The organism is Thermosipho affectus (assembly GCF_001990485.1).
In the GTDB taxonomy this organism is placed as follows: domain Bacteria; phylum Thermotogota; class Thermotogae; order Thermotogales; family Fervidobacteriaceae; genus Thermosipho; species Thermosipho affectus.
Genome location: NZ_LBFC01000022.1, coordinates 229,262 through 285,252 on the forward strand (window position 1 = coordinate 229,262; position 55,991 = coordinate 285,252).

Below are 55,991 nucleotides of genomic sequence, written 5' to 3' on the forward strand. Positions count from 1 at the left end.
ACATTCAAGAGATTTGAATTTGTCTTTTGAATTGAAATTTCAATTTGAAAATGTGGATTTTAATTATTTTGGAATGGATAAAGTAGAATTACTCGGTAGTGCAATAAAGGGAGAAAAATTAAAACCGGTAAAGAATATAGCATCGGGTGGAGAGTTGTCAAGACTTATGCTTGCTTTGGAACTTTCCGTTGTTTCAGATGGGATTTTGATTTTTGACGAAATTGATGCGGGAATTAGTGGTATTACTGGGAATAAACTTGCAGAAAAGTTGAAAGAAGTTTCTAAAAATTATCAAGTAATTGTAGTGACGCACTTACCACAAGTTGCAATTAAGGCTGATAAACACTTTGTTGTGAATAAAACAGATAACGGAGGGAAAGTTTGTGAATTGGATGAAGAAAAAAGAGCGCAAGAGATAAAAAGAATGTTAGGTTCCGATGCTGTTTTAAAGTTTATTGAGGAGTGATGTTCGTGAAGAAAGTATTTATTTTATTTTTTCTACTTTTATTGTTTTTTGGGTGTAATAATACCGATGAAAATTGTATTCTTATTGGAAAAAATAAAATTTGTCTACAACCTAATGATGAAATTATCAGTATAAATACGGGATATTATAATGTTTTACTTAAGAATGGTGACTTGTTATATTTTGAAGGAATTTCTCAAACTGGTGGGATTGATTTGGAAAAAGCATTAATTTTGGCTAGAATAGATGCAGCTTTAAAAATGAAAGATTTTTTAGGAATAGATATTAAGTCGGAAAACGGAGAAATCACCTTAAATTACGGTGATATAAAGCATCTATCGTATGACTTGATCTATCTTTTGAATAGATCTTTGGAATATATTGTTTTTAGAAGAAATCGCGGAAATTTTTATGAAATACATACAATTTTATTTTTTATTCCATCTTTAAAGAGATTTGTCCCTATATATGAGGATGATTTTTCAAGAAAGATTTGGAAATTAAGTAATCATTTTTAGAAAGTCTTCTTCCGATAGAATTTTTACACCTAATTGTTGTGCTTTTTTTAACTTTGAGCCTGGATTTTCACCAACTATTAGGTAGTTTGTTTTGGTACTTACGGAATTTGATACTTTGCCACCGTTTAATTCTATTAGTTCTATAGCTTTATCTCTTGAGAGAGAGTTTAATTTACCTGTAATTACAAATGTTAGTCCTTTTAATATATCCGATTTTTTCATTTCCTTTTTTTCAAGATTTACTCCAGCCTTTTTCAATTTTTCAATAATTTCTTTTGTTTTTTCGTTTTTGAAATAATTTATTATACTTTTGGCAATTTCAGGACCTATATTTTCAATTTCAACTAGCTCTTCATAGGAAGCATTGGATAGGTTTTCTAAGCTTTTAAATCTTTTTGCTAGTATTTTTGCAGTTTTTTCACCAACTAATGGTATGCCAAGACCAATAATGACTCTGTTTAGTGGAGTATGTTTTGCTTTATTTATTTGTTCTAGAATTTTTGCGATGGATTTTTGACCTAATCCGCTTATTTGTGCTAGCTCAAAGGGAGTTAGGTAAAATATATCGGCTACATCATCTACCAATTTTGCGTCAACTATTTTATCGATAATTTTTTCACCGATACCAGAAATATCAAAAGCAGATTTAGATACAAATATTTCTAAATGTCTTTTAAGTTTCTGAGGACAATGCGGATTGAGACATCTAATGGCGGTTTCATCATCAGATAATTTTCCAATTTCGCCATTGCAAATGGGACATTTTTTTGGAATTTCAATATCTTTTTCGGAACCTGTTCTTTTTTCTTTGATTATGTTTACAACTTGTGGAATTATACCTCCCGCTTTTTCAACGAGGACGTGATCACCGATTTTAATGTCTTTTTCTTTTATGTAATCAAAGTTATGTAATGATGCACGTTTTACGATACTGCCATCTAAATCTATTGGTTCAAAGATTGCAACAGGAGTAATAACTCCGCTTCTTCCAACGTTTAATTCTACGTCTAATATTTTTGTTTCTTTTTGAATAGCAGGGAATTTAAAAGCAATAGCCCATCTTGGTGATTTTGTGGTTTCTCCCAAAATTTTTTGATACTCAAAGTTATTAACCTTTATTACCAATCCATCGATCCAATAATCTAATTTTTTCCTACCATCGGTCCATTTTTTCCAAAAATTTACAACACATTCTATATCTTGGCACAGTTTTGAGTGCGGATTAACTTTAAACCCTATTTCTTTCAAGAAGTTTAAAGCTTCCCATTGAGTAGTTAATCCGTATTTTTCAGGATTTACTATATGATAAATAAATGAATCAAGGTTTCTTCTTGCAACAATTGAAGAATTCAATTGGCGAATTGTCCCAGCTGCTGCATTACGTGGATTTGCAAAAGGTTGTAAGCCTTCTTTTTCGGCTAATTTGTTGTATTTTTCAAATTCTTTAATAGGCATATAAATCTCGCCTCGAACTTCTATATCAATATTTTTGAATAATCGCAAAGGTATTGATTTTATTTTTTTTACATTTTCTGAAATGTCATCGCCAATTATTCCATTGCCACGACTGATTGCAGTTTTAAAATATCCATTTTCATACCTTATTGCAACGGAGATACCATCTATTTTTAATTCACATACATATTGTACTATGTTTGTCTTTAACATTTTTTTTATTCTATTATCAAATTCTCTCATTTCTAGTTCGTTGTATGTATTGTCTAAACTTAGCATGGGAATTGAATGTTCCACTTTTTTAAATCCTTGAATTAATCCCCCTCCCACTTTTTGTGTTGGAGAATTTAATGAATAGTATTCAGGATATTTTTTTTCCAGATCTATTAATTTTTTTAAAAGTTTATCGTATTCTTCATCACTTATTACCGGATCAGCCAAAACATAATATCTGTAATTATGATATTCAATTTCTTTCCGTAATTTTTCAATTTCATCTTTGATTTTATCCATATTACTTTCCTCCAAATTATTTTTGTAAATTTGCAAAAAATTTGATTGTATGATAAAATATTTTTTGGTAATTAATATATTTTTTTGGGGGAGGTATAAATATGATAAACTTTCTTGCTATTTTAGGTGTTATATTTTTAATAATTTTAGGGATTTTATTTTTTCCGTTTTTATCCCCTATTTTATCTATAGTTCTTGGAGTTCTTTTAATTGTTTTGATTTTTATTGGATTAGTAACAATAGTACTTCCAGTAGTTCTTGTCTTAATAGCAATCGCTCTTATTGTAAAAGGTGTCAGATATTTAACAAACAAAAGGTGAGGCTTATGCCTCACTTATTTCAAAATCAATCTGCATTCTAGTTTTGTTAGCATTTACAACTTTTGCCCTTAATTTATCTCCTATTTTGTACACTTTTCCTGTATGTTGACCAATTAAGATACTTTTTTCGGGATCATATAAGAAATAATCATCCAGTGTAGAAACATGAATTAATCCTGATATGTTTTTATCTATTATTTCTACGAACATTCCAAATTTTGTGACGGAAGTTACAACTACATCGAAAACTTCACCAATGTGATTTGATATATAGTCAATTTTTTTCAAGGCAATATAATCCCACTCAGCTTCATCTGCTATTCTCTCTCTTTTACTTGAATGTATGGCAACTTTTGATAGCTTCTCATTTAATTTTTTGAGTTGCTTTTTTGATATTTTTTTGTTGTCAGTTAAGAATTTTTTAATAAGTCTGTGGACAATAAGATCTGGATATCTCCTTATCGGAGAGGTAAAATGTGTGTATGCATATGAGGCAAGTCCAAAATGTCCAATGTTTGTAGCTGAATAGATTGCACGTTTCATTGAACGGACAAGGAGTTTTTCTATACTCCCCCTTAATGGATGTCCTTCGGTTTTTTCGAGTAATGTTTGTAATACTTTGGGTTGTATCTTTTTTGGAACTTTAAATTCTATCCCTAAAGCTGCTAAATAATTTTTTAATTGGATAATTGTATCTGGATCAGGTTGTTCATGTACTCTATATACAAATGGCAAATCAAGATGATGAAAAATTTCTGCGATGGTTTCATTTGCTTTTATCATAAATTCTTCTATGATAACTTCTGCTTCTCCCCTTTTCCTTGGGATAATATCGACTGCGTGCCCTTTTTCATCTAGAATAATCTTAACTTCTCCACCTTCTATGTCTAAAATTGCCCCTCTTTCTTTTCGAGCTTTTCTTAAAATATCTTTTAATTCTTTCATTAGCAATAATTCTTTTCTTAAGTCTCCAATTTTTTTTATTGCTTCTTCTTTTCCTTCGAAAAGAGCGTTTACATCGTCGTATACAAGTCTTCTATTGCTTCTTATTACTCCTTTTGTAACTTCAAAATCAACTACTTTACCATCTTTGTTGATTTCCATTGTTAACGACATTACCAAACGATCTTCGCCTTGGACCAAACTACAAATTCCATGTGATAATTTAAAAGGTAACATTGGAATGACTCTATCTATTAAATAAATACTTGTTCCGCGTTTAAACGCTTCTTTGTCTAGAAAGCTATCTTCTTTTACATAGTGTGAAACATCTGCAATATGTACTCCAAGTAGGTAGTTTCCATTTTTTAATTTTTTTACACTTACAGCATCATCAAAATCCTTTGCATCTGGTCCATCAATTGTTACTACTAATTCATTTCTAAAATCTTTTCTATTTTTAATGTCTCTTGAAAAGACTTTATCAGGAATTTTTGATGCTTCTTGCATAACTTCGTTTGGAAAAGATATATTTATGTCATGTTTTACGATTACAGTTGGAAAATCAGTTGCAGGATCATCGGCATAACCTAATACTTCTACAATTTTTGCAACGGGATTTTTCGTAGGGGTAGGATATTTTAAAATCTTCCCTACTACTTTTTGACCAGGTTTTGCATTATTAAAAAATTCTATGGGGATATAAAAATCATATTGAATTTTTGGATCATCTGGGATTAAAAATGCAGCTCTTCCAATAGGTTGAAATGTTCCCACTACCTTTTTTAACCCGTGATCAATTATTTTTATTACTCTTCCTTCAGGTATGTCATACCATTTTCCCTCTATTTCTACTATTACCTTGTCTTTATGTATAGCTCTCCCTGCTTTTTCGGCGGGAATAGCAATTTCTTCTCCGGATTCTGTCCAAACAAATGCCATTGTACCATTTCTTGTGAATTCTATAGTACCAATGACCATATTTTTGCTTATTGGTTTGTATCTTCCTTTACTGTCTTTGAATAATTTTCCTTCGTATAAAAGATCATTTAGTATTTTTCTTAGTTCTTTTTTTTCTGTTTTATTTTTTAAGCCTAGTGCTTTATATAATTCTTTTTGAAGCATAGGTTTATAATTTTTTGAATTTATAAAATTTAATACTTTTCTTTTGGTAATCATTTCTTCACTCCTTTATCTTTCTAATGATTGAAACATAAAATGGTGTTAGAGTTTCATCTGGATAAAATAGCGCTCCATAGCCATCCCATATATATTTTATACCAAATTGTTCTAATTGGTTTCTTATATCCAAAAATTCACCGAGAGATTTTAGTTGATTTACAGTATTTTTGTTTTCCTCGATAGTTACTGTACATGTAGAATAAACCATTAATCCATGTTTTTTTAGATTTTTCCATAAATTTGATATGATCTTTTGTTGAATTTTGGAAAGTTTCTGGAAATTTTCCTTAGATTGTCTTCTTAAAACCTCTGGATTTCTTCTTGCTGTTCCTAGACTGCTGCAGGGTACATCAACAAAGATTTTATCAAAAAAGTCATTTAATTTTATTTTTTGAGCATCGTAATTTAAGATTTTTTTTGGTTTTAAATTTAATCTTTTGAATTGTTCTTCTAGGATTTTTATCCTTTCTTTTTCGATATCGTTTACATATAAGTTTACATCTTGCAGTTCTAAAATATGTGTGGCTTTTCCACCTGGAGCAGCACATGCATCTAAAACATATTCATCTTTTTTGAAGTCTACAAGTAAAGGTATTATCTGTGATGATTCACTTTGATATGTAATTAGACCTTTTTTGTATTCTTCAAATTCCCATGGATTTTTTTCAATTTTTTCAAAGACTATTCCTACAGGAGAATGGGAGGTAAATGATGAATTGCTTATTTTTATATTGTCTCTTTCTATCTTTTTAATATTTACCCTTGCAGTAGTTTTGAGGGGTTTTTGATTTAATTCTAACATTTTAATTATATAATCTATTGGCAAAAAGCTTTTCCAATATTCAACTAACCATTTTGGATGGGAGAATTTTAAGTGTATTTCTTTTGGTTCTATATATCCAATTTTTGATATTTTTCTTAAAACAGCATTGACAAGTCCTTTGAATGACTTTTTTTCAACCAAATCCACCATTTCATTTACAATTAAATAATTTGGTTTATTTGTGAATAATATTTGAAAAGTTCCCATTCTTAAGATAGTTCGAATTGACGGAGGTATCTCTTTGTTTTTCAAAAAAGAATTTATTATCCAATCTAGATAATCTTGATATCTTAAAACGCCAAATATCAAGTTTTTAAAAAAAGCTTTCTCCTCCACATAGGAGAAAGCACTATAAAATTCAGTGGAGAATATTCCCGACTTAAACTTTTTTCTTAATAGTCTGTATGCAATGATTAAATCACTTTTCAATCTCTGTTTCCTCCTAGAAATCCTGCAATTAGTAACATTCTTAGAAGTTGTAAAAATGCCATTAACGTACTTGCAACATAAGTCATAGCTGCTGCACCTAGTACACTTTTTACACCAGATAGTTCATTTTTTGGCATCATTAAGTTGCTTTCCAAAATCTTAACGGCCCTTCTGCTTGCGTCAAATTCTACAGGAAGAGTAATTAATGAGAATATAACCGCTAATGAGAATAAGAGAATTCCAATTCTTACCAATGCCATATTCATAAAGATAAATCCAAGTATAAATAAGATCCATGAAAGATTTGAAGAAAAGGATACAACTGGAGCAATACTATTTCTCAAAATTAATGGCACATATTTTCTTGCGTGTTGGATTGCATGACCAATTTCATGTGCAACTACTCCGAGTGCAGCTACAGAATTTGAATTGTATGTGGCATCGGATAGTCTAACAACTTTTTTTATTGGATCATAGTGATCTGTTAAATTTCCAGGAACTCTTTCTACTTTTACATTATAAATCCCTGAAGATTCCAACATAAATTTTGCAAGTTCAGCACCTGTCATATTTAGGCTAGATGGAATTCTAGAGTATTTTGAAAATCTTTCTTGAACGTACATTTGCGCAATAAGTGCCAAAAGGATACCAGGTATTAGAATTATAAAGGTTGGGTCAAAGAAAAACACCTTTTCACCTCCAATTTATTGTATAGCCCACTCCTCTAATAGTTTTTATTAAATCCGGTGATATTTTTTTTCTTAGATAGTTTATATATACTTCAACTATATTTTCAGAACCTTCATACGAAATTCCCCAAACTGCGTTTAAAATTTCTTCTTTTGAAACTGTCCTATTTGAATTTTTAACAAGATAAAAAAGTAAATCAAACTCTGTTTTAGAAAGATTTACAGGTTTTGATTTGTGTAATACTTCTCGTTTTTGTAAGTTTATTTTTAGTTCTCCTATTTTAATTTCTTTTTCAAAAGTTATTCCTTTTCTCCTTGCAAGTGCTTTGGTTCTTGCAAACAATTCTTCAAAATCGAAAGGTTTTACTACATAATCGTCTGCACCACTTTCAAATCCTTCTAATTTATCTTTTTTTTGAGAAAGAGCTGTTAGCATTATTATACCAGCTGTTGGATCCATTTTTCTTATTTTTTTGGCAACTTCTGTACCATCTATATCTGGCAGCATAACATCCAAAATTACGACATCAGGTTTGAATTTATCATACAAAAGTATGGCATCTTCACCAAATTCACAAGTTTTAACTGTACAATTTTCGTGTTTATATTCTAATTCTAATAATCTTCTTAATTTCTCATCATCTTCAACTATTAATATCTTCATTTTTTCTAAACACCTCGTATAATAATATTCCAGCACTTACAGATACATTTAAAGATTCTACTTTATTTTTCATGGGAATTGAAATCAAATCGTCGCATTTATTTTTTACATTTTCTCTAATGCCACTTCCTTCGTTTCCCAATACTAAAGCTACGGGTTTTTTTAGATCTACTTTATGATACGCTTTTCCTTCCATTGCAGCACCATATACCCATACACCTAACTTTTTTATTTTTTCTATAAATCTTGAAAGGTTTGTTACTTGAACTATATTTGTTTTAAATATTGTTCCTACAGAAACTTTCACAACAGCTGGTGTTACCTTTACTGAGTTGTTTTTTGGTATTACTATTGCATCAACACCAGTTGCAACAGAAGTCCTAATGATTGCACCAAAATTATGTGGATCTTGTATTTGATCTAGAATAACAATAAATGGGTTGGTTATTTCTTCGATTATTAATTCATCTTTATATTCAAACTTCCCAATGTCGATTACAACCCCTTGGTGTTTTTTTTCATTTGAAATCCTTTCTAGTATTTTATCATTAGCTATTGTATATGGCATGTTTCTTTGTTTGACACTTTCGATTAATTTTTCTAAATCTCTTGATTTTGAATTTGAAAAGTAAACCATTTTTACAGATACATCATTTTCCAATATTTCTTTTAGAACATTTCTACCATATACTTTCACTTTTTTGACTCCTTCCAATATTGTTCTAGTTCGTTAATTGATAGATCTTCCATTTTTCCTCCATCCTTTTCGATTAATTCTTCCATCTTTTTAAACCTATTTACAAATTTTTGTGTTGCGTTTCTTAATGAGACTTCTGGATCAACTTTTAAAAATCTTGAAAGATTTACTATTGAAAATAATAAATCACCAAATTCTTCTTCTATTTCATTTGCGTTTTTGGAGTTTTTAAGTTCTTCAAGTTCTTCGTATACTTTTTCGTATACATCTTCTATGTTATCCCAGTCAAAACCAATGTTTGCAGCGTTTTCTTGTATTCTTCTTGCAAGCGAAAGGGCAGGAAGTGATTTGTTTACTTTTCCAATTTTTGAGAAGTGTTTTTCTCCCTTTTCAAGTGCTTTTATTTTTTCCCAGCGTTCATATGAAAAATCTTTTTCGTTTCCAAAGACATGTGGATGTCTTCTAATTAATTTGTTAATCAAAGTGTTGATTATATCTTCGATTGTAAACTCTTTTTTTTCTTTTCCAATTTGTGCATGAAAGATTACTTGTAAGAGAATATCCCCTAATTCCTCAACCATATTTTTGTAATTTTGATTTTTAACTTCTTTAACAAATTCATAGGTTTCTTCGATTAAATACGGAATTATCGATTCATGAGTCTGTTTTCTATCCCACGAACAACCATTTTCTCCCCTAAGGGTTTCCATAATTTGGAGTAATTCTTCAAACTTTTCACCTATTTTTCCCATAATTACCTCCCAAAATGTATTCAACCCAATATCTTTTTATAAACAAAAGAGAAGGAATAGCTATTAGGATTCCTATGAATCCAAGTATATCCCCAAAAATGAGCAGAGAAATTATTAATATAAACCAATGTATGTTAAAATTCTCGCTTTGGATTTTTGGGGCAAATACCCAACTTTCCAATTGATTTGCCAATACCAAAATTAAGATACTAATTATTATACCTTTTATACCTAATGATGAATATCCAAGCATTAACATGGGAATTGATACAATTACAACTCCTAGAAACGGTATAAAATCCGTTATAAATGAAATTACTCCAAGAAAAAACGCTCCCTTAATTTTAAAGACCCATGCAAGAATTCCAACTATAAGTCCTACAAGCATTGCAATAATTACCTGTCCACTTACAAATTTTTCAAAGTCTTTGTAAAATTTCTTTATAAAATTGTATCCTTTTTCTGGATCTTTTATGAAAAAATTTTTTACGCGTTTTTTTAAATATTCTTTTAAATTTGCAACTGCAACTGTGGTGGTTGTTATTAAAATTACCATTGTTATTAAAGATGGAGTAAAACTGATGATTTTATTAAAAATATTTAACGCGAAATTTGAAATTTGTCGATTAGAGTTGTTTATAAAATCTAGGAGCCATTTCGGAAGTGTTGTATTGTTTGGAATAGAAAGTTTGGTTAATTCTGAAAATATTTTTTTCCCTTCTAAGAAGATTATTGGAAAAAAATTTATAGAAGAGTAAAAAATCAAAGATAAGAGTAATGAGTATGAGATAACCTTTGAAAGTTTTGGATTCAACTTTCTTGAAAGATATTTTGCAGGAACGTCAAGTACAATAGAAATATAAAAACCAATTACTACTGCTCCTAAAACAAATGGTGAAATTTTTAATATGATTAGGAATATAACAAAATAAAATAAGAGTATAAAACTATCTAACATCTTTTTCACCATCTTTTTTTTTGAATTTGTTAAGAAATTTATTGATAATTGATTCTTTTTGATTTATTTTAGAGACATGTGTAAATTTATTTTGCTTATCTTTTAAAAATTTGACAAATAGGTTTAAGATTGCTCGATTAGCATCTACTTCTGGATATAGTATTCTTCCAATACCTTCGATTGCATTTTCTAAAGTAATGTCAATGTTAGATAAAATTTCTTTTTTTAATACAAGAGTTCTGTTTTTGACATGATACTTTTTATTCTTTGTTTCCAACATATTTGTTGATATTTTTATTTCTAATTCTACTGCTAAGTCTTTGAGTAGGTTTTCGACTATTTTTAAGTTTTCTTTTTCTACATCGGTTAGCTGATCTTTATTTATGTAAGCAAATTCAAAATTTTTTGAGTATTTTTCAAGAAAAACATTAATAGTGTTTATATTTTTTCCTAAAAAATCTTTTTCACTTTCTACTATATCTTTTATATTTTGCGAAATATAAACTGGTTTATAGCCACTTTCAATTGCCGTATCTATTAAGTAATAATATTTTACATAGTCACTCTTTGTTATAAACAAGTATTTGTTGAGGGCATTAAGCAATTTTACCGCGTGTAATTGTACATCTTTCCAGTTTATCTCATCATGTGCTTGCCCTCCATCAAGTTTTTCCAAATCTTTTGCAAGATACATTGCAATTTCCGCTTTTTCACAATTTAATAAGATAGTCTTTATCTTATGAACATACGCTGTTCTTTTAAATGGCAATTCTAATTTTTCGATTTTTTTTATAATAGTTTTTGTTGGTTTTTTTATATTATAGCTAAATAGAAAATTCTTTTCTGTGGCAACTAAAAAGCCGTTTATATAAATTTTTGAATTGTTATTTTCGTTTAGAAAGACCTCACCTTCGTTGTTTGACTCTAGTACCGTTACGTTATTTAAAAACATAGATTTTAACTTGTCGAGCGATTCATCTGGAATATTATAAAATAAAATTGTTGCATTTTCAATTACAGGGGAATCAATCTTATTATCTGCTTTTAATATTTTAAAATCGACATCTTTAAGAAATTTAGTAACTATGCGATCTGCAGAGAATAGTATTTCATTTTTGTTAAATTTAATTTTGTATTTTGAGATTATAGCAAGGTTTGCAAGTGAGAATACAAGCGACTTTTCTGTTTTGGAAAAATCAAACATAAAATCCCCCCTAGATTCAAAATAAATTATACCATAACTGTGGTATAATAAAATTACGAAGAATTATGTGGAGGTGATATTATGAGAAAATTTTTAATTACGTTATTAATTTTTACGTTTACATTGTTTGTATTTTCAAATATTCCCCTTAGTATCGGTACAATTGAAAAAAATAATGAAAAGTATTTTGTGTATGAATTAACCCCTGAATTTTCTTTTGGAACTTTAACTTTGGGAATTGGATTTACAGCTTATGCCACTGATGTAGTTTATGGAGAGCTTTATTATGGAATTCCTTCTTCTACACCGAGTACTAACATAATTAATGCATTTGTTTTAAATACTCTGGGAATAAAAACGGATAATTTTGGGTTTAGGTACGGTTTAGTTAAACCTACTACTTTGGCTTTAGGATTTAATATGAGGAAGTACATTAACAGAAATACTAGGGCATTTGATTTAAAATTTAATTTATCTAATTTTGGGCTTTATACACATATACCATACGAGATTACTAAATTTGTACCTTTTGAAGTTTTACAATCTGATAGTGTATTTTTTGGTGACTTTGTGTATAAAGCAGGATTTGTGGAATTACAAGTATATGGTATAACTGACACTGAAGCAACGGATACTTTTGTAATTGACAATTCTACACCTGTTAAATATGCGGGTGGTGTTGCGATATACGTACCATTAGTTAATGTTGTAAAATTGGGAGTTGAATTTGCTTTACAATCGGATGAAAGCTTTTCTTCTATAGGAAATGGTGTCTTTGTAGGAGTTTATGGAGATTTTGGAGTTTTAGAACCAGTTGGTGGAGTATATTATTTTAGAAATGGCTATGTTCCATTTTTGTTTGATAGAAACTATAACTATTTAAAATCAAATCAAAGTTTAAATGGTTTAGAAAACGTTGATGATAAATCTGGATATTTGGTAGGGATGTCAGTGGATTTGATGCCGTATGGTAATGGTGAGTTTTACGTTTATGGTGCTTTAGATGGTGTTACACCAGTTGCTGAAGGAAATGTAAGAATTATATTACCGGAAATAGCTAGCTTTCCAGGATTGTTTATTGATGGATATTATTACGATTCCACACCATTTGAGAATGGTTTCTTAGATGAAAATACAGAAGTGTATTTAAAAATTTCATATCCTATACTCGGTGAAAGTTTCGTTGCAGGGATTGTTTATAGCTGGGAAGAAAACCAATGGGCAAAGAGTTTGTTTATAGGTGGATTGACGACGTTTTAAGAAAAAGACCTCTCTGATAAATCAGAGAGGTCTTTTTTTATTTTTTGTGAAATTTAATAGAAATGGCTGTATTATCAGTGTAAAGTAAAGACCGGTAGATATACCAAGTATTAACAATAACGCTATTGATTTGAAGAGTTTTAAAGAAGAGAAAAGTAGAACAGAAAATCCCAGTATCAATCCTATACCATTTGCAAGAATTGGAGGGCCGACGTTTATTATCGATTGTTTTGAAGATTTTGTTAAACTTCTGTCATTTGCAAGATGTATCGAATAGTCTATAACTAAGCCCATTAAAATACTAGAGGTTATGGATGTTGAGATATCCAGGTTAATTTTAAAGATTGCCATGAAGATAAAATTGAAAATTGTGGTGAAGCTTATTGGGATTATTACACTTAAGGTTATTTTGATTGATTTAAAAGTAATTAAAATCATGAGAAAGATTATGATACTTGCAAATAAGATAGTCTGTAATTGTGCATTTAATATACTGTTATTTATATCATGCCATATTAAAGAAGAACCGGCCACATAGAAGTTATCATAAGGTATGTATTTTTTTATTAATTTGACTACTTTGTCGACGTTGTTATAACCATCTTGATTTAAGTAGATTAATAATCTGATCTTATTTTTATTGGCAATGTAATATTTTAAAACGGGATTTGTCTTTGAAAAATTGTATAATAGTGGTATAGGAATATTGAATGGAAAATTGACATTGGAGATAAGTTCAGACTTTTCAAGTTCTCTTGTAAATTTCTTTAATTTTGTATTATCAGAGGCAAGGAATACTTTTTCATTTTCTATGACCAATGATATAGGTTCTCTAAAGTTAAAAACATTTTGCATAATTTTTGTTGCTTTTCCAAGTTGTGAGTTTTCTGAAAAATACGATAACATGTCAGATTTTATTGAGATATTTTTAAGAATTAATGGGGAAAATATTATTAAAACAACAAAAGTTATTAGAGAGAAAATAGCAACTTTGTCTCCCAAGTATTTTATACCAAATTTTTCAGGTTCTTTTTTTCCGAGTGATAGAATTAATGGTGAAAGTTCAAAAATTATTATTACATTTATTGCAAGCCCTATAGAGACCAAAACACCTAGTTCTTTAAAAGATTCAATCTTTACAAAAATGAAAGATAAGAATCCAGCAGCGGTTGTTAACATTGAAAACAGAATAGGAGCTAAAATATGAGATTTTGTCTTTTTGAAATCCTTGTTTTTGTAAAAAGAATTATAATAGTGTAAACCATACCCGGAACCTATTATTAAAAGAAATGAAAAAATCATTACGGTTAACGTATTTAGAGGTCTTCCCGTGAGGAAGAGCATAGCAATTGTTATTAACGTAGAAAGTATGGGAGATAAAAGTATAAATAGTGAAGATTTAAATGATTTTGTTTGGTAGTAAAAAAACAATAGTATTAAAGAGAACATTATAACAGGATAGAAATACATTTGTTTTAGTAATTCTTTAAAGAGATAGCTATCAATAACTGGTTCCCCAAATAAATAAAAGTTTTTAAAGTAATTTGTTACTATGTTTTCAATTTTTGAGATATCTTTTCTTGAATCTACATTTGGTCTGAAAATTACGTTAATTATGCAGTATTTTCCATCTTTGCTTATTAAATTTTGTGCCATTTTGTCTTTTAGAATATCTTTTTGTAGAGTGTTATTTTTTACATAGTTTTGTGATGAAAAATTTGCTTTTGGAATATTTGTAGGACTTAAGATTGTAGTTATGTTTTTCATTTTTAAGAGAGCTTTTTCTAACTTTATTAATTTTGTTGTTTGTTCACTGTTAAAAAATGTTTTTTCAGAATAAAGTATAACAAAGATTGTGTTGCCATCGTTAAAGTCTTTGCCAAGTCTTATGAAATTTTTAATGTTTACATTGTTTATTTCTTCTATATTTTGTCCATGTTTAAAACCAGGAAGAAATACTTCTGGGCCTGTATATACCTTTCCTTTAGAGATTATTATTAAGATAGATAGTAAAATAACGATAGAAAAAATTATAAGTTTTTTCATAATTTATCACCTTCAAATTTTTCCGCTTCAACAGCAGCATTAATTAAAATATCATGAAATTTTTTCCATTCATTTATGACTTTTTGTTTTTTTAGATGTTGGACACATTTTTCATTTTCCTTTGGTTCTAAAAGTAAACATCCACTGGGGCGTTTTTCTTTTGTAAGTTTACATCCTCTTTCCGTTAAAAAAGTGCATTCGCCTGATATGGAATGATCAAAAACTTGAAATTCTTTTCCTTTTATAGAAGGCCTTACAAAATATTCCTCTTTTTTCTCCCAATCTATACACCAATTTCCGGATTTGAAAGCATCAATTAGATTTTTGTAAATTTCTTCTTTTGTATTACCAAAATCATTTGGAAGGGCAAGTCCTGGATAATTCTTGCAACATTTACCTTTGCATTTACTACAAATTTCAAAATTAATATACATCTCTTTCACCTTCTATCATTATTTTATAATCGTCAAAGAGAGGTCTTGCACCTTTTATTTTTAGATTATTATTTTTAACGTAGAGGTATTCATTGGTGTTTCCTTTTTCTAAAAAGTTTTTTGGTGGAAGATTGTTTACACTGTAAGTTACTTTTCTATAACCTGGAATTATTTTTAATTCTCTATCATATATCAACGTGTAAATTCCATCGGGAATATTTATTTTAATTGTAGAAATACCATCACTTGCATATCCGGCGATTGATTTAACATTAATTGCTAATTTTTGATCTCTTGAAAAAGCTATTGAAAGCGGGGCAAGTTGGTTTTCTAATTCGTTATCTGTAAATGGTTTTGAAATACAAAATCCCAAAGTATTGTATTCCATATCGCAGCGTTCCCATGCTTTTTCTTCTTTTATTTCTTCACTAATCTTTTTACCAAATAGTTTATTAGATAATTCCAAAATTTTTTCATTTATTCCATTCCTAATTTCTTTTAATTTAAATAAAAGTTCCCTTCTATTATTTGAAAGATAATCAAAACTTCCAACTTTGATTAAGGATTCAATTACCGAGTAATTTAAATTTGGATTTTTTTGAATAAACTCTTCTAAGGAATTGTATGGAGAGTTTTTAAGTATTTTTCTTTCAAGATTTTCGTTTATACCTTTTATTAAAAATAAGGGGATATAAAAAGTATTTTCATCTTTTCTATTTTCGATATTAGGGGAAGAAATTTTGAATCCCCTTGATTGAATTTCAAAAATTATTTTTTCTATTTTTGAAGTATCGTATTTTAAAAGTATTGTATAAAATTCTTTTGGATAGTGTTTTTTGAAATATGAAAGATAATACGATATATGAGAATATGCAACGGCGTGAGATTTGTTAAATGCATATTCTGAAAATTCTAAAATAATTTCAACTAATTCGTTTACTTCATTTTCGGAGAATTTTTTTAGAAGGTTATTTCTAAATTTTTCCATTAAAGGTTTCATTATGTTTTTATCTTTTTTTGAAACTGCTTTTCTCAAAATATCTGCTTCTTCGTCGGAAAATTCCGCGTAGTTTTTTGCAATTTTCATTATTTGTTCTTGAAATATCAATATTCCATATGTCTCATCAAGTATATCTAATTTGCCTTTTTGATTTTTCCATTTGGCACTTGCCAATTTTTTATCTAGATTAGATTTTAAAGGTCCGGGCCTGTTAAGGGAAATAACTATTGAAAGTTCGTTTATGGATTTTGGTTTAATCAATCTAATAATTTTTTTTGCGATATTACTTTCAAGTTGAAAAATTCCGTTGGTATAGCCTTTAGATATGAATTTGAACGTTTCACTATCCAATTTTGGTTTTCCAAGTACATTTTCAAGTTCAGAAAGAATTGTCAAAGTTTTTAAGCCTAGAATATCAAATTTTATATATCCAATTTTTTGTAAAGAGTCCATATCCCATTCAATTATATTATCTTTTATTGGAAGTTTTAAGGGTGATGTAGATATAATTATGCCTGCAGCGTGAATACTTTTGTGAATGGGTAACCCCAAAAGGTCATTTAGTTCTAAATAAGACACATTGGTTTCGAATGCAATTTTTTTTAGTGTTTTTAATCCGATATTAGAGAACGTACTTATGTGGTACACATATTTGAATTCTTTTTTAAGTAGTTCTATAAGTTTTTTCCGTTTTTCATCTTCAACATCTAAATCTATATCCGGTGGTTCTTTTCTTCCTATGTTTAGAAATCTTTCAAATAACAGATTGTATTTTAGAGGGTCAATTTTTGTTATTCCGAGCATGTACGACAGCAAAGAGCCTACAGCACTTCCCCTTCCAGGACCAATTTTAATGTTATTTTTTTTTGCAATATTTGTTATTTTGTGGACTGTGTAGAAGTAATCTAAGAAATTTTTGGCTTTTATGATTTCTAACTCATATTTTAACCTTTCTTTATATGCGGGATTGTTGATTTTTTCCAGGTTTATAAAATTTGATGGTGCTTTTGGAAGTGTTTGAAAAGATGTAATTTTATAATCTGAAACATCTAAATTGCAATAAATTTTTTTTAATACACCTTTTTCAACGGGTGAGATACCCAAGAATTTAGAAAATGTTTCATAGACCTTTCTTTTTCCGGGCAAGTAATATGCAAAGTAAACTTGATCTTTATCTATGTAATTAAGATCTAATTTTTGAAAAGAATTGTTGGAATATGCATTAAATAACGAATACAACTCATCCGTGTTTTTCGCATAAAATACCTTGTCATTGTATGGATATGCAATTATAGGTTTAATGTGGTATTTTTTGCAAGTTTCTATAAATTTTACAGTTGCATGAAAGTTATTATCACACAACACCAAAACCTTTGCCTCTTGACTTGAAGCATATCTTACAGTGTCTTCAATTTTCAGAATAGATCCTTTAAAAGAATAAGGAGAAACTATTGCGGTGATCATTTTCCCCTTAATTGGCTGCTCAGATTTTCAAGATCAGGATTTTTGAAAATACCATAACCCATTATTAAAATATTCGCACCAGCGGATACTACAACGTCGGCATTTGAGGAGTTTACCCCACCATCTACTGCAATTGAATAGTTCATTCCGTATTTTTGTTTCCAGTTGTTTAGAGTTTTAATTTTTTCAATAGATTTTGCTATAAATTTTTGACCGGAAAACCCTGGGTTTACACTCATTACCAGTACGCCATCCACATAAGGAATAACTTCTTCTATTAATACAAGGGGAGTTCCTGGATTTAGTGTGACAAAGGCCTCGATGTTATTTTCTTTTATTTTTGTAATTGCCCTATGGATGTGTACAGTGCTTTCAATGTGGACTGTGATTCTTTGAATATCGAAATCTAATAGTTTATCAATGTGAAATTCTGGATTTGTAACCATTAAATGTACGTCTATGGGTAAATCCGTAATATTTTTAACTGCTTTGATCAATGGAAAACCAAAGGTTAAATTTGGAACAAAATGACCGTCCATAACGTCTATATGGAGTTCGTCAATGTAATTTTCCACTCTTTTTATTTCAGACTTCAAATTTAAAAAATCTGCCGCAAGGATTGAACCACTTAATTTAGTCATTTTTCATTCCCCCTAACAAATTTATGTTATAATAATTATAACATGAGGAGGTGGAAATAGTGAAGGAAAAAATTTTGCAAACAGTTGAATATATTAGAGCAAAAGTTGATTTTAAACCGGATATAGGATTAATTTTAGGATCCGGTCTTGGTTTTTTAGCGGATAAAATAGAAGATTCAAATGAAATAGCATATGAAGAAATTCCGAATTTTCCACATTCTACGGTTGCAGGTCATGAAGGAAAATTGGTTTTTGGTAAATTATCTGGGAAACGTGTAGTTGTACTAAAGGGAAGGTTCCATTTGTATGAAGGATGGTCTCCTGAAGTAATAAAATTTGTGATTTATGTTTTAAACAAATTAGGTGTAAAAAAATTAATAATTACAAACGCAGCAGGAGGAATAAATAAGTTATTAAAACCTGGAGATATTGTTTTGGTAAAAGATATTATTAATTTCCAATTTAAAAATCCGTTGCGTGGTCCAAATTACGAAGAGTTTGGCCCGAGATTTCCAGATATGTCGACTATTTTAGATAAAGAATGGACTGAAAGGTTAAAAGAAAGTTTTGATTTGCCACAAGGAGTTTATATGGCCGTTTTAGGCCCAAGCTATGAAACACCCGCCGAGATAAGGGCGTTTAGAAAATTAGGGGCTGATGTAGTGGGAATGTCAACGGTTCCTGAAATAATTGCTGCAAAGCACTGTGGAATAGATTGTCTTGTGTTGTCTTGTGTAACAAATATGGCAGCAGGTGTTTTGGATCAGCCATTATCACATAAAGAAGTTGTAGAAGTTGCAAATAGAGTAAAAGATAAATTCTCAAAAATAGTTTTAAAGTCTTTGGAGGTGGCTTGATTGGTTGCAAATGAGTTTTTGAATATTGTTGGAACCTTAAATGAAGCAAAAAAAATAGTTGTAATTGGTCATATAATGCCAGATGGTGATGATATAAGCTCAGTGTTATCTCTTTCATTAGGGCTAAAAAAATTAGGGAAAGAAATTCTATCTTCAATTGATTGGAAAATTCCAGGTTATTTTCACGAGATTGATGAAGTAAAACATATTAGAAATTATGATGAAATAGATGTATATGGGTTTAATCCAGATGTTATAGTAGTAGTTGATGCCTCTAGTCCAGATAGAGTTGGAAGATTTTCAGAAGTGTTAAAAGATTTTAAAGTCATAGTTATTGATCATCATGCTACTAACACTTATTTTGGAGATATAAATTGGGTGGATCCTACTTTTGGAGCTACAGCCCAAATGGTTTTAAGGATTAACAAAGAACTTCAAGTTGAATATGATGAAAGACTTGCATTAGTAAATTTAATGGGAATAGAAACTGATACGGGATTTTTTAAATATTCAAATGCAGATGAAAGAGTTTTTAATGATGCGGCATATTTGATCTCACTAGGCGCAAGACCAGATGTTATTGCAAGAATGATATTGGAAAACAAAAGGCTTGAACAGTTTAAATTATTATCTAGAATGATTGATAATTTAAAATTAGAATGTGATGGGAAAATTGCATATTCATTTTTATCAAAAGAAGATTATGAAGAGTTTAATTGTACAGATGAAGATAGTGGAGGATTTGTAAGCGAGATTAGAGCTATTAAAGGAGTAGAAATTGCCATATTTTTCTATGAATATGTAAAGGGAGAAGTTCATATAAGTTTTCGGTCGAAAGAGTGGTTTGATGTAAGCAAGATTGCGTTTTCTCTGGGGGGAGGAGGCCATCCAAGGGCGGCTGGTGTGACCATAAATGGGAATATAGAAGATATAATTAAGGAGGTAATTAAGTTAACTAAGGCTACTTTTTCAGCGCAAAGGTAGCCAAGTAAGTTTCAAGGGGGAAATATATGAAAATTTTAAAATTTTTTAGGAAGACTTATAATGGAGAGGAATATATCATTGAAGAAGAAGGAAATATAAAAAGAATGAAAGTTATAGACAAAGATTTAGTTGGAAATTTTATGGAATTTTCCAACTATTTGAGTTTGTTAAATTATGTAATGGGTTTTTTAAAGCCTGAAAGATACGAAATAGAAAATGAAAAGGTAGTTTTGTATTTTGCATATAACAACGAGCAACCCGTTGAAATTGAAAAACTCTCTTTAAGCTCTAAGAGAGCACTTTTTTTGATTTTGCTAAATTTGCTTCAAGAAATTTATCATATACCAAATTTATTTTTTCCAATTTTTTCTGTTGACGATATTTTGTTACAGGAAAATACTTTTGTTGTACAGCCACCAATTTGGTTATCCAGAAACATGGTTCCTGAGATAAAAGATAGAGTTTTTGTTGCGCCTGAATTTTTGAAAAAACAGCAAATTGTTGAAAAATCTACGGTTTACGTTATTGGAAAATTTTTAGAAAAACTAAACTTGGAAAATGACGAGATAAATAAAGTAATAAAAGAAATGGTAAGAGAGGATGTTACCAAAAGAAATTTTCATTTTGGAATGCCAAGTGTTTATAAAAGTTTTTTGGAAATGAATTTTGTTGTTCCTACTATCCAAAGACCTGAACTTGATATTATTTTAAAAGTTGTAGATTATCCTGAAAGATTTATTGGAGTTGTAGGAGAACAAAGAATGGGTAAAACCACCTTAATTAATATACTGCAAGACAGGTTTATGGTAGAAGGGAAAAATGTTATCCGTGCAAATAGTATTAAACAATTTGCATTGCAACTTTTACAATTGGCAGCAGATAAAGGTTCAGAAAATGTACTGAGTGAGATCAGTGATATTATAAAAAATGGCGGGAAAGTAGATACGCTTGTACCTTTAGTTGGAAGTGTAATGGAGGAATTTGATCAGATTATAATATTAGTTGATGATTATCAAGAAAAATTCGATAATTTTAAAGTTTTTTTGAAAGAATTATCTAAGTTGAGTTTTTCTGGAAATCATAAGATTATAGCTTTTTCAACGGAAGAATTTGAGGATTTTGAAAAAGTAATAACATTGAATCCTTTTAGTGTAGAAAATGTAAGAGAATTAGTGGAAAAGTCATTTGGTAAAATTGAGAAATTAGATATTTTGGTTGATTTTTTACATAAGGTAAGTAGTGGGTTTCCCGGGATCTTGGTGGAAATTTTGGGTTCCCTTGTTGAGAAAAAAATATTAAGAAAAAATATAGAAAAAAATTGTTGGATTTGCGATTTTGAAAGACTAGAAAATTTTAGTTTTGAAAATATTTTTGATGTTTTCTCTATGCTAAATGCAGAAGATGTATATTCTTTGAGGTGTTTATCTGTTTTGGGACAGAAGTTTACTGTAGAAGAAATAAAATTACTTGAAAAAATATTAAATAAAGATTTTTCAAAAATTATAGAGTTATCTGAAAAAAGGGGAATTTTATATAGAGAGTATTCTATTTGGAGATTTACACTGAAACAATATTGGCAGAAGTTGTATTCTCAAGCGGAAAGAAAAAAGGAAATTCATCAAAAACTTATCTGTGAGTATTTGAAGTTTGATTTTTTTGGAGTTTACCAAAAAGTGGCGTGGCATTTTAAAATGTTAGGAGAGGAAAAAAAAGCCGTAATTTTTTACTTAAAAGCAATAAGAAGGGGACTTGAAAAATACTATTCACCTAATATATTACTTAAAATGATTTCTGAAGCGGAAGATCTTGCCCCTGGAAAGGTTTTGTATTCGTTGATTAGATTTAAAATAGAAGTATATTACCGTACATTTAAAAAGATTAACTTTGAAGTTTCGGATAAGGAAATCTTTTTGTATTGGAGGATGGCTGCAAAATTTGTTAATCAAAAAAATAGAGAAGTTGTGGAATTTTTTGAGGAAAATAAAGAAAAATTACAAGGATTTGGAAAGATAGGGACTTATAGGAGGATATTGTTATATTACTTGGCACTTTATAATTTAGGATTATACGATAAAATAGATATTTCTGTTTTAAAAGAAATCTCATCAATTAAAGATGTAGATTCAAAATTTGTCATGGATTTAAAAATAAGGGCTCTTATTTTATTGGGGGATCTCTTATCTCGTAGAGATAAGCTTTCTTCGGATTACTTTTATAATACAGCAGAGATGATAGCAAAAGAAAAGGAATTATACCACTTTTTACCCACTATATATAACAATAAATCGTTTAACATTGGTAATTTTGTCATATTAAGACAATTGCTTGATAAGTCTATTTATTATGCAGAAAAGGTTGGATTAACTAATCTTTCTATAGTTTCCAAGATAAATAAGATTTATACAATGCTATATATAGGAAATATTAGAGAGTTTTTTATGGAACTTTCAAAATTAAGGAAGATAATTAAATTAAAAAATATGGATTATGAACTTGCTGAGACTTATAAATTGGAAGTGTTATATCATATCTACAATAGAGAATTTGAAGAAGGGTACAAAGATTTGATGATAATAAATAAGATTTCACAGAAGTTTGAAATTAGTGATTCTTATCTTAAATCTTTGTTTATGTTATATATTTTTACTGGAAAAGTTGAACTTGCAAGAGCACTATACGAAGAACATAAAAATGAAAAGTCATTTTTGGAATGGGGATTTAACTATTTTGTTAAATTAAGTCTTGCAGAAGATGAAGATAAATTTAAAAGAGTTTGGGATGAGTATAAAGATTCAGACGTGTTTTTGTGGAGGGAGGAAATTTTCTCATTATTTGGCGAGAAAATAGCCAAAGTTGATCCTGAAGGTTTCTTTGAGCAATTGAGATTTTTTGAAAAAGATTATGCAAGTCAAGATTTGAAGTTGTCATTGGCGCTTTTGTATGAAGGATTTGCCAAATATTACAAGGTTTTAGGAAAGAGTTATAGGTATAGCCTGTATATTTCAAAAGCATATTCATTGTATAGAGAAATTGGGTTGGAGAATTACGTGAGAATTTTGGAGAAAAACGAAAGTGCAGGTATAAATTCTTATTTTAAGAAGGGGCAAAATATTTCCGATATGCTTCAAAAACAAAATATTTCTAAGGGATTGAAAGATTACTTTTTAAAATCTAATTTTGCATTGGAAGTTTTAGAAGAACTAAAGGCTATAGAAGAAATAGAAGAACCGCAAAATATCATAAATTATTTTGCAAGTAAAATTATTCAAATATTGCCTGTTAATGAAGTTGCTATTTATGTTGAAGATAAGCAAATTGAAGAAAAGTTTGAATTTTCTAACGCAGATGATATATTGAAAGAAGATTCTATAGAAAAATCACCACTGAGAATTAGAATTTCAGATAAGATTGATAAATACTTAGAATATTATATATACATTTCAAATAAAAATTTGAGAATTAGTGATGAAGAACTATTATATATCTTAGATTTATTAAAGATTGTAGAATATGGTTTTGTTACAGCACTTAAGTCATCTATATTAAGAATTAGAAGTCTTTTAGATCCTTTGACAAAATTGTATACAAGATATTACTTTGCAGAAAAGATAGAACAATATTTTATAAGGGCCAAAAAATTTAGAGAAAAAATGTCGATAATAATGTGTGATTTGGATCACTTCAAACAGATAAATGATAAATATGGACATTTAGTAGGGGATAGAGTTCTAAAGGAAGTAGCTCGTATCTTAAAAGGTGGTGTACGTAATAAAAATGATATAGTTGGAAGATATGGTGGTGAAGAATTTATAATTTTGCTTTCAAATACTTTTTCTAAAGAGGCTAAACAGATTGCAGAGAGATTAAGAAGAGAAATTGAATTGATTGATAGATTTCCATTTAAAATAACTATGAGTTTTGGAATAGCATGTTATCCTGAAGTAAAGGTGGATACTTCAGATGAACTTGTTGGATATGCAGATGATGCATTATATAAAGCAAAAGACTTGGGAAGAAATAGGGTGGTAGTATTTGAAGTATTTAAAGAAAATAATTAATATATTATTGGAATTGGGAAATGATGTATATACCAATGAAAAATTAAAATGCCATGTAAGTTTTAGAATAGGTGGGCCAGTTAGGTTATTTGTAGTTCCCTATTCATTGGAATCATTTGTTAAAACAATAAAACTATTTGAAGGTAATGTTAGAATTCTTGGAAATGGTACTAATGTTTTACCAAAAGATGATTTTATGGATTATAACATTCTTTCTACAGAAAAGTTAACGGAGATTGTTTTTGAAAAAGATTTACTGGTATGTGAAAGTGGTTTAAATTTAAAGAGATTGTGTCTTTATGCATTACAGCATGGTTTTTCTGGATTTGAAAAAGCATATGGGATACCGGGAAGTGTTGGTGGAGCTGTATATATGAATGCAGGGGCTTTTGGTTGGGAAACAGCAAATTTGGTTGAATTTGTCGATGTATATGATGGAAATAAGATCAGAAGATTAAGTAAATCAGAATTGGATTTTTCATACAGAAATAGTATTTTCAAAAAAAATAAAGGATTATTTATTTTGAGAGTGGGATTTAAAATATTTGAAGGAGATAAGCAAAAAATATTTTTGGAAATGAATGATATTATAAAAAAAAGAGTTGAAAAGCAACCATTAGAGTTCCCAAGCGCTGGTAGTGTATTTAAAAGACCAAAAGAGAACTTTTATGTTGGTAGTGCTATAGAAAAGATTGGATTGAAAGGTTTTAATATAGGAGGAGCTATGATATCTGAGAAACATGCAGGGTTTATAATAAATTACAACAATGCAACATCAAAAGATGTAAAAGATATTATTAATCACGTAAAAAATAAAATTTATGAAGCATACAAAGTTAATTTGGAAACTGAAATAGAAATTTGGTAAAGGAGGAAAAGTTATGAAAAATCTTTGGAAATTGAGGGACATTAACGAGGTAGAAAGTTTTGGAAAAAGTTATAGAGAATTTATAGATACTGCTGTAACCGAAAGACTTGCGGTGGAATTTTTTGAAAAAATGCTTCTTAAAAATGGATTTATACCATTGGAAAAATATACTGGAAATGAAGAAAAAATATACTATATCAATGCAAACAAGTCTTTGGTCGCCGCAAGAATTGTCGGTGAACCAAGGGATGGATTTAACATTATAGCTGCTCATATTGATGCGCCGCGTTTTGATCTTAAACCTAATCCATTATTTGAGGACGAATCTATTGCAATGTTAAAGACACATTACTATGGAGGAGTAAAGCTTTACCAATGGTACAATATTCCTTTAGCACTTGTTGGAGTGGTTTATAAATTAGATGGTACAAAAATTGATATAAATATAGGTTTGAGTGAAGAAGATCCTGTGTTTTTATTTGCTGACTTATTACCACATTTAGATAAGGAAGATAAAAAAGTAAGTGAAAAATTTCAGGGAGAAAAAATGAATTTAATCGTTGGCTCTATTCCTTTAGATGGCTCTGAGAAAGATGCAATAAAGAAAAATATATTAAAGATTTTAAAGGAAAAGTACGATATTGAGGAAGAAGATTTTGTAAGCGCTGATATTGAAGTTGTTCCTGCAATTAAGTCAAGAGAAGTGGGATTTGATAGAAGTATGATTGCGGCATATGGGCAAGATGATAGAATTTGTTCGTATCAGGCTATTATGGCGTTGGTTGACGCAAAAAAATTGGAAAAATCTGCAGCGGTTATTTTATTTGATAGGGAAGAAATTGGAAGTGAGGGTAATGCAGGTGCCAAAGCAAGGTTTTACAAGAAATTTTTTAGAAGTATTTTAAAAGCCAAGGGAGAAAGCGATGTAGAATTTGCATTAGATGAATTATTTGAAAATTCTTTTGTTGTTTCTGCAGATGTTGCTGCATTAATAAATCCCAACTTTAAAGACGTACATGATAAATTCAACGCTCCAAGGATTGGGAATGGAGTTGTTGTAGTAAAATATACTGGAGTACGCGGTAAAGCTGGTGCAAGTGAAGCACATGCGGAAACATTGTTGCACGTAAGAAGAGTATTAAACAGTGCAAAAATAAGGTGGCAAGTTGGAACTTTGGGGAGAATTGGAGTAGGTGGTGGAGGAACAGTTGCAAAATTTTTGGCTCAAGAAGGTTTTAATGTTATTGATATGGGTCCAGGATTATTAAGCATGCATTCACCGTATGAAATTGTGTCAAAGATTGATTTATTTGAAACATATCTAGCGTACAAAGAATTAGTTTCAAAGAGGTGAAATTGTGTCGAAAAATGTTGAAAATCTTTTGAGGGAGATTTGTTTTAGAATTAAAATAAAAGGAAGAGAAGTATTAAAGGATTTTCCTATAACTCCTGCGCAATTTGATTTGATGCAAAAGCTTTATTTTACTGGTGAAAAAACAATGACAGATTTAAGTAAAATGTTAGGAATAGCTAAAAGTACAACTACAGGTTTAGTCTCAAGATTGGAAGCTGAAGGTTTTGCAGAAAGAAAGAGAAAAAATGATGATAAAAGGGTTATTGCTGTGGACTTAACAGAAAAAGGTAAAGCGGTAATTGATAAAGTTATTTTAAAAAGGATAGAATTTGTGGAAAAAGTAATAGAGGATTTTGATGATAAGTCCAAGAAACAGCTTATTGTTCTTTTGGTGAAATTGAATGAATCAATGAAAGATTACGGGTGATAGTTATGAGAAAAACTTTTGTTATTTTGATTTTACTTTTTACAAGTATGTTTTTTTCTGAGTTGGTAATTATAACTGAGCCAAGCGCAATGGTGTATTGGAATGATAAATTAATTGATGTTGTTCCGTTAAATGGTGTTTTAAAGATTTCCAATTTGACGTATCCAGGAAAATTAAAGATTGTTAAACCCGGTTATTCAATATATGAAACACTGGTTTCAACAGAAAGCACTTTAAACGTTTCATTATCATTGCCTTCTTACGTTGAAATAACCACAGATCCTGAAAATGTCAAGATTTATATCAACGGTAAATTTTACGGTTTATCACCTTCTGTTTTTGAAGTTCCGGCTGGTTTTTTAGAAATTCACTTGGAAAAGGAAGGGTTTATTTCGAAAACTTTAAATTTGCATGTGGGAGCTTCAAAAATTGAGAAAATAAATGTAAAACTTAAAAGGTTTGTCAAATTGAGGATTAATGCTTCTGAAAAGTTAAATGTAATTTTTAATGGAAAATATTTAACTATTCCTACAGAATTGGAAGTTTTACCTGGAAAATATGTTTTAGAGTTACTAGATCCCGAATTTGTTAAATTGAAACAAGAAATAGATGTTCCAAATGCAGAAGAATATGAGTTTAACGTAGATGAGACGAAATTTTCCAAGCTTTACGTTTATGGTTTTCCAGAAAATGCCGAAATTATTTTTAACAGCATTTCAAAGGTAAGCCCAGCAAATTTTAAAGCAATGCCAGGAGATTATGAAATTACAATTAGAAGCGAAGGTTATAAGGAGTTAAAAAAGAAAATAAATTTAAAGTCTGGAAATAATACTTATGTTTATAATTTAAAGAGAAATGTAATTTCAAAAATAAACGAAAATTTATTGGTATTTCTTGACGGTATAAAAGCATCTAATCTTTTTGTTGCAAAAAGGTTGTATTTTACAAAGATAGTAGGAAAAAACAGGGAGTGGTATGGTTTTACAGATGGATCTATTGAAAAGATGCCAGAAAGTTATAGTATAATTTTAGGTAGAGAGGGTGCAGTAGAATATAAGGGGATAAGGTATAACTCTCCAGCGATTATAAATGCAAGATTTGGTGAGATTTTAACCTTTATTTCAGATGATGATTCTACAAATTTTACAGTTGTAAATAACTTGATTATTGATGATGAAGAACATTGTGTAGTAAATGTCTATTCTAAGGATAAATTAGATGTTTATGTTGATGATAAGTTTATTGGTAGAACTCCCATTTATTTTTTGGTTTTGCCAAAGGGGATGCATAAGTTTAGATTTCAAAAAGAAGGTATTATTGTGTCTGAAAATAAAGTGATAATTCAAAATGGCATATTAAATGAGGTGTTTGGAGGGGATTAAATGAAAAAATTAGTATTAGGTTTAATATTATTTCTCAGTATAGCGTTTTCTGCTGAGATAACTATAACGGATTTGTCTCCAATTGTGCCAGAATATTCTGCAGTTGAATTTTTGGTTAGAAACCAAATAATGGAATTAGATATTAATGGTAATTTTAAACCTTCATTGCTTATTACAAGACTTGATATTGCAAAAATATTGTATACCGTTATACAAAAATACAGTTTGGATAAGTTATCTGAATTAGAAAATGTTCTTTTAAATATTAACGAAGATTTAAAAACATATAAAGCAGCTTTAAATGGAGTAGATAAAAGGATGTCGCTACTTGAAGATTCTTTTTCCAAAACAAAGATGAGGTTTGAAGAGATAGAACGTTTTGTAAAAAAAGCATCTGAAACTGTTTTATCTGAAGGAGCAATTGAAAAAATTTATGAAAAGTTAAATAATTTAGATAAAGAATATGCAAAAAAGGAAGATTTAAACACACTTTCTGCACAAATTTCTATGATATCTGAAATATTCAATACTCAGATAAAAAAGTTTGATGAAAAAATTGCGTCTATTGAAAAAATTGGAGAACTTGAAAAAAAAGTAAGTATTTTGAATACCGAACTAGATGAGTTAAAGACTAATTTTTTAGAAGAACAGGCGAGAAATTTGGCAAAGTTTTCAAAATTAAACGAGCAATTGGGGAATATACCTTCTGATGTAACTAATTTGAATCTAATGGTTTCGCAGCTTTCAAAAAAAATAACGGCTATTGAAGATTTGTATAATAAATTAGGAGATTTAAAACCTAGTGATTTTGAAAAACTATCTAAGATTTCGGAAATGGAAACAAAAATTAATGAATTATACACTATGTTATCTGATTTAAAGTCTTTTTCTGGTGATTTGGATACTTTAAGACAAAGGTTGGAAGGTATAGATATTTTAACGGTTAGAAATGTGGTAAATAAATTTGGGATTATTGAAAATAGGTACCAACAATTGGAAGTAAGGGTACAAAATTTGGAGGATTCTTTCGGGAAATTTGATGTATATGATCAGAAAATCAAAGAATTTGAGGCGAAATTATCTGAAATAGAAAATAAAAAGATTGCTTTAGACAATATTTCAAAGATTTCCAATGATGTGGAAGACTTAAAAAAATACAAAGGTGAATCTGAAAAAGTTTTAAACGTAATGACGGATAAGATCCTAGAAGCGGAAAATAAAATTAATACTCTTCAAATTGTTTCCATTGTTTCTGTGATTATTTCCGTTTTATCATTGGTAGTGGTATTTACAAAGTAAGAGGGGGGGATTTATGTTAATAAATGTGAAGATTTCTGAAGATAAAATGAGTGCTAGTGTTATACTTGAAGAAACTTCAGATAATGAAAAAGTTAGTCAAAAAGATATAATGGATGCATTAAAGGAAAATGGGGTAGTTTTTGGAATTGATAGTGATGTAATAAATAGAATATGTGAAAATCCAGAATTTAATGTACCTATAAAGGTTGCTTTTGGAAAACCAGCTGGTATTGGATTAGATGGAAGTATAGAATTTGTAGATTTCGAAAAAGGTATGGAAAATAAAAGTGATAAAGTAGATTTTAGGGAGTTTCCAACACACAGAAGGATTATTGTTAAGAAGGGGCAAAAAATAGCTTCAATTTTCCCACCTACTAAAGGGGAAGATGGAATAAATGTTTTAGGAGAACCTGTTTTGGGAAAAAATGGAAAAGAAATTGAGCTTAAGTTAGGGAAAAATGTTGAAAAAATTGATGATGAAATATATGCAAAAGTTGATGGAATTTTAAAAGTAGACAATGATACGAATTTTATAGATGTTGAAGAGACTTTGGAAATAGATGGTAATGTGGATTATTCCGTTGGAAATATTGATTTTCCCGGAACTGTTATAGTTAAAGGAGATGTTAAATCAGGATTTGTTGTAAGGGCAAAAGGAGATATTGAAGTTGGAGGATTAATCGAAGCAGCTACTGTAATTTCGTTAGAAGGGAATATTACTGCGACAGGTATTAAAGGACGTGAAAAAGGTATTGTAAAATGTAAAGGTACTTTGAAGATAAAATTTGCGGAAAATGCCACTATTGAAGCTGGAGGGGTTGTCTTTAATGAACAATTGAGTAATTGTAAAGTGAAAGCCAGAAAATCGATTACTTCAGAAAATGGAAAAGGTGTAATAGTAGGAGGAGATTATGTAGCTGAATTTGAAATTGTAGTTGAAGAAGCAGGTTCAGAAATTGCAACGCCTACACATCTTGAGGTGGGAATTTCACCTGAACTTATTGAAGAAAGAAATTTATTAAAAACTCAAATAATGCTTGATAAACAAAATGCAGAAAAATTATTGCAAATATTAAAGCAGTATAAAGTACTAAAGGAGAAAGGTGTAAAAATACCTGAAGATAAAAAGAAATTGTTTTTGAAGACATCTAATACTTTAATGGTAATCAAAGAGCAACTTGAAAAAAACACAAAAAGGTTTCATGAACTAGAAGAAAAAATAAACAAAACTAAGGTAAATGCTAGGATAGTTATAAAAAGGATTGTACATCCAGGTGTAGAAGTTTCTATACAAGGAATAAAGTATTATATTAATAAAGGAATGCCTAAGGTTATTTTGAAACTTTCAGAAGGAAAAGTGGTTGTAGGAGGTTATAGTGAATGATAAAAGTTAGACCGCAATTTAGAAACCAAATTTGGGGAAATAAAAAAATAAATGAGATCTTTGGAATAAAAGAAGGAAAAATTGGTGAAATTTGGTTAGTTTCCGGGCATCCACTTTTTACAACGTTAGTAGATGGAAAAGATATTAATGAGATTTCAGAGAGTTTGTGTGGAGAAAGATTTGAAAGATTCCCACTTTTGGTAAAACTTATTTCCACTTCTGATTGGCTTTCTCTTCAAGTTCATCCCGACGATGAATATGCAAAGATTGTGGAAAATGAACCTTGGGGAAAAAATGAAGCGTGGTATTTTTTAAGTGATGGAGAAATAGCAATTTGTGAAGAACCATCACTTATACCAAGAGCCGTAAAAGAAGGAAATTGGCAGGGCATTTTAAAAATTTTAAAAGTAAAAAAAGGGACTTTTGTTAATATCCCAGCAGGGGTAATCCATGCACTTGGTCCCAACTCAACGGTGATTGAAGTTCAACAATCATCAGACCTTACATATAGAATATACGATTGGGGTAGACCTAGAGAGACACACTTAAAAAAAGCTTTAGAAGTTGCAAAATCTGTTAAATTTAAAGATTTATTTTTTGATAGGATTGATACAAAATATTTTAAAATGGATGTAGTTAAGAATTGTAAAATAGATGGATTTAGTATAGTTGTGCCAGAAAAAATAGATAAAAACTTTGGAGCCTCAATAATTCCAAGAGGCTCCAAAGAAGATATATATGATTCTATAGTAATCAAACTTGGTGAATTCTTTTTGAATTCATAAATATTTTAGAGCCTTTTTCTACTCCTATGTAATCGGATATAACTTGGCATTTTGCAACGAGGGCAAAATAAAGGTTTTTTCTGGAAACTTCAGACAAACCTTCAAAATTTCCTTGTCCTTTTGCAATTACAATATCGTGCATGAAAAATGCTTCCCTAAACAATTGTGAGGATTTTTCTAGACAAGTTCCTGCTGTTTTTAATTCGGTATTTATTAATGTAGCAAACTTATCTAACCCAATGGCATAACCGTCCTCGACAGTTGCGTCGTTAATAATAGGATGTCCTTTTAGCGCAACTGATATGTTTAATTTAGGATGAAATTCTTTTAAAATTTCAATAAATAACATATCAAAAACTATTTCTCCTGTATTATCAGCGATATAAAGCAATGTATTAGAATTTGAGATATTGCTTTTAAAGAGTTCGAAATCATCAATCGAGAATGGTTGTTGCCAAATTTCGTTAATTCTATCAAATAGTTCCTCGGGAGAGTTACTTAAAGCACCAAAATCGATTAAATTTCCGGATACTGCAAGCTTGGCTGCTTCATACAATGGATCCGCACAATCAAGTACTTTAAACTTAAAATTTTCGTACAAGGATAGCGCAATTTTATTTGACTTTTCCTTTTCTGTTTTGTATAAATCTTCTTTATCTAATAACTCTTCAAGTTTTTTGTATAAAATTTCCGCAATTTCAATAGGCTTTAATCCAAACCTTGTTTTGGAGAGCTCTTTTAGAATTTCTTTTAGAAATTCAAATTTTTCTTGTTCTGAAGAAACAAATTTATCAAGTATCCTTTGTGCTTGCTCGACATGGCAAGTTAAACATTTACTAATTGATTTCATGTTAATCCTCTCTGTCTTTTAATTTGGGTTCAAGAATATTTAAAAGGTCTTCGATTGTGACAATTCTTTCAAGTTCATCGTCTTCTATCTTTACGCCATACTCATCTTCTAAAATCATTACAAGGTCGACTACATCAAGTGAATCTGCACCCAGATCGTCGATTATATTAGAAGATTCATCTATATCTTCAATGGGAACATCAAGCTTTTCAGCTAAAATTTTACTTACTTGTCTTAAAAGTTCTTCTCTCTTCATTTTATCCCTCCTTAACAGATTAATTACATTAAAGATTAAACACAATTTTTTTAACTTGTCAAGTATATTATATACCAAAATGGTATTTGTTAATACAAATTTTTATGGTATCATTTCAATAAGGAGGTGTGATTATTTCTGAAAGGATAATTGATCCAGAAAAGATGCCAAATGATGTACAAACAATACGACCACAAAAATTAAATGAGTATATTGGGCAAGAAAATATAAAAAAAAGACTAGGACTTGCGATAAAAGCATCAAAGATGAGAAGTGAGGCACTTGACCACGTTTTGTTAGTGGGACCTCCTGGGCTTGGAAAGACTACATTAGCACATATAATTTCAAATGAACTTGAAACTAATATACATGTTACAAGTGGACCAATACTTGAAAAACAAGGGGATGTGGCTGCAATACTTACTAATTTAGAATATAGTGATGTTTTGTTTATTGATGAAATACACAGAATGAATAAATCTGTCGAAGAAATTTTGTATACGGCAATGGAGGATTTTCAGATTGATATTTTAATAGGGAAGGGTCCTTCTGCTAGGTCAATACGGATAGATTTACAACCTTTTACTTTGGTTGGTGCAACAACGCGTAGTGGTTTGTTAAGTGCCCCTTTGCGTAATAGATTTGGTTTAATAATGGAATTGGATTTTTATTCAATAGAAGAATTAAGCAAGATAATTGAAAGAGCGGCTTCAGTGTTAAATGTTGAGATTAAAAAAGATGCTGCAATTTTGCTTGCAAGAAGATCAAGGGGGACTCCTAGAATAGCTCTAAGACTTTTAAGAAGGGTCAGAGATATGAGTACAATACGTGGAAAAGTTACAATAGATATGCATATGGTTGGAGAAATAATGGAACTTTTGGGAATAGATGAAGAAGGATTAGATGAGCTTGATAGAAGAATTTTAAAAACAATAATAGAGGTGTATAATGGAGGACCAGTTGGTGTGAAATCACTAGCTGCATCTGTTGGTATCTCAGAAGATAGTATTTCAGAAGTTTATGAACCTTACCTTTTGCAAAGTGGATTTATTGCACGTACTCACAGGGGAAGAATAGCTACACAAAAAGCGTATAAACATCTGGGAATAAATGTAAAAAGGGGGCTTTTTGATGAGTAATGAATTAAAGGAAAGATATGAGGTAGTAGTAAATAGCATAAATAGTAAAATGTTGGAAGTTGGAAGAAAGGATGAAATAAAACTTGTTGCGGTGAGCAAGACTTTTCCAGTAGATGTAATTAAAAATGCGTATGAAATTGGGGTTAGGATATTTGGTGAAAACTACGCGCAAGAATTACGCGATAAATCGAAAATTTTGAAAGATTATGATATAGAGTGGCATTTTATTGGAAGAATACAGTTAAATAAATTAAAATACATAGTCCCGATAGCAGAATTAATCCATTCTGTTACAAGATTAGAGGAAATAAAAGAAATCAATAAATTAAGCACGAAATTTAACAAGGTTCAAAAGGTTTTAGTACAGGTGAATTTATCAGGTGAAACAACCAAAGCAGGATTAAGAAGTGAAGAAGTAGAAGATTTTATAAAAAAGGCATATGAATTTGAAAATGTAAAGATTATTGGTTTAATGACTATGGCCCCTTTTACTAATGATGTTGAGGCTATAAGGCGTGTATTTAGGAGTGCAAAGTTTTTAAAAGAAAAACTCCTTAAAAAATTTCCAGAGATTAAGGAACTTTCAATGGGGATGTCAAATGATTATCTAATTGCCATTGAAGAAGGTGCGACTATATTAAGAATTGGTAGTAAGATTTTTGGAGAAAGAAATGGGAGGTTGAAATAATGTTTATTTTAGGTAATTTTTTGATAGGATTGGGGGTAGCTTTGCGAATTTTAATAGATATTGAGATGTTTTTTGTTATTATCTCTGCTATTTTAAGTTGGTTTCCATTACCTTCAAGGATATATTATTATTTTCAAGCAATTGCCGATATTGTGGAAAAACCTGTAAGAAGATTAATTCCAAGAATTGGACCTGTGGATATTTCGCCGTTAATAAGCATAGTAATATTGGTGTTTTTGGATAGATTTTTAATACAGAGTATTATAGATTTGGGGTATATGTTGAAATGAAAACTATAGGAATATTTTATAAACCTACGTTAAAGGATATTGCCGAAAAATTTAAGAAAGATCTTCTTTTTGAAGGATTTGATGTTGTTTATTGTAATGAAAAATTGCTAAATATTGAAGTGGATTTGACGTTGGTCTTAGGTGGAGATGGAACATTTTTGAAAGCGGCGCATAAAGTAAAAAATCCGTTAGTAGGATTTAAAGGTGGGCGATTGGGATTTTTATCCAGTTATACGTTGGAAGATTTTGAAAAATTTTTGTTTGATTTAAAGGAAAATAATTTTGTAAAGGATAGAAGATTTTTTTTGAAAGTTGAAAAGTTTTACAGTTTAAATGAACTTCTGTTGATAAAGGATCCTACTCAAAAGATGTTGGATATACAAGTTTTTTTTCAAGATGGTAGCTTTTACTTTCACGCGGATGGGCTTATAGTTAGTACTCCAACCGGTTCAACTGGGTATTCATTATCATTGGGAGGACCTATTTTGCTCCCAAATGTGAGTTCTTTTGTAATTACACCAGTTGCTCCACAATTTTTGGCATCACGAAGTATTATTATACCAGATAGTGAGGAAGTGTTAATTAAGTTAAATCAGAAGTCAAATCTTGTTTTAGATGGAATGGGATTTGGTAAAGTAAGTGAAGTTAAGATAAAAAAGTCGAAGAAAAAGATAATAATTTTAAGACCAAAGGATTATGATTTTTCAAAATCTATAAAGGAAAAGTTGGGATACGGTAAAAAATTTTTGTAGGGTGGTTGGTATGGATTGGATATTAAAAGAACATGTGGAAGATTTGAAGAAAATGGTTTTGAAAGAAGGATGGTTAATTGAGTCTTTGTTAAATCAAGTGTTGAATGCTTTGAAGGAAAGGGATAAAGATGCAGCATTTAGTGCTTTAAAAAATGAGAATGATATCAATGTAATGGATATGAAAATAAGGGAGAAGGCTTTAATAATATTATCTACCATGATGCCTATGTCTAGAGAGCTGAGAATGGTTACGGGAAGCTTTGTTATTTCAAGCTATTTTCAAGAGATTGCGGAAAAAACACTTGATATTGCAAAAAAAGTTTTAGAACTTATTAAAGAACCGCAGTTAAAACCGTTGATCACGATTCCAGAAATGACTAAAATTTCTTTAATTATGTTAAGAGAGAGTATGAGAATGTTTGCAGATCAAAATGTATCTGGAGCAGAATCGATTTGTGAAAAGGATGCGGAAATAGATAATTTCTTTGAAGATATTAGAAAAGAATTGATGGTTTATATGATGGAAGATTCAAAATATGTAAAAAGGGCATTGATATTATTAGAGATATCACAAAGAATAGAAGAAATAGCGGATCTTGCTACAAAAATTGTAGAAACAACATCGTATATAATTACCGGTAGGCAATATAAATGTTACGAGGATAAATTGCATACTATCGAGTCTTTGGAGGATAAAGCTTGAAGGTTTTAACAAAGTATGTTTCAAAACTTTCAATAGGTCCTTTTTTAATGGGAGTTGGGGCTTTTGTTTTGTTTGCAAGTGTTGAGCTTTTGTATCAACTCTCTGATATTATTGTTAGACATAGAGTTAGTATATTAAAGCTTTTTGAGCTTGTATATTATAACTTGCCGTATTTTGTCTCTATGGGAATTCCAGTAGGGGTTTTATTTTCCATTTTCTGGGTTTTATCTCAGTTATACAATTCTAAGGAGATTACAGCGCTACTTGTTCATGGTATTCCCTCTCGAAAATTAGTATATCCTTTTTTCATGTTATCAATTTTATTTGGTATTTTTGCATTTTATTTAAATGATCAAGTAGTTCCATCTTTTAATCATAAGGCTATGGAAACTATATCTAGGTATGTTTACAAAAAGCCAGAAATTTCCATTAGGGAAAATGTCTTGACTAAGATAGATGATTCTCAATATTTTTTTGTTAAGAGATATGATCAGTCTAACGGCATTTTATACAATGTTGTTCTTTTTCAAAATGTAAAAAATGAAGAGAGAATAATTACCGCGCAAAAAGTTATAAAAGAAGACTCAAAGTGGTTTTTAATCAATGGTAAAATGTATATTACCGATAATGATGGTTTTTTGAAATTAGATGTTAATTTTTCAAAGATAAAGTTGAATTTAAAAGAAGATTTGGAAAGTCTTATGAGGTTTGGAAAGTCGCCTAGAGATATGACAGGTGAAGAATTAAAAAATAAAATAAGAACTTTTAAAAAGTTGGGTATTGATCCTGCTCCGTGGATTGTGGAATTACATAGTAGGTATGCAAATTCAATTGGCCCTTTTATAATAGCCATCCTTGGTGTTCCGTTGTCTTTATTGTTTGGATTAAAAAGTAAGTCTTGGAGTGTTATTTTTACCTTTTCTATTGTTGTGTTGTACCAAGGTTCTGGTGCTTGGATTTCTGCAATGGGGAAGGAAAATCTAATGGAGCCCGTTTTAGCAGCTTGGTTCCCGAATTTAATTTTTGCAACTGTTGGTGTATTTTTGTTTTTTTTGCTTGACACACCTTTTGCTTACAAAATTAGAGAATTATTCTCAAAGTTCTTGGTGTTGTTTTTCGTAGCATTTATTTCTGGAAATATGTTTTCAGAAACTGTGAATATGGAAGCTTCTAGTTTGATTTATAATGAAGGATCAGTTTATGCAATGGGTAATGTGCATATAAGTTGGGATGAGAATCTTTTAATATCTGATGAAGCAACTATTTTTGTGGAAAATTCAAAGGCAAAGGTAATAGAAGCATATGGAAATGTGCAATATGTTAAGGAAGGAAAAAAGTATAACGCACGGTATGTAAAGTATTTTTTTTCTGAAAAAAATTCCTATGCTTTAAAGGTAAGAGGAATAGAAAAGTATAAATCAAAAGAAAAGAAAATAGATTTATATTTTGGTGCGGAAAATTTTACGGATAATTCAAGTATGGTTTTGTTAAATGAAGCGTATGTAACAACTTGTGAGTTTAAAGAACCACATTACAAGGTGGAATCGTTGGACGTTTATATTTACGAGGGAAAATATTTAGTTGCGGAAAATTCTGTTTTGTTAATATTAAATTTTCCCATTTTCCCATATCCGATTTATTTTTGGAATTTGGATAAAAATTATAAATCACCTTTTTCTTTTTCCTTTTCTTTAGATAATGGTTTTAATTTATCTACTAAGCAAGAATATAATATGTATGTTGATAATTATCTTTTGAGTACAAAATTAGAGACGGGTGAAAGCTCAAATTTGATTTTCGAGATACAAGATGAGAAAAGAAGCATTTTATATGTGGACTATAAGAAACAATATCTGACTTTAAATTTTAGAAATTTTAATTATATTACCAGATGGGATGAAAAATATACTAACCTAAAGTTCCAGTTTTATCCGTTTTATTACAATGGACTTTTAAATTATAATACATGGAGTAAAAAGTTTGGTTTGAATTTTAAAGGAAAAAGTTTTTGGTATGATATAGGTTTAATCTTAAACAGTAATAGTATAGTACTTAATAATTTTTTTTCAGTCAAAAATATAGATGAAAAGTTATATTTTTTTAATTTTCATATCAATAATGTGAATTTTAATACGCAAATGAAAAAGGAAATTGCAAATTCGACTTTTACAATTTCAGAAACGGGAATTTTCAATTTTTATTTTAAAGATAAATTGTACACTACAAGGTTTAGTGGAAGTTTAAGAGACGATAATTATATAAGCAGGGTTAGTCATTCTTTTAAATTACCATTTGAGTACAAGAGTGAGTTTTTGGATTCAAAGTTTAAATATTCTTTTGAGTTAAATTACTATAATGCACTTACTGATAAATATTATTTAAATTTAGAATTAAGTGATATATATGAATTAAGTTCAAAGCTAAAATTAAAAGTTTTAGAGATCCAACCAAAATATTCGTACAAAAAAAGTTTCAGGTCAGAAAGAGAAGGGTACAACAAATTTAATTTGGATATATCTGTTAAGGGAAATTATATGACTTTTTCATTAATTCAAGGATATGATTTTTTAGAAAAAAGGAGTTTGAATGATAAAATTTCATTAAAGTATTTTTTAGGAAAGTATTTTTCTATGAGTTTTAGTTCCGAATACGACTTTGGGACACAAAAGTTTTTACCTACTACTGTGAAAGTTAATTACTTTAATTCTAAATTTTCATTAAAGTATAGCCTTATTTTTAAATATTATCACAATGATAACGTTCCAATTAAGGAAATAACACATTTTATCACTTTTCAAAAGTTAAAGGGTCGTTTATTACAATCTGTAGAAGAAAATTATATAAAAAATGCATATTTTAAGGGGAGTTTTAAATTAAATGATATGTTAAATATCTTGGAATTTAATTACGTAAAAAATGATATTACAAAACCTTCTGTTTATTCTATAAAGTATAATTTAAAAAAGGGAAATGATTCATTTGGAATAACCTACAAGTTGGATAATTTGTACTTAAATTTAGCTTTAAAATCTTTTGATCCAGGTTTGAAATTTGAGGTAAATTATGATTTTAACGAAGAAAGGGTTAAAGATTTAAAATTAACCTTTTTAAAAAAGTTACACCATTGGATGTTTGAATTTTCATCATGTTTTAATTTTAATAATGATGGGAACTTTGATTTTGAAGATGTAGAAAAGTTTTCTGTATTGTTTTATATCGTAGAATTTGATGAAAAATTCTTGGGATGGGATTTTAAAGAAAATGCCCCGAGTATTGGAATATTTTGATTTTGGAGGTTTTAATTATGGGAGAAATGGTATATATTGAAAAAATGGCATATGGTGGAAGTGGAATTGGAAAATTGCCAGGTGGGAAGGTTGTGTTTGTTGAAAATGCGTATCCGGGTGAACTTGTTGAGGTTAAGGTGTTAAAGGATAAAAATGACTATGCGATTGCCAGGGTATTAAATGTTTTAGAACGTGTTCCTGAAAGAAGAGCTGTAAAATGTCCATATTTTAAAAGATGTGGTGGTTGTAACTTTTTGGATTTAAGATATGAAAAACAAATAGAATTAAAAAAACAGGTTTTTCTTGAACAGCTTTTTAGAATTTCAAAAGTAGAGTTGGATGATATTGGTGTTGAACAAAGCAATCAGGAGTACGGATACAGATTAAAGATGGAGTTTTCTATTACAAAGGATAGAAAACTTGGTTTGAAAATGAAAAATTCGAATAGAATAATAGAGATAAAAAGTTGTTTAATTGCTCCAAAGCCAGTCAATGATTTGTTAAAGCTTATTCCTGAAGTTTTGGAAATGTTTAAGGTTGATGTATATGATGGCAAAAGAGGTACATTGAAAAATGTGGTTATAAGATATTCTCCTAATGGTGAATTGATGGTAATTTTCGTGACTAAAACGGAATTTTTTAAAGATGGTAAAAAAATTGCGGCGATTTTAGCTAAAAAAGTACCTTTGTTGAAGTCAGTGGTGCATGTGATGAACAGCAACGATAAAGTTGTGTTGAGAGGACCTTACCGTATTTTAAAAGGTGAGGGAGTAATTACATACGATTTTAGTTGGGAAAAATTTCAGATCCCACCTACCGCTTTTTTTCAAAATAATTACTATATAACGGAAAAAATGATGGAGTATTTAACAAAACAATTAGATTTAAAAGATAATGAGGTAGTTTTAGATCTCTTTAGTGGTCTTGGAACTTTTTCAATAAGGTTAGCTCTTTTATCAAAATTTGTAATTTCTGTAGAATCAAATCATGTTTCGGTGAAGGCAGGAAGGGCAAATGCTAATATAAATAATGTCAGAAATATAAGATTTGTTGAGTCAGACGCCTATGAATTTTTGAAGGAATATAACAGAAATTTTGATGTTTTGGTTTTAGATCCACCAAGGAGTGGGTTGGAAAAGGACTTGAGCTTGGAAATTTTAAAACGTAATCCTGAAAAAATTGCTTACATTTCTTGTAACCCCACTACCTTTTCAAGGGATTTAAGTATTTTATTAGAAAAGTACAAGTTGAAAACTATAAGGTTATTTGATATGTTTCCACAAACATATCATACAGAATTAGTTGCTATATTAGTTAGAAAGTAAAAATATGTTAAAATAAAAAGGGGGAGTGTGAAAAATGAATATTAAAAGGGCTTTAATTAGTGTTTCAGACAAGAGAGGGATTGTTGAATTTTCAAAAAAATTAAGGGAGTTTGGTGTTGAAATAATAAGTACTGGTGGAACTGCAAAGCTTTTGGAAGAAAATGGCATATCTGTTAAAAAAGTTTCTGAAATAACCGGTTTTCCAGAGATTTTGGGGGGGAGGGTAAAAACTCTTCATCCAAAAATTTTTGGTGCTATTTTGGCGAGGTTTGATAACAAAGAACATTTGAATGATTTGGCAAAGAATGATATTATGCCTATTGATATGGTAGTAGTGAACTTATATCCTTTTGAGGAAGTTGCAAAGAGAACTAGAAATGAAGAAAAGCTAATTGAAAATATAGATATAGGAGGAGTTGCATTATTAAGAGCAGCTGCGAAGAATTATAGAGATGTTGTTGTAATTTCTGATCCTGATGATTATAGGAAAGTTATAAAAAGTCTTGAAGAATGTGGGGATGTACCGCTTCAAAAGAGAAGGATATTTGCATTGAAAGCTTTTTATAGAACAATGAGGTATGATTCTGAAATTCACAGTGTGCTTTCTGAGCTCTTTGCTTCTGGGAATTTTTAAGGTGAAAAGTAATGTATGGAATAGTTTCAGATTCTTACAAAAATTTGGTAAAGTTAAAAACCAAAAAGGGCGAGTTAGTATTAAAATCAAATAAAAAGATTCCAAAAGGATTGAGAATTGAAGTAAAAAAAATAGGACAAGGGGATTATGAAGGAAAGATTTTATTAGGTCCTAAAAGTTGTTTACCACCTATAAAGTATATATTTTTAGCAAATAGAATCACAGATGATCCTAGATTTATCGAAAGACTTTCCGTTATATTTGAAGAATTGGAAAGAAGGATAAAAATTAATAGGAATTTTTTGGAGAGGTTTGAAAAGTATTTTAAAAGTAATATGAAGGATGAAGAAAATTTGGAATTTGAGGTGTATTTAAACGCACTGTCAGGAAGATATGGATTACGCTCTTTTGGCGATATTAAGGTATTTTTTGATAGGGTGTCTGAAAAATTTGAAATTTTTTACGAAAAAGAAGTGATAGTTGGATATGTAAATGGTGAGCAAATTTCTTTGAGTACATCTTCGGTGATAGAAAATGTAGAAGAATTAAAGAGTAGATTGAGTAAATATTTTAAGAATGTTTTTATTAAATTTGAAGGATTTAAAGGAGGAGTTTACGTTTAGGAAAAAGATTGTCGTTGCACTGAAGTATAATCCAGATACGGATTATATACCTTTTGTTATTGCAAAGGGAAAGGAAGAGATAGCACAAAGAATTATAGATATTGCAGAAAAAAGTGGAGTCGCTATTGTTAAATCTCCGAAGCTTGTTAGTGAATTGTATAAATTAGAAGTGTTACAGGAAATTCCAGAAAAATTGTATGTTGCAGTTGCGGAAATAATAGCTTTTATTGAAACTCAGAAAGGAAGCGATTGAAATGAGAAAGACTTTAATTTGTGTTTTTCTAGTATTTGGTTTAGTGATATTTTCAGAGTTTTCTATAAATTTTGGGATAATGTTTGGAAATTATGATGTTGAACCTTACACATTGATTTTAATTACCGAACCATTTTTAGATGTGTATATAGATGGTGACTATATTGGACAAACAGATATTTTTGGACAGTTGGAAATATCTTTTGGACGTGAAGGTTATCATTTTGTTGAAATTAAATCGGATAGTTATATGGTAATATCAAAAAATGTGTTTATTAGTGCAAATGGTGTAATTTTAAAAATTCGTCCCCAAAAAGCGGGAAGTATTGTGATTTTTTCAAATGTTTATCCGGTAAATGTTTATATTGATAATGCTTTTTATGGAGTAGTTAAAGACAAGAAAGATGAGCTTAAAATTCCAATTGGTGCACATAAATTAAAGTTTTTATCACCAGGATACAAGGTTATTGAAAAGGATATTTTGATTAGTTTTAAAGAAAAAGTGCCCGTTGAATTAAATTTTCACAAGAAAAATTTAGATTTGTATCTGAGAAATAGTTATGATGAATTTTCACCTAATGGTGATTGGTACAGAGATAAATGGGATTTGGAGATCTTTTTAACAACATTTGCAACTATTACCATTGATATTTTCAGCGAAAATGAAAAGGTGGAGAGTTATAGGTTTTCTGGAGTACCTGGTGAGAATATTTTCAAATGGAACGGAATTAAGAAGACAGGTGAATATTTGGTTGTGGTAACTGCATATAATGAAAGTGAAAAAGTAATGAAGGATACTAATGTAAAAATAAATATGGAAAAATACACTTATCTAAAAGAAATTACTATTTTAAGTCTTTTTGTGATATTTTCCGGAATAGTTTATGTGATTTTAAAATAGAGGAGGGTTTATATGATCGATTATGAATTAAAACAAAGAATAGATGAAGTTAAGAAAAAATACGAAGATATTGTAAAGGTATTTCACCCACAAGATAAATTGGAAGAACTTAAAGAATTGGAAAGTTTAATGGGAGCTTCGGATTTTTGGAGTGATCAAAAAAAAGCAAAGGAAATTTCTCAAAAAGCGCAAAGAATAAGAAAGATAATAGAAGATATGAAAGATATAGAAAATAAAATGGAAGATTTAGAAGCTGGATTGGAACTTGTAGAAGAAGATGTAACTTTTTGGGAGACTGTAAAACAATTGATTGAGGAAATAGAAAAGAAGGTTAAAATTTTTGAACTTGAGTTGATATTAAACGAAAAATTTGATGCAAGCAATGCGTATTTGACAATTCATCCTGGTGCGGGTGGAACGGAGTCTCAAGACTGGGCATCTATGTTGCTTAGAATGTATATGAGGTGGGCAGAAAGAAGAGGATTTAATGTGCAGGTTGTTGATTATCAACCAGGTGAAGAGGCGGGGATAAAAAGTGCAACACTTTACATAAAGGGTGAGTATGCTTATGGTTATTTAAAGTATGAAAGAGGTGTTCATAGATTGGTGAGAATTTCACCCTTTGATGCAAACAAAAGACGTCATACGTCTTTTGCATCTGTGAATGTAATGCCGGAGATAGAAGATGATATTGACATCGATATTAATCCAGAAGATTTGAGAATAGATACGTATAGGGCATCAGGTGCAGGTGGACAATATGTAAATAAGACGGAATCTGCTGTGAGAATTACCCATATACCAACGGGAATTGTCGTGACTTGTCAGACAGAGAGATCTCAATTGCAGAATAAAGAAACGGCAATGAAAGTGTTAAAAGCTAGACTATATCAATTAGAACTTGAAAAAAGGCAAAAACAACTTGAGGAAATACAAGGTGAGTTAAAAGATATTTCATGGGGAAATCAGATTAGATCATATGTCTTTCAACCTTATACTATGGTAAAAGATCACAGGACAAATATTGAAACTGGAAATATAGATGCTGTTATGGATGGAGATATCGATTTATTCATTGAAAGTGAGTTAATTTATTTTGCAAAAAACCGGAATAAGAAGTAGAGGTGGTTTTATGGCAAAAGTTTATGTGTTAACTTCGGGAAAGGGTGGGGTTGGAAAAACAACGGTAACGGCAAATTTAGGATGTGCATTGGCAAAAGATGGAAATAGAGTATGTCTTATAGATGCAGATGTAGGTTTAAAAAATTTAGATGTCGTGTTAGGACTTGAAAATAGGATAATATATACCATTTTAGATGTGGTAAATGGTAATGTTTCACCTAAGGATGCTTTAGTAAGACACAAAAATTTGAAAAATCTTTTTTTACTTCCAGCTTCACAAATCGCAACAAAAGAGATGATTACACCCGAGGATATGATAAAAATAGTTGAAGAATTAAATGGAGATTTTGATTACATATTAATTGATTCGCCTGCTGGAATTGAAAGAGGATTTAGAAATGCAATTGCCCCGGCAAATTTTGCGATAATTGTTACAACACCAGAATTGCCTGCTATTTCAGATGCCGATAGGGTGATAGGGTTATTGGAAAACAACGGTTTTGATGACAAGAATATAATACTAATATTAAATAAGTTTAAAGTTAATATGGCTCGTAAAGGAGAAATGTTGTCTGAAATGGATGTCCAAAAAGCACTTGCAATTGAGTTAATTGGTGTTATCCCTGAATCTGATGATGTTATTATTTCAACAAATAGGGGAATGCCGGTTGTATTGGAAAGTGAATATGGTATTTCTAAGAATTTTGTAAACATAGTAAGACGTTTAAAGGGAGAGGAAATTCCATTGGAAAGTGATATTCCTTCTGCAATTAATTTTTTAGCAAAGTTTTTTTCTTTCTTTAAAAAGAGGTGAAGTCTATGTGGATACTGGATATTTTTAAAAAACATGAAAAGAAGAATTCAAGAGAAGAGGCATTAAAAAGATTGGATAATATGATGAGTAGGAGAAGGGATATTATTCAAAAAATTCCACAAGATGTTTTTGAAAAAAACTCTGAGGAAATAAAAAGAGAGGTTATTAGAGTTATTTCGGCTAAATTTAACGTACCTGTTGAAAGGGTGAAGGTAGATTGTCAAGAAGAAGATGGATACGTGGTAATAGTTACAAACATAAATTTCAAATAATTTTAGTAATTATGTTTTTTCTTTTATCAAGTTGTGCGTTGACGTTGGATAAAATATTGCCTGATACCACAGATGAGCAAATTATTAATTTAAATGCTTATTTTCAGGCATTTTATTCAGATAATTTAAGACGTATTTTTTTAGAAAAACTTGGTATTTCCGAAGATGATTTTGTGTTGGATAATATAAAGAGTGTTAATGTAAAAATGACATTAAATGGCGAAGAGATGGAAAAAAATGTGATTTCTTCAGGAATTTTAATAAAACCAATGGTTACCGTTGAAAAGAACATTTCAAGTATTAATATGGATGTTGAAGTTATTTATACTTTAACCAATGGAATCTATGAAAAAACTTACACTTTAACTGCACAATTTAACGAGAATTTGGATTTATCAAAAACGAACAATTTGTATTTTATAATTTATTTAGAAGACGAAGGTACTGGTGTAAAATTAAATATAGATCCTACGTTTGAAATTAAATTTATTGGTACAGATGAAAAAGAAAAAATTTATTATGTAACACCTGATAGTAAGAAGTATTATTCTATATTGAAAAATGAAAATATTGAAAATAAAATTATATTAAAAGACGCTTACGATGAGGTTCAAGTTTTTTCTTTTCCATAAGGGGTGGTTTTAGTGAAAAAAAATAGAAAAAAAGATTTTTTTAAATATTTTTACATAAGCTTTGTGGGATTTTTATTGCTTTTTTTAATTGTGAATGTTGTTACTTCTATAATAAGGTATAATGTTAATTTCGAAGAGTATAAGAAGGTAAAATCTGAGTATGAAGAAACAAAGAAAAAATACGAAAAGATGTTGAATTTGTACGATAATCTGAAAAATTTAAAAGAGGGCAGGGAAAAGGAATGAATTTTGTGGTGACAACGTCGTATAATCCAAGTAAGGAGCTTATAGAAATTGCAAAAAAACTTGCCATAGAATACGATGTAAGGTATTTAAATAGAAATCATTTGCCAAAATATTTAAAAAAAGGTTTGATTGATTTTTATTATGTTATAGATAAAAAAAAGATGTTGAGTATAAAATGGAGGGATGGGGAGTTTTTTTTTCATCAAGGAATTGCAAAAATTAGAATGGAAAATATAAGGCATGGTGAAAGAGATTACTTAATAGAATCTATCAACCCCAGCGAAAATGATGTAGTATATGATGCAACTTGTGGTTTGGGATCAGATGCGCTTCTAATTGCAAATTATGCAAAAAAAGTAATTGCAACGGAAGGATCAGTGCATATATATAGAGTAGTAAAGTGGGGACTTTCAAATTATGTTTCTGAGGAAGAATGGATAAATAAGTCAAAAGAAAAAATAGAATTATTAAACGAAAATTATAAAGATTTTATTCGAAAAGTAGAAGAGCGAGCGTTTGATGTGGTATACTGTGATCCTATGTTTGAAAATCCAATATATGAGAGTAATTCGTTAAATCCTTTGCGCTCCTTTGCTTTGTATGAGCCTCTGACAAAGGATGATTTAGAAGAAATGTTGAGGATTTCAAAGAAAAAAGTGGTAATTAAGACTCTAAAAAAAGATAATTTGTACAAGGAAATAAGGAAATATTTTGATGAAGAGTATGTTTCTAGAAAAAGTGGAGTAGTATATGGAGTAATAAATAAGACGGAGGTGTAGTATGGGATTTTTTGAAAAGTTCAAAAAAGGTCTTCAAAAAACAAGAGAAACTTTTTTCGGAAAGATAAAAAGTATTTTAAAAGGTAAAAAGTTGGATGAGGAAACAAAAGAGGAAATAGAAGAACTTTTAATCTTGTCAGATGTTGGATACGAGGCGACTGAATATATTTTAGAAAGGATAGAAAAAGCCGATGGAGATGATGCATATGAGGCATTGAAAAAAGTATTAATTGATATTTTGAGAGGAAATAATGATCTTATAATAAGCGATTTGCCATTTGTTATAAGCATGGTTGGGGTTAATGGTTCTGGAAAAACAACAACTGCTGGGAAGCTAGCTTCATACTTTTCAAAAAATGGCAAGTCTGTTGTTTTGGCTGCTTGTGATACTTTTAGGGCTGCAGCAATTGATCAATTAAAGGTGTGGGGAGATAAGACAAATGCAACAATTATTGCACATCAAGAAGGTGCAGATTCTGCCGCAATAGCTTTTGATGCAGTAAATCATGCAATTTCCAAGAAAAAAGATGTTGTAATACTGGACACTGCGGGAAGGTTGCACACAAAGAAGAATTTGATGGAAGAGTTGAGAAAGATTAACAGGGTTATTAAGAAAAAGATTGAAAATGCGCCACATGAAGTTTTATTGGTAATTGATGCGGTTACAGGTCAAAATGGATTGCAACAGGCAAAGGTCTTTAAAGAATTTGTGGATATTACTGGAATAGTTTTGACCAAATTGGATGGTACAGCAAAAGGTGGAATCGCAATTGCTATTGCAAAGGAACTTGGTATTCCAATAAAGTTTGTAGGTTTAGGGGAAGGAATTGATGATTTAAAACCGTTTGATGCAGAAGATTTTGTTAATGCACTTTTGGAAGGTGAATAATATGAATAGTTTATGGGATAAGGATTATAAGTGCCCTGTATGTGGTAAAGAATTTAAAAGTAAAAAGGTAAGGATAGATTCAGTGAAAATCTCAAGTTATGACGAAGACTTGAAACCTAACTTTTTGGAAGTTAATCCCTTTTTGTATGAAGTTGTTGTATGTCCGTATTGTCTTTACGCAGAATATGAACCAAAATTTGAAAATACTGTAACTGTTGTTGAAAAAGATAAGATAATTGAAGCATTGGATAGATTAAAAGAGAAACTTTCAGAAATGAAAAGTAAGTTTGTGGAGAAGAGAAATATAGATATTGCCTTAAAGGCATATGGGATAGTTATAATTTTATCAACTGTTACTAAAAAATATTGTAAATTAGCAGACGCATATTTAAAGGTTGCGTGGTTACTTAGAGAAAAAGGTGATAAAAATCAAGAAGATATAGCGCTTGCGCATGCGCTAAAAAATTTTGAAGATTGTTATATGAAATCTGATATTCCAGAAGGAAAACCCGAAGAGAAAGTTTTATTTTATCTTGGAGAGTTAAATAGGTATTTTAACAAAAAAGATGAATCTATAAAGTGGTTTTCTGTACTTATTAAAAAGTATGGAAGAAGCTCTTCGTATTATGCAAAGGTGGGAAGAGATAGATGGCAAAGTATGCGGCAATAGTAGTTCTTTTATTATTCTTGTTTTCTTGTAATTATGTAACATATGAACAGTTTAATCAATTGGAAAATAGAGTATTTACTATGGAAAATGTTGTGGAAAAACATGAAAAACAGATAGAAGAGCTTGAAAAAAATTATATTAGTCTTTCAAAGAGTTTGAAAAGGGATATTGAAAGATTAGATAAAGAATTAAAAAACATTAATTTAAAAAACAAAGTAGATTATCTTGAGGATTTTACCCATAAATTAGCGTTTCAAATTTCTAGTATGGAAAATCAATTGAATAAAGTAACTGCTGATTTAACATCGTATAATATTCGTGGAATTATTTACAGGATAAACGAGGTAGAAGGCTTGGTTCAAAAGTTAGATTTGAATTCTGTAAATGCGCTTTTAAATGATGCCATTGAAAAATATAACAATGGATATGCAGAAATTTATAATTTAGCAGATAAGGTAAGGAAGTTAGAATTGGAAATTCAGGCTCTAAGTGAAACATTGTCGGAGATAGATAATGTAAAAAGCAAAAATGACGAGAAGAGTATACCCGCAATTCAAATAATAAATCAGGTTGAAAAGATAAACAAATTGGAAAGTGTGGTTAATGATTTGATACTAAAAGTTGATAAGATTTCATCTAAGGAAGGATTGGAAAAGGAATTGGCATTGGTGAAACAGATTAGTTCTGAAATTAGTTTTTTAAGGAAAAATTTTAGTCGAGAAGATATTATTGATATATTGAAGTTGAGGCAGGGGTATATTTCTTATATTGTAAGAAGTGGAGATTCATTGTATAGTATAAGTAAAAGATTTAATCTGGGAAATAGGGGAGTTGAAAAGCTAATATCATTTAATGCAATAGTGAATCCGAGGAAGATTATTCCAGGTCAAGTCATAAAAATTCCGGTGGATGATTTTAAGAAATTTTTGAGAATTCCGATAGATGTGGATCCTGGGAATATTTTAAGTTATTTTGGGGAATCAAGAGATGGAATTACCAATTTGGGAATAGACATTGATGCCGCAGGTAGTGAAGTTTATCCAATTTTAGTTGGAAGAGTTACAATCAAGGGTGAAGATGTTTTGTATATAGATCATGGAAATGGTATTTTAGGAATTTACAAGGGAATAGAAACTAATTTAGAGGAAAATGACTGGGTGGATATTAACAAACCGCTGGGAAAGGTTAAAAAAATCTTTCATTTTGAATTGTGGGTTGATGGTGAACCTAAGGATCCTTTGAAATTATTATTTGAGTACAAAGGAAGATTTATGGTAACGTTTTATACCCCGTGGGATGATGGAAAAATACCTTTACATCCTACTTTTAGATTAACAAGATCTGGTAAAGTGGCAAGAGAGTGGATTACAGCTGCAATTGATCCCACATTGATCCCTTTGGGTAGTTATATATATATTCCGCAGTTGAAAAAACTACTAGTCGCGGAAGATACTGGGAGTTTGATACAAGGAAAGAGGATAGATATATATATTGAAGATGTAAATATTGCAAGAAAAAATAGTGTTAAAGATTTTGATGTGTTTATACTAAAAAATGGAGGTATTTAAATATGGCAGTTACGATGAAAAGTGAATATGCGTTGAGGTTATTGCTTCTTTTGTCTGTTGAGAATAAGCAACTTAGTACAAAAGGATTGATTGAAAGGTGTAAAAATAAAATACCATATGAATTTGCACAAAAAATTTTGTCCAAATTGGTATCAGCCGGGATTTTATCATCATCTAGGGGAAAGTTTGGAGGTTACAAGCTTATTAAAAATCCCGATGAAATAACCATTTACGATATTGTGACAGCTGTGGATGATATAACTTCTGTGATTACGTGTTTTGTAGAACCGGGGAAAATTAAGACTTCACCTGAAATTTGCACTGTAAATGAAGTATGGCAAATAGTTATGGATAGGTTTTCACAGTCATTGAGATCTGTAACTTTGGAAGATTTACGAAAGTCTTATACAAAAAAGTGTGAGAAGTATGAAAGGAGGAGCAAATTATAAAGGTAGGTGTTGCATTAAGTGGAGGAGTTGATAGTGCAGTTGCTTTATACCTTTTAAAACAAAAAGGGTATGATGTTACTGCTTATCATATTAAAACAATTCCAGATTCGGTTTACTTGACAAAAGAAATAAAACATAAAGTTTGTTGTAGTCCATCAGATACTTTTGATGCAATGAAAGTAGCAAAAAAATTCGATGTAGAAATGAAAATAGTACATGTTGAAGAGGTATTTAAGGAAACGATAGTTAAATATTTTTTAGATGAATATAGAAAGGGAAGAACTCCCAACCCTTGTTTTTTTTGTAATGATTGGATTAAGTTTGGGTTTTTACTTGATGAAATCTTAGAAGATGGTAATGACTATGTTGCTTCAGGTCATTATGCAATTGTAAAAAACGGTAGGTTGTACAAGGCAAAGAGTAAAGAGAAGGATCAGTCCTATTTTTTAGCTTCTATAAAACGTGGAAAATTGGGACATTTGTTATTTCCAAATGGTGAATATGAAAAAGAAGAAATTAGAGAAATTGCGAAAAAATTGGATATTCATGTGCATTCAAAGGAAGACTCTCAAGATTTGTGTTTTATACCTGATAACGATATTTATAACTTTTTAAGTGAGAATGGTGTGAATTTTAATCCAGGATTGATAATAGATACTAAAGGAAATATTTTGGGGACTCATAAAGGATTACCAAATTACACAATTGGACAACGGAAAATAGGAATTGCAACTGGGAAAAGATTGTATGTGTTAAAAAAAGATTTTGAAAATAATTTGTTGATTGTAGGCGAAAAGGATGAAGTGTTTAACAAAAAGTTTACCGTTTCGAAATTAAATTTTTTACAAGATGTATCTAACTCTCTACTAGGATATGTTAAAGTTAGAAAAAAGTTCAAAGAAGTTAAATGTAAGGCATATTTTTTAGATGGAAGATTGTTTGTGGAGACTGAAGAACCGGTATTTGCTATTACTCCTGGCCAAATAGCGGTAATTTATGACGATGATGGAGCAGTAGTGGTATCAGGAATTATTGAAGAGGAGGGATGGAATGGATTTAAAGGTTTTGATTGATCAAGAAAAATTGAAAAATCGTATTAAAGAATTGGGAGCTGAAATTACGAATTATTATAAAGAAAAAACGGACACAATTCATGCTGTTTGTGTTCTGAAAGGTGCTATACACTTTTTTACGGATTTGGTTGAGAATATTGATTTAAATGTTGAATATTCTTTTATTCATGTTTCAAGTTATAGTGGGATGGAATCTACTGGAAGAATTAGGGTAAAAAGTTGGATAGATGAACCTATTGAAAGTAAATATGTCTTAGTGGTTGAAGATATTTTGGATACTGGGCAAACGTTATCGTATATTTTAGGATACTTGAATAGATATAATCCTAAAGATTTGAAGGTAGCTACTTTGCTTAAAAAACCTTCAAAGAAGCCAATTGTTAGTGCAGATTTTATTGGTTTTGATATTGAAGATAAGTTTGTAGTTGGATATGGTTTGGATTTTGATGAAAAATATAGAAATATTCCTTATATAGGTTATATGGAATGAGAAAAAGTTTATTAATTACAGTTGGGATTATTATTACATTGTTTTCATTAGGAATAGTTTTAATTCCTTGGTTTAGGATAATATTATATGTGATATATTCTCCTCTTAAAGAGGAAACGAATTTTTTGGTGTTAGGTTTAGATAAAGATATTCAAGGTACTAGAAGAACAGATGTAATAATGTTTTTAAGTGTAAATGCTAAGACAAAAAATATAAAAATTTCCAGTATTCCAAGAGATCTAATAATAGATGGAAAAAAAATAAACTCGTATTATCAAAGAAATGGTTTAGATGCTTTGATAAAATTGGTAGAAGGATTTTTGAATAAGAAAATAGATAGATATGCAATAGTTGATTATGATGTAATAAAGATCATTGGTGATGAAATAGGTCCAGTTGAGGTTTATATAGATCAACCTATGAAATATACTGATTATTCTCAAAATTTGATAATTAATTTTGAACCAGGATTACACAATTTATATGGTGAAGAGCTCCTTGCTTTTATGAGATTTAGAAAGGATTTTAGAGGTGATCTTGGAAGAATAGAAAGACAAAAATATATTATTGAACAGCTTTTAAAAACAGCACTTAAAAAAGATATCTTTACTTTATCTAAAACGTTTAAAAAGGTTTTTGATATGATAGAGACAAATGTTAAAACTTCAGAACTTGTTTATTTAGCAGTAAATTTTAGAAATGGGTTTAATCTGAAAAATATATCTTTTCCCGTAAAGTATGATGTGGATGGAAATATCTATCCAGGTGATTTGAAAAATTATAGAGAAGCTTTTAATGGAGAAAAAAAAGAGGAGAATAGTTTCAATTTTTATATATTGAACAATACGAAAACTCAAACAAGAACATATAACGTGAATTTATATTATATGTGGAAGGCGGCAGGTTTCATTCCAGAAAAAATATATAACTTGCCCAAATTATCTTTAAAAGAAGATACGGTGTATGTTTTAGATGAAAGTGTAAATATTCAAACTGTCAGTAACATAGTAAAAGTAGTACATCCAAAAAGAAGGTTTGCTATAAAATATGCAAAAGATCACTTAGAGGAATATTATTTGATAATTGAAACGTTATCTTCTGAAAGAAGCTATATAAACTTTCCAATTGATTTTATAGTTATTCTAACAGGATAGAAATTTTTTCTTTATTTTTTGTGTGTAAATGTGAGCTAGTCTTGTTGGTTCTGGAAGTTTGTATTTTCCGATAAATAATTTTGTTATTTTGAGACTAGATCCTATATCTATTAAATATCCAGGTGATATAAAAATGGGCTTGACATTATCTTTGCTTCTGTATACTATACCTAGTCTTTCGCCGCTGTATTCCAGATATGAAAAACTCCCATGTTTTTTTTCGGGTTCTTTGTAATTTCCTACCAATTTACTTTTTGCGATTCCAATTGTTGGTTTTTCAATCCAAAGCCCCATATGACTAGCTATTCCTAGTTTTCTTGGGTGTGCAATACCATGTCCATCAAAAAAAACAATATCTACATTTGTTTTTAATTTTTCCCAAGCTTTTAAAAATATAGGGCCTTCTCTAAAAGCGAGTAATCCAGGGATGTAAGGAAATTTTACTTTTTCAATGTGATGTACAATTTCTTTGATGTTAAATTTTTGATCTAGAACTACAATTACTGCCAATCCGTATTTATTTGGAAATGAAAGATCAACCCCCGCAACTAGAAAGGTTTCTTTTTCAAACTTTTTAAATTTTAATAATTTTTTCAATTCATTTTGAATGTTTATAGCTTCTTTTGGAGTTATGTTCCAATTGTGTAATTTTTTGTATATCATAATTTCACCCTTTTGAGTTTTGTATGCTAATTTTCTTTTTGTCTTCTTGTTTGAGTTTGATAATTCTATCGTACATATATTCGAAAAATTTAATATTTATTTTTCTTATAACTTCATTTGGTATTTTTTCAATTGTATCTTTTAAAATTTCAGTTAACATTATTACACCTTTGGGTAAATAAGATGGGCCTAAAAAATCCATCGCCTTGTGTAATTTTTTATACAAGTTTTTGTCTAAATTTTTGTATAACCTTTTAAATCCTAGTTTTGAATTGTTTCTATCGTAAATATATCTTAAAATTACAGCTAAATCTCCACATAAATGACTTCCAAGTCTTGAAGCCCATATTAAATCATTTCTTTTGTAAGCTGATACAAATTCTAACATAGTAAAGGAAAAAGAATTGAAATATCTTATAAAATCTTCCTCAGTTATAGAAAGTTTTTCTGCTTTATAATTATTTAAAAGACCTTCAGGATCGTGGATTATTTTTATTTGGTCAGTTTTTGGTGAATTACTAACAGTGACAGTATAAAAATCAAAATGTAGCCCGTTGTCAAAAACAGCAACAATTTGAGGTCCAACAAAATTTACTTCGGACCAGTAAAGTAATGGCCTGTATTGTTTCAGATAATGTAAACGCCTATTTAAAAATTCTTCTAATTTGTCGTTTTTCACAAGACAGTAAAAATCAACATCTGAATAAATATCCATTTCACCACGTGCAACTGAACCTTTAACAAATATTGCACGTACAGCCGGATCCTTTTTAACTAATCTAGAAATTGTGTTGATTGCATTTAATTGTTTCATTTTTCAACACCCCATAATATTTTAATGAATTTAATGAAATCTAAATATTTTTTTATTAAGATTTTTAGTTATTTTTAATTTTTGTATTTGTTATTTGTTCAATATTTGTTTTAAATAATAAATTGGAAATACTTATCATTAGCTAAGTACTTATAACAAAAGAATACATTGTTAAAAAAATATTATTGATCTATTCTCTTATTATAAGTAGTATGAAAAAAACAAACATAAACTTATCAAAAAATTTCACAACAATATTCTACCACAACATTATCAAAAATTTATCTTCAAAAGTATAACTAAAAATACATAGATGTTTTAATTTTTTCCTTAGCAGTTTTAAAAGAACTATTTGTTCTTTCATTTAAAGAGACATTAGAAATTGGAACACTTTACTTTAAGAAAGTAGCTTAGAGAATTCATTCACAAAGTGTTATTTTGAATGTTTCTGGATGAGATGTATGTGTGTAAGATAAGTAAAAAATCATGTAAGGCGCAAAGTAATTCTGAAAAAAAGGATTATTTGGTAATATAAAAACAAAATTTGGTGAATATGTATATTCATACAGAGAAGATTTGGCAGGAATATTAGCTTTATTAAAGTTCATATTCTACAACTTATATGTAACAATTTTTTTGTTTATTGCTAGAAGAGGTATTTTGTGCTTTTTAATTTATTTATTGTTTATTTTTTAAACAGCCTCATTTTTCTCGTAGTATTATAATTTTATAGTTAAATACTTAAAATAAAAATCCCACAAGATTTGGACTTACCCCCGAAAGTGGGACAAATAAAAAAATCA

Annotated in this window: 55 protein-coding genes (1 of these 55 cut by a window edge); 38 read left to right on the forward strand and 17 right to left on the reverse strand. The window is 29.7% G+C overall.

Going from position 1 to position 55,991, the window contains the following annotated elements:
* A protein-coding gene (locus XJ44_RS08055; RefSeq protein ID WP_233119543.1) for a DNA repair protein RecN crosses the window boundary here: on the forward strand, window positions 1-466 show its 3' portion. Its footprint begins 1,034 nt before the window's first position; the window shows 466 of its 1,500 coding nt (coding positions 1,035-1,500); its start codon lies off the left edge, out of view; its stop codon occupies window positions 464-466.
* 5 nt (window positions 467-471) lie between these two features.
* Window positions 472-984, forward strand: coding sequence for a hypothetical protein (locus XJ44_RS08060; protein ID WP_075666462.1), 513 nt, complete (start codon window positions 472-474; stop codon window positions 982-984).
* On the opposite strand, the gene ligA is transcribed toward XJ44_RS08060, so the two are convergent.
* Entirely contained in the window at window positions 967-2,952 is a 1,986-nt protein-coding gene (ligA, locus tag XJ44_RS08065) for an NAD-dependent DNA ligase LigA (protein ID WP_077198657.1), read from the reverse strand. The genes XJ44_RS08060 and ligA overlap by 18 nt on opposite strands.
* Window positions 2,953-3,053: 101 nt before the next feature.
* On the opposite strand from ligA, the gene XJ44_RS08070 reads away from it, so the two are divergent.
* Complete coding sequence (locus XJ44_RS08070; protein WP_075666464.1) at window positions 3,054-3,272, forward strand: hypothetical protein; 219 nt, start codon at window positions 3,054-3,056, stop codon at window positions 3,270-3,272.
* Window positions 3,273-3,275: 3 nt separating this feature from the next.
* Here XJ44_RS08070 and rnr read toward each other — a convergent pair whose 3' ends face one another.
* From rnr to XJ44_RS08110, 8 genes are read right to left on the reverse strand one after another with little or no spacing between them, the layout of a single operon-like run.
* Window positions 3,276-5,390 carry a ribonuclease R gene (gene rnr / locus XJ44_RS08075; RefSeq protein WP_075666465.1) on the reverse strand — a complete coding sequence of 705 codons (2,115 nt, stop codon included), beginning with the start codon at window positions 5,388-5,390 and terminating at the stop codon, window positions 3,276-3,278.
* A 4-nt stretch (window positions 5,391-5,394) separates the two neighbouring features.
* Complete coding sequence (locus tag XJ44_RS08080) at window positions 5,395-6,645, reverse strand: 16S rRNA (cytosine(967)-C(5))-methyltransferase (RefSeq protein ID WP_077198658.1); 1,251 nt, start codon at window positions 6,643-6,645, stop codon at window positions 5,395-5,397.
* Window positions 6,642-7,334, reverse strand: a complete 693-nt coding sequence (locus XJ44_RS08085) for a zinc metallopeptidase (protein WP_077198659.1) — start codon at window positions 7,332-7,334, stop codon at window positions 6,642-6,644. Before XJ44_RS08085 ends, XJ44_RS08080 begins: the two co-directional genes overlap by 4 nt.
* A gap of 4 nt (window positions 7,335-7,338) precedes the next feature.
* On the reverse strand, window positions 7,339-7,998 hold the full coding sequence (locus XJ44_RS08090; protein WP_075666468.1) for a response regulator transcription factor: 660 nt from the start codon (window positions 7,996-7,998) through the stop codon (window positions 7,339-7,341).
* Window positions 7,979-8,695: a 23S rRNA (guanosine(2251)-2'-O)-methyltransferase RlmB gene (gene rlmB, locus XJ44_RS08095; protein WP_075666469.1), complete on the reverse strand. Its 717-nt coding sequence runs from the start codon at window positions 8,693-8,695 to the stop codon at window positions 7,979-7,981. Before rlmB ends, XJ44_RS08090 begins: the two co-directional genes overlap by 20 nt.
* Complete coding sequence (mazG, locus tag XJ44_RS08100; RefSeq protein ID WP_077198660.1) at window positions 8,692-9,447, reverse strand: nucleoside triphosphate pyrophosphohydrolase; 756 nt, start codon at window positions 9,445-9,447, stop codon at window positions 8,692-8,694. Before mazG ends, rlmB begins: the two co-directional genes overlap by 4 nt.
* A complete protein-coding gene (locus tag XJ44_RS08105; protein ID WP_077198661.1) occupies window positions 9,431-10,405 on the reverse strand; it encodes an AI-2E family transporter in 975 nt (324 codons plus the stop codon). The genes mazG and XJ44_RS08105 overlap by 17 nt, the downstream gene beginning before the upstream one ends.
* Complete coding sequence (locus XJ44_RS08110) at window positions 10,395-11,609, reverse strand: hypothetical protein (protein ID WP_077198662.1); 1,215 nt, start codon at window positions 11,607-11,609, stop codon at window positions 10,395-10,397. The genes XJ44_RS08105 and XJ44_RS08110 overlap by 11 nt, the downstream gene beginning before the upstream one ends.
* An 81-nt stretch (window positions 11,610-11,690) precedes the next feature.
* Between XJ44_RS08110 and XJ44_RS08115 the strand changes: the two genes are divergently transcribed.
* On the forward strand, window positions 11,691-12,869 hold the full coding sequence (locus XJ44_RS08115) for a hypothetical protein (RefSeq protein ID WP_077198663.1): 1,179 nt from the start codon (window positions 11,691-11,693) through the stop codon (window positions 12,867-12,869).
* A 21-nt stretch (window positions 12,870-12,890) separates the two neighbouring features.
* Here XJ44_RS08115 and XJ44_RS08120 read toward each other — a convergent pair whose 3' ends face one another.
* Genes XJ44_RS08120 through rpe form a run of 4 tightly spaced genes read right to left on the reverse strand, consistent with a single transcriptional unit; the run spans window position 12,891 to window position 18,454 of the window.
* Complete coding sequence (locus XJ44_RS08120) at window positions 12,891-14,915, reverse strand: efflux RND transporter permease subunit (RefSeq protein ID WP_077198664.1); 2,025 nt, start codon at window positions 14,913-14,915, stop codon at window positions 12,891-12,893.
* On the reverse strand, window positions 14,912-15,349 hold the full coding sequence (locus XJ44_RS08125; RefSeq protein ID WP_077198665.1) for a hypothetical protein: 438 nt from the start codon (window positions 15,347-15,349) through the stop codon (window positions 14,912-14,914). The genes XJ44_RS08120 and XJ44_RS08125 overlap by 4 nt, the downstream gene beginning before the upstream one ends.
* The gene (locus XJ44_RS08130) at window positions 15,339-17,813 is read right to left on the reverse strand and encodes a helix-hairpin-helix domain-containing protein (protein WP_077198666.1); all 2,475 of its coding nucleotides are present in this window, start codon (window positions 17,811-17,813) and stop codon (window positions 15,339-15,341) included. Before XJ44_RS08130 ends, XJ44_RS08125 begins: the two co-directional genes overlap by 11 nt.
* Window positions 17,810-18,454, reverse strand: coding sequence for a ribulose-phosphate 3-epimerase (gene rpe, locus XJ44_RS08135; protein WP_077198667.1), 645 nt, complete (start codon window positions 18,452-18,454; stop codon window positions 17,810-17,812). Before rpe ends, XJ44_RS08130 begins: the two co-directional genes overlap by 4 nt.
* 59 nt (window positions 18,455-18,513) lie before the next feature.
* Here rpe and XJ44_RS08140 point away from each other — a divergent pair, with 59 nt between their 5' ends.
* The 10 genes from XJ44_RS08140 to XJ44_RS08185 are packed head-to-tail and all read left to right on the forward strand — an operon-like array spanning window position 18,514 to window position 31,852.
* Window positions 18,514-19,311: a purine-nucleoside phosphorylase gene (locus XJ44_RS08140; RefSeq protein ID WP_077198668.1), complete on the forward strand. Its 798-nt coding sequence runs from the start codon at window positions 18,514-18,516 to the stop codon at window positions 19,309-19,311.
* Window positions 19,312-20,295, forward strand: a complete 984-nt coding sequence (locus XJ44_RS08145; protein WP_075666479.1) for a DHH family phosphoesterase — start codon at window positions 19,312-19,314, stop codon at window positions 20,293-20,295.
* 26 nt (window positions 20,296-20,321) lie between these two features.
* Window positions 20,322-24,353 carry a GGDEF domain-containing protein gene (locus tag XJ44_RS08150; protein WP_077198669.1) on the forward strand — a complete coding sequence of 1,344 codons (4,032 nt, stop codon included), beginning with the start codon at window positions 20,322-20,324 and terminating at the stop codon, window positions 24,351-24,353.
* Entirely contained in the window at window positions 24,328-25,221 is an 894-nt protein-coding gene (gene murB, locus XJ44_RS08155; RefSeq protein WP_077198670.1) for a UDP-N-acetylmuramate dehydrogenase, read from the forward strand. The genes XJ44_RS08150 and murB overlap by 26 nt, the downstream gene beginning before the upstream one ends.
* A 13-nt stretch (window positions 25,222-25,234) precedes the next feature.
* Window positions 25,235-26,575, forward strand: coding sequence for an aminopeptidase (locus XJ44_RS08160; protein WP_077198671.1), 1,341 nt, complete (start codon window positions 25,235-25,237; stop codon window positions 26,573-26,575).
* Window positions 26,576-26,579: 4 nt separating this feature from the next.
* Complete coding sequence (locus XJ44_RS08165) at window positions 26,580-27,002, forward strand: MarR family winged helix-turn-helix transcriptional regulator (RefSeq protein ID WP_075666483.1); 423 nt, start codon at window positions 26,580-26,582, stop codon at window positions 27,000-27,002.
* Window positions 27,003-27,007: 5 nt separating this feature from the next.
* The gene (locus XJ44_RS08170; RefSeq protein WP_077198672.1) at window positions 27,008-28,384 is read left to right on the forward strand and encodes a PEGA domain-containing protein; all 1,377 of its coding nucleotides are present in this window, start codon (window positions 27,008-27,010) and stop codon (window positions 28,382-28,384) included.
* Window positions 28,385-29,683 (forward strand): S-layer homology domain-containing protein, encoded by a 1,299-nt coding sequence (locus XJ44_RS08175; protein ID WP_077198673.1) that lies wholly within the window; start codon window positions 28,385-28,387, stop codon window positions 29,681-29,683.
* A gap of 13 nt (window positions 29,684-29,696) precedes the next feature.
* Window positions 29,697-31,067: a DUF342 domain-containing protein gene (locus XJ44_RS08180; RefSeq protein ID WP_077198674.1), complete on the forward strand. Its 1,371-nt coding sequence runs from the start codon at window positions 29,697-29,699 to the stop codon at window positions 31,065-31,067.
* Window positions 31,064-31,852: a type I phosphomannose isomerase catalytic subunit gene (locus XJ44_RS08185; protein WP_077198675.1), complete on the forward strand. Its 789-nt coding sequence runs from the start codon at window positions 31,064-31,066 to the stop codon at window positions 31,850-31,852. The genes XJ44_RS08180 and XJ44_RS08185 overlap by 4 nt, the downstream gene beginning before the upstream one ends.
* Here the strand turns inward: XJ44_RS08185 and XJ44_RS08190 are convergent.
* Both XJ44_RS08190 and XJ44_RS08195 read right to left on the reverse strand, forming a co-directional pair.
* Entirely contained in the window at window positions 31,821-32,702 is an 882-nt protein-coding gene (locus XJ44_RS08190; protein ID WP_077198676.1) for a damage-control phosphatase ARMT1 family protein, read from the reverse strand. The genes XJ44_RS08185 and XJ44_RS08190 overlap by 32 nt on opposite strands.
* 1 nt (window position 32,703) lies before the next feature.
* Window positions 32,704-32,958, reverse strand: a complete 255-nt coding sequence (locus tag XJ44_RS08195) for an acyl carrier protein (protein ID WP_075666489.1) — start codon at window positions 32,956-32,958, stop codon at window positions 32,704-32,706.
* A 164-nt stretch (window positions 32,959-33,122) separates the two neighbouring features.
* On the opposite strand from XJ44_RS08195, the gene ruvB reads away from it, so the two are divergent.
* Genes ruvB through XJ44_RS08315 form a run of 24 tightly spaced genes read left to right on the forward strand, consistent with a single transcriptional unit; the run spans window position 33,123 to window position 53,711 of the window.
* Complete coding sequence (ruvB, locus tag XJ44_RS08200; protein WP_077198700.1) at window positions 33,123-34,097, forward strand: Holliday junction branch migration DNA helicase RuvB; 975 nt, start codon at window positions 33,123-33,125, stop codon at window positions 34,095-34,097.
* A complete protein-coding gene (locus tag XJ44_RS08205; RefSeq protein ID WP_075666490.1) occupies window positions 34,090-34,785 on the forward strand; it encodes a YggS family pyridoxal phosphate-dependent enzyme in 696 nt (231 codons plus the stop codon). The genes ruvB and XJ44_RS08205 overlap by 8 nt, the downstream gene beginning before the upstream one ends.
* Window positions 34,785-35,075 (forward strand): YggT family protein, encoded by a 291-nt coding sequence (locus tag XJ44_RS08210; protein ID WP_075666491.1) that lies wholly within the window; start codon window positions 34,785-34,787, stop codon window positions 35,073-35,075. Before XJ44_RS08205 ends, XJ44_RS08210 begins: the two co-directional genes overlap by 1 nt.
* On the forward strand, window positions 35,072-35,827 hold the full coding sequence (locus XJ44_RS08215; protein WP_075666492.1) for an NAD(+) kinase: 756 nt from the start codon (window positions 35,072-35,074) through the stop codon (window positions 35,825-35,827). Before XJ44_RS08210 ends, XJ44_RS08215 begins: the two co-directional genes overlap by 4 nt.
* 10 nt (window positions 35,828-35,837) lie before the next feature.
* Window positions 35,838-36,530: a phosphate signaling complex PhoU family protein gene (locus tag XJ44_RS08220; RefSeq protein ID WP_075666493.1), complete on the forward strand. Its 693-nt coding sequence runs from the start codon at window positions 35,838-35,840 to the stop codon at window positions 36,528-36,530.
* On the forward strand, window positions 36,527-39,817 hold the full coding sequence (locus tag XJ44_RS08225) for a YjgP/YjgQ family permease (RefSeq protein ID WP_077198677.1): 3,291 nt from the start codon (window positions 36,527-36,529) through the stop codon (window positions 39,815-39,817). Before XJ44_RS08220 ends, XJ44_RS08225 begins: the two co-directional genes overlap by 4 nt.
* 17 nt (window positions 39,818-39,834) lie before the next feature.
* The gene (rlmD, locus tag XJ44_RS08230; protein ID WP_077198678.1) at window positions 39,835-41,142 is read left to right on the forward strand and encodes a 23S rRNA (uracil(1939)-C(5))-methyltransferase RlmD; all 1,308 of its coding nucleotides are present in this window, start codon (window positions 39,835-39,837) and stop codon (window positions 41,140-41,142) included.
* A gap of 34 nt (window positions 41,143-41,176) precedes the next feature.
* Entirely contained in the window at window positions 41,177-41,776 is a 600-nt protein-coding gene (locus tag XJ44_RS08235) for an IMP cyclohydrolase (protein WP_077198679.1), read from the forward strand.
* Between the two features lie 11 nt (window positions 41,777-41,787).
* Window positions 41,788-42,399, forward strand: coding sequence for a hypothetical protein (locus XJ44_RS08240; RefSeq protein WP_075666497.1), 612 nt, complete (start codon window positions 41,788-41,790; stop codon window positions 42,397-42,399).
* A complete protein-coding gene (locus tag XJ44_RS08245) occupies window positions 42,368-42,652 on the forward strand; it encodes an EscU/YscU/HrcU family type III secretion system export apparatus switch protein (RefSeq protein ID WP_233119544.1) in 285 nt (94 codons plus the stop codon). Before XJ44_RS08240 ends, XJ44_RS08245 begins: the two co-directional genes overlap by 32 nt.
* A gap of 1 nt (window position 42,653) precedes the next feature.
* Window positions 42,654-43,553: a PEGA domain-containing protein gene (locus XJ44_RS08250; protein ID WP_077198681.1), complete on the forward strand. Its 900-nt coding sequence runs from the start codon at window positions 42,654-42,656 to the stop codon at window positions 43,551-43,553.
* 12 nt (window positions 43,554-43,565) lie between these two features.
* On the forward strand, window positions 43,566-44,675 hold the full coding sequence (gene prfB / locus XJ44_RS08255; protein WP_077198682.1) for a peptide chain release factor 2: 1,110 nt from the start codon (window positions 43,566-43,568) through the stop codon (window positions 44,673-44,675).
* A 10-nt stretch (window positions 44,676-44,685) separates the two neighbouring features.
* A complete protein-coding gene (minD, locus tag XJ44_RS08260) occupies window positions 44,686-45,489 on the forward strand; it encodes a septum site-determining protein MinD (protein WP_077198683.1) in 804 nt (267 codons plus the stop codon).
* Window positions 45,490-45,494: 5 nt separating this feature from the next.
* Window positions 45,495-45,761: a trigger factor gene (locus XJ44_RS08265; RefSeq protein ID WP_075666502.1), complete on the forward strand. Its 267-nt coding sequence runs from the start codon at window positions 45,495-45,497 to the stop codon at window positions 45,759-45,761.
* Window positions 45,762-45,772: 11 nt separating this feature from the next.
* Window positions 45,773-46,393 carry a hypothetical protein gene (locus tag XJ44_RS08270; RefSeq protein ID WP_157648511.1) on the forward strand — a complete coding sequence of 207 codons (621 nt, stop codon included), beginning with the start codon at window positions 45,773-45,775 and terminating at the stop codon, window positions 46,391-46,393.
* Window positions 46,394-46,405: 12 nt separating this feature from the next.
* Window positions 46,406-46,639: a hypothetical protein gene (locus tag XJ44_RS08275; RefSeq protein ID WP_077198684.1), complete on the forward strand. Its 234-nt coding sequence runs from the start codon at window positions 46,406-46,408 to the stop codon at window positions 46,637-46,639.
* Complete coding sequence (locus XJ44_RS08280; protein ID WP_077198685.1) at window positions 46,636-47,418, forward strand: class I SAM-dependent methyltransferase; 783 nt, start codon at window positions 46,636-46,638, stop codon at window positions 47,416-47,418. Before XJ44_RS08275 ends, XJ44_RS08280 begins: the two co-directional genes overlap by 4 nt.
* Before the next feature lies 1 nt (window position 47,419).
* Window positions 47,420-48,307 (forward strand): signal recognition particle-docking protein FtsY, encoded by an 888-nt coding sequence (gene ftsY, locus XJ44_RS08285; protein WP_077198686.1) that lies wholly within the window; start codon window positions 47,420-47,422, stop codon window positions 48,305-48,307.
* A 1-nt stretch (window position 48,308) separates the two neighbouring features.
* The gene (locus tag XJ44_RS08290; RefSeq protein WP_077198687.1) at window positions 48,309-48,977 is read left to right on the forward strand and encodes a DUF2225 domain-containing protein; all 669 of its coding nucleotides are present in this window, start codon (window positions 48,309-48,311) and stop codon (window positions 48,975-48,977) included.
* Window positions 48,956-50,545 carry a 3D domain-containing protein gene (locus XJ44_RS08295; RefSeq protein WP_077198688.1) on the forward strand — a complete coding sequence of 530 codons (1,590 nt, stop codon included), beginning with the start codon at window positions 48,956-48,958 and terminating at the stop codon, window positions 50,543-50,545. Before XJ44_RS08290 ends, XJ44_RS08295 begins: the two co-directional genes overlap by 22 nt.
* A 2-nt stretch (window positions 50,546-50,547) precedes the next feature.
* Window positions 50,548-50,994: an RrF2 family transcriptional regulator gene (locus XJ44_RS08300; RefSeq protein WP_075666509.1), complete on the forward strand. Its 447-nt coding sequence runs from the start codon at window positions 50,548-50,550 to the stop codon at window positions 50,992-50,994.
* Window positions 50,991-52,067 carry a tRNA 2-thiouridine(34) synthase MnmA gene (gene mnmA, locus XJ44_RS08305; RefSeq protein ID WP_077198689.1) on the forward strand — a complete coding sequence of 359 codons (1,077 nt, stop codon included), beginning with the start codon at window positions 50,991-50,993 and terminating at the stop codon, window positions 52,065-52,067. Before XJ44_RS08300 ends, mnmA begins: the two co-directional genes overlap by 4 nt.
* On the forward strand, window positions 52,045-52,557 hold the full coding sequence (hpt, locus tag XJ44_RS08310) for a hypoxanthine phosphoribosyltransferase (protein ID WP_077198690.1): 513 nt from the start codon (window positions 52,045-52,047) through the stop codon (window positions 52,555-52,557). The genes mnmA and hpt overlap by 23 nt, the downstream gene beginning before the upstream one ends.
* Complete coding sequence (locus XJ44_RS08315; RefSeq protein WP_077198691.1) at window positions 52,554-53,711, forward strand: LCP family protein; 1,158 nt, start codon at window positions 52,554-52,556, stop codon at window positions 53,709-53,711. The genes hpt and XJ44_RS08315 overlap by 4 nt, the downstream gene beginning before the upstream one ends.
* On the opposite strand, the gene nfi is transcribed toward XJ44_RS08315, so the two are convergent.
* Both nfi and XJ44_RS08325 read right to left on the reverse strand, forming a co-directional pair.
* Entirely contained in the window at window positions 53,700-54,374 is a 675-nt protein-coding gene (gene nfi, locus XJ44_RS08320) for an endonuclease V (RefSeq protein ID WP_075666513.1), read from the reverse strand. The two genes, XJ44_RS08315 and nfi, sit on opposite strands and share 12 nt — an antisense overlap.
* Window positions 54,375-54,378: 4 nt before the next feature.
* Window positions 54,379-55,188: a nucleotidyltransferase domain-containing protein gene (locus XJ44_RS08325; protein WP_077198692.1), complete on the reverse strand. Its 810-nt coding sequence runs from the start codon at window positions 55,186-55,188 to the stop codon at window positions 54,379-54,381.
* Window positions 55,189-55,991 lie beyond the last annotated feature (803 nt).

Coding starts and splice junctions, on each gene's coding strand:
- ligA (WP_077198657.1), bottom strand. CDS start 2,952: ATGGATAAAATCAAAGATGAAATTGAAAAATTACGGAAAGAAATTGAA.
- XJ44_RS08070 (WP_075666464.1), top strand. CDS start 3,054: ATGATAAACTTTCTTGCTATTTTAGGTGTTATATTTTTAATAATTTTA.
- rnr (WP_075666465.1), bottom strand. CDS start 5,390: ATGATTACCAAAAGAAAAGTATTAAATTTTATAAATTCAAAAAATTAT.
- XJ44_RS08090 (WP_075666468.1), bottom strand. CDS start 7,998: ATGAAGATATTAATAGTTGAAGATGATGAGAAATTAAGAAGATTATTA.
- mazG (WP_077198660.1), bottom strand. CDS start 9,447: ATGGGAAAAATAGGTGAAAAGTTTGAAGAATTACTCCAAATTATGGAA.
- XJ44_RS08105 (WP_077198661.1), bottom strand. CDS start 10,405: ATGTTAGATAGTTTTATACTCTTATTTTATTTTGTTATATTCCTAATC.
- XJ44_RS08110 (WP_077198662.1), bottom strand. CDS start 11,609: ATGTTTGATTTTTCCAAAACAGAAAAGTCGCTTGTATTCTCACTTGCA.
- XJ44_RS08115 (WP_077198663.1), top strand. CDS start 11,691: ATGAGAAAATTTTTAATTACGTTATTAATTTTTACGTTTACATTGTTT.
- XJ44_RS08120 (WP_077198664.1), bottom strand. CDS start 14,915: ATGAAAAAACTTATAATTTTTTCTATCGTTATTTTACTATCTATCTTA.
- XJ44_RS08125 (WP_077198665.1), bottom strand. CDS start 15,349: ATGTATATTAATTTTGAAATTTGTAGTAAATGCAAAGGTAAATGTTGC.
- XJ44_RS08130 (WP_077198666.1), bottom strand. CDS start 17,813: ATGATCACCGCAATAGTTTCTCCTTATTCTTTTAAAGGATCTATTCTG.
- rpe (WP_077198667.1), bottom strand. CDS start 18,454: ATGACTAAATTAAGTGGTTCAATCCTTGCGGCAGATTTTTTAAATTTG.
- XJ44_RS08150 (WP_077198669.1), top strand. CDS start 20,322: ATGAAAATTTTAAAATTTTTTAGGAAGACTTATAATGGAGAGGAATAT.
- XJ44_RS08160 (WP_077198671.1), top strand. CDS start 25,235: ATGAAAAATCTTTGGAAATTGAGGGACATTAACGAGGTAGAAAGTTTT.
- XJ44_RS08170 (WP_077198672.1), top strand. CDS start 27,008: ATGAGAAAAACTTTTGTTATTTTGATTTTACTTTTTACAAGTATGTTT.
- XJ44_RS08175 (WP_077198673.1), top strand. CDS start 28,385: ATGAAAAAATTAGTATTAGGTTTAATATTATTTCTCAGTATAGCGTTT.
- XJ44_RS08180 (WP_077198674.1), top strand. CDS start 29,697: ATGTTAATAAATGTGAAGATTTCTGAAGATAAAATGAGTGCTAGTGTT.
- XJ44_RS08185 (WP_077198675.1), top strand. CDS start 31,064: ATGATAAAAGTTAGACCGCAATTTAGAAACCAAATTTGGGGAAATAAA.
- XJ44_RS08190 (WP_077198676.1), bottom strand. CDS start 32,702: ATGAAATCAATTAGTAAATGTTTAACTTGCCATGTCGAGCAAGCACAA.
- XJ44_RS08195 (WP_075666489.1), bottom strand. CDS start 32,958: ATGAAGAGAGAAGAACTTTTAAGACAAGTAAGTAAAATTTTAGCTGAA.
- ruvB (WP_077198700.1), top strand. CDS start 33,123: ATGCCAAATGATGTACAAACAATACGACCACAAAAATTAAATGAGTAT.
- XJ44_RS08205 (WP_075666490.1), top strand. CDS start 34,090: ATGAGTAATGAATTAAAGGAAAGATATGAGGTAGTAGTAAATAGCATA.
- XJ44_RS08210 (WP_075666491.1), top strand. CDS start 34,785: ATGTTTATTTTAGGTAATTTTTTGATAGGATTGGGGGTAGCTTTGCGA.
- XJ44_RS08215 (WP_075666492.1), top strand. CDS start 35,072: ATGAAAACTATAGGAATATTTTATAAACCTACGTTAAAGGATATTGCC.
- XJ44_RS08220 (WP_075666493.1), top strand. CDS start 35,838: ATGGATTGGATATTAAAAGAACATGTGGAAGATTTGAAGAAAATGGTT.
- rlmD (WP_077198678.1), top strand. CDS start 39,835: ATGGGAGAAATGGTATATATTGAAAAAATGGCATATGGTGGAAGTGGA.
- XJ44_RS08235 (WP_077198679.1), top strand. CDS start 41,177: ATGAATATTAAAAGGGCTTTAATTAGTGTTTCAGACAAGAGAGGGATT.
- XJ44_RS08240 (WP_075666497.1), top strand. CDS start 41,788: ATGTATGGAATAGTTTCAGATTCTTACAAAAATTTGGTAAAGTTAAAA.
- XJ44_RS08250 (WP_077198681.1), top strand. CDS start 42,654: ATGAGAAAGACTTTAATTTGTGTTTTTCTAGTATTTGGTTTAGTGATA.
- prfB (WP_077198682.1), top strand. CDS start 43,566: ATGATCGATTATGAATTAAAACAAAGAATAGATGAAGTTAAGAAAAAA.
- minD (WP_077198683.1), top strand. CDS start 44,686: ATGGCAAAAGTTTATGTGTTAACTTCGGGAAAGGGTGGGGTTGGAAAA.
- XJ44_RS08265 (WP_075666502.1), top strand. CDS start 45,495: ATGTGGATACTGGATATTTTTAAAAAACATGAAAAGAAGAATTCAAGA.
- XJ44_RS08270 (WP_157648511.1), top strand. CDS start 45,773: ATGTTTTTTCTTTTATCAAGTTGTGCGTTGACGTTGGATAAAATATTG.
- XJ44_RS08280 (WP_077198685.1), top strand. CDS start 46,636: ATGAATTTTGTGGTGACAACGTCGTATAATCCAAGTAAGGAGCTTATA.
- ftsY (WP_077198686.1), top strand. CDS start 47,420: ATGGGATTTTTTGAAAAGTTCAAAAAAGGTCTTCAAAAAACAAGAGAA.
- XJ44_RS08290 (WP_077198687.1), top strand. CDS start 48,309: ATGAATAGTTTATGGGATAAGGATTATAAGTGCCCTGTATGTGGTAAA.
- XJ44_RS08295 (WP_077198688.1), top strand. CDS start 48,956: ATGGCAAAGTATGCGGCAATAGTAGTTCTTTTATTATTCTTGTTTTCT.
- XJ44_RS08300 (WP_075666509.1), top strand. CDS start 50,548: ATGGCAGTTACGATGAAAAGTGAATATGCGTTGAGGTTATTGCTTCTT.
- hpt (WP_077198690.1), top strand. CDS start 52,045: ATGGATTTAAAGGTTTTGATTGATCAAGAAAAATTGAAAAATCGTATT.
- XJ44_RS08315 (WP_077198691.1), top strand. CDS start 52,554: ATGAGAAAAAGTTTATTAATTACAGTTGGGATTATTATTACATTGTTT.
- nfi (WP_075666513.1), bottom strand. CDS start 54,374: ATGATATACAAAAAATTACACAATTGGAACATAACTCCAAAAGAAGCT.
- XJ44_RS08325 (WP_077198692.1), bottom strand. CDS start 55,188: ATGAAACAATTAAATGCAATCAACACAATTTCTAGATTAGTTAAAAAG.